The organism is Pradoshia eiseniae (assembly GCF_002946355.1).
In the GTDB taxonomy this organism is placed as follows: domain Bacteria; phylum Bacillota; class Bacilli; order Bacillales; family Pradoshiaceae; genus Pradoshia; species Pradoshia eiseniae.
In genome coordinates this window covers 1-57,671 of the sequence record NZ_PKOZ01000010.1, presented here as the reverse complement: position 1 = coordinate 57,671, position 57,671 = coordinate 1, and the positions used below count along the sequence as shown (strand labels likewise).

Genomic DNA, 57,671 nt, shown 5'->3' with positions numbered 1-57,671 from the left:
AAGATAGTCTTACGAAATTGGTTTCAAAAAGACTACGCAACAAAAAAAAGCGTACAAATCTCCTTAAAGAAATTTGAGGATAAATTCCAAGACACTAAATTCGAGGGAGCATCATTGTTTGATGTAGTTGAAGGAGTTATCGGAAGGCAACTGGTCTTTAAGAAGGACAAACAATATGAAAGTGAATCGCTTAAAAGGCGATTTTTTGAGGAGTTGAAAGATAGATACAACACAGCGTACACTTCTATCTTAACTGCTTCTATCTTAGCAAAAGATTCTATTACATTAGGGTTTACAGCTGCTTACAATAGAAACGAATTTAATAGCATTGAGAAGATTTATAAAGCCTTATCTATGCTACCGTTGGAGAAACCTCTAAGACTGCCTTTATTCGCTGAACAGGTAACAGGCAACCCGCACGGTTTAGATAACGACAGCAAGCTAATCAGTGCGTTACAGCTGATCAGAGCAGAGTTACACGGTGGGGAGGTACAAAGGTCTCTGAACGCGGAATACATCAACCAATTGTTATTTGAATTCGGCATAATGAAAGATGATATTACTAACTATGTATCCCTCTATGGGTTTATTGGGGAGCGGAACGAACAGAAACTCGGCTCGTGGGAAGAGTCGTTCAAGGAAGGCTCTGTACGCAACGAACCTCTTAGAGAGATTGTGAAACTGGAAAAGATATACCCCATTAAAAAAGGCTCTCCGGTGTTTGTATTGGAGAACTCAGGCGTATTTTCTAGCGTGATAGACGAAATTGAGGGGTTACCAGTATCCGTTATCTGTACACACGGACAAATCAAATTGGCCGCATTTCAGGTTATTAAGAAACTTGTGGAGCAAGGTTGCCAGATTTATTATTCCGGCGACTTCGATCCAGAAGGAATATCCATTGCTTGTTCATTGGCTAGGAGATATCCAGAAAACGTTCATTATTGGAGATATTCCGTAGAGGATTACTTAAACAGTCTATCGGAGGTTGAATTGGATGCTTCAAGGTTACAAAAGCTGAATAATATTCAAGACGAAAGACTCTCCTCGTTACTGAAACAAATCGAAGAAACTCGAAAGGCTGCTTATCAGGAAAAGCAAATAAGTGCTTTAGTCAAAGATATAAAAGAAAAACAAACAGGTATACAAACAGGAATCACCTTTTTGGGGAAGAAGTTTGAACAATGAGCAACAAGCTGAAGTGCTGCTGTAAGGAGGAAATGTCTCAAACGTGTATCGCGTTGGTACAACGGTTCGCCGAGATGTAAAGCCCTGCAGTGAAACAATCCATAGACTATGGCAGCATATAGAAAACAAAGGGTTCAGCAAGCAACAAATTTTTTAGGGATTTATGAAAAGAATCAAGAGGCAACTTTTATCGAGGGAGAAATGGAGAATTATCCTTTAAAACCTTATATGCGGTAGAATGAATCATTAAAAGGAATAGAGAAGATACTTCGTCAATTTCATGATGCTGTGAGTGACTTTCCGATTGTAGAGGGCTGTCAGCCAACTGATAACACCCCAAAGACAATGGAGGTCATATGTCATAATTATTTCGCTGTCTATAACATGATTTTTCATACGGAGATCCGATCCAGTAGGCATCATTGATTTCGAGCTGGATTCGCCCGGGCCGAGGCTTTGGGATATCGCTTATGCCCTATAGATATGTGTCCCTTTAAGCAGGCTTCATCATACGGAAGCGGGCGAGGTGGTTAATTATGATGCAGTATAAAGGAGGCTGAGCGGATAAAAGAAAGATACGTGTGTTCTTTGAATTGCGTGAAGGAAATCGAAAAAGGGACTTCAGAGATGGTGCTGCTGCGAGTATTATGAAACGGAAGGCTGAGTAGAGGACCAGGCATTCCAAGGAATAATTGATGAAGGACATTATAATCATTATCAAGTTAATCAGGTTCATTCGGGATAATGGGGAAGAGTGGGTTTAATAGTATGCCTATTTTTTACAGGCCTAGTCATTTCCATTGTCCTCTTTCCGTTATTCTTTAGCAGTGAAGTACTGAAGTTCGTAATAAAAACGAAACTGTTTTCTAAAAGACTGCTCATTACGAAGTTGTCAGGAATGATACTTGTCCCCTCAAACTATATTTATCAGACCTACTTTTTCACCTTTCACAGGATTGACAGAGAGTCCATGCAAAGAAGACCTGATCCTACGCCTCACCACAGGAAGAAATAGCTGATGCTTATGAACCATACGGCGGTACTACAGTAGGGCTGCACGTATGGTTAGAAGTAACCGATAATTACCAAGATAAAATAAAACGATTTATTACTGGCAGGATTTATCCATTCCGCAGTGAACGTAGGTATTTTATCTACGTGCAACGATGGATATGGATTTCATATCTTGAGTTTACATAAAAAAGTAGTATGTTTAACGGTGCCAAAAAGAATTTACTATAACATGTACTATGGTGAATACAAAAGGAAAAATATTTTCTCTGAAGGTTGAGCAATATATGATTACCTACCTAATCTAATAGGACCAAAGAAATGACTTATAACATACAAGAGAACTATGCTTTTGCTTTTTGGATTTCTAATTATCCTAATTGTTTAATTAAAATCCCCTAAAACAATAAATCTTTTTTCGAAAATAATAAGGGGAGTGAATAGATTTGAATAACAAGACTGCTTCAAAACCAACGTTTTTATTTATTGTCATCATGAGCGGGCTGGCTGCGTTCGGGCCGTTAGCGATTGATATGTATTTGCCTGCCTTGCCAACGGTCAAGAATGAATTAGGTGCGACGACATCTGCTGCGCAGCTGACATTGACCTTCTTCATGATTGGCCTTGCGATTGGAAATGTAGTGATTGGGACCATATCCGATAGCATTGGCCGCAAAAAGCCATTGGTCATTTCAATGGTGATTTTTACAGCCGCATCTCTTATGTGTGCGATTGCCCCTAATATTGAAACATTAATGATCTGCCGTTTCATCCAGGGGTTTAGTGGCGGTGCAGGGGTGGTCATTTCACGCGCGATTGCGAGCGATCTCTACCAAGGGAGAGAGTTGACGAAATTTCTGGCGACGCTCATGCTGGTGAATGGGGCCGCGCCGATTTTAGCGCCAATTTTGGGCGGCTTCATCTTGTCCTTTACAACATGGCGCATTCTCTTCGGTATTTTAGTGTTATTTGGGGTTTTGATGGTGCTCGGTACAGCCTTTAAGGTTCAGGAAACTTTGCCTGCCGAGAGACTTGGCAAGGTTCAGTTCTCCTCTATTTTGCAGGACTACAAGCAGCTCGTCACCACATCAACGTTTATCGTTCCAGGTTTGATTCAAGGGTTTACGTTTGCCCTTTTCTTCGGCTATTTATCTGCTTCACCATTCATTATCCAAAACCTGTATCAGTTTACCCCTCAGCAATATAGCTATGTCTTTGCCTGCCTCGGGACTGGCCTCATTATCATGGCTCAATTAACAGGAAGGCTGGTTGATTACATCGATAGCTTAACCTTATTGCGGATTTATACAGGCTCTCAAATTGTCGGCGCTACGATTACAGTGTTCGCGCTATACCAAGGCTATAGCATATGGCTAGTTATCCTAGGATTTTTCTTTATGGTGGCCCCGGTCGCAGGGATAGGTACCATTAGTTTCACACTTGCCGTAAGCGGACAGAAAAAAGGCGGCAGTGCCTCCAGTTTAATTGGACTCCTGCAATACTTCGTCGGTGGAATTGTCACACCACTTGTTGGGTTGAAAGGGGAATATAGTGCGGAGCCGTACATGTTATTATTGATTGTTGTTTCCGTTATTTTGATTGGTTTACATATCATTAATTACCGGGTTTTTAAGAAAGAAGCAAAAGGGCAATGAAGGGCTTTATCCAACTATCTTTAAGGGCTGTTTATACAGCTCTTTTTTTATGTCTTTGATTATGTAGATAATAAATGAGCACCTCAATGTTTTGGATATATATGTTAATCTGAGATATAAAGATAGGTCATGCATTTTGGGCCATCACAAGGTCGCTTATGAGGAGGGGAAGTAATGAATAGTAAAAACAATCATGAAGAACTGTTGTCAGGCGGGAATGTCTCAAACGTCTATCGCGTTGGTGATTCAGTTCGCCGGGATGTAAAGCCAGGCAGCGAAAGAATCCATCGACTATTGCAGCATTTAGAAAGCAACGGGTTCGAGCAGGCACCGAAATTTTTGGGAATCGATGAACAGAATCGTGAGGTCTTATCGTTTATCGAAGGAGAAGCAGGGAATTATCCGTTAAAACCTTATATGTGGTCGGATGACTCACTAAAGGAAATCGCGAAAATGCTACGTCGCTATCATGATGCCGTGAGTGACTTCCCGATTGGAGAGGGCTGGCAGCCAATTGACAACACACCAGAGCCGATGGAAGTTATCTGTCATAATGATTTCGCTGTCTATAACATGATTTTTCATAACGGAAAGCCAGCCGGCATCATTGATTTCGACATGGCTGCGCCCGGACCGAGGCTTTGGGATATCGCCTATGCCCTATACACATGCGTCCCTTTAAGCAGGCTTCATCACACGGAATCGGGTGAGGCGGTTTATTATGATGCGGTAAAGGATGCGGAGCGGATAAAAGAAAGAATTCGCTTATTCTTTGAAGCTTATGGGGTGAAGGGAATTGAAAAAGTTTTTTTGGAGATGGTGCTGCTGCGCGTAGAAGGTTTGTGTAAAATCATGAAAAGGAAGGCCGGAGAAGGGGACCGAGCATTCCAACGGATGATTGATGAAGGACATTATGACCATTATCAAGAGGATCTCCGGTTCATTCGTGAACATGGGGAGGAGTGGGTTTAAGTATGCCTATACTTGTTTTAACAGGGCTAGTTATTGCTATTGTCCTTGTTCCGCTATTCTTCATTCTAGTCGTGAATTTACTTAAGTTCGTGATACATAAGAAACCATTCCCTAAAAGACTGTTCGTTGCGACGCTGACAGGTATGATTTTTGTCTCATCCATCTATATCTATCAAACATACTTTTTCACCTTTGACAGGATTGACAGAGAGTCGATGCAAAAAGGGCCTGGACCTATTGCTTCACCAACAGGAAGATATACAGCTGATGCGTTTTATGAACTGTATGGCGGCGCTGCAGGCGGAGTGAATGTATGGGTAGAAGTAACTGACCATAACAACCAGGACAGAACTAAAACGATTTATTACAGCAATGCCAACTCTCACATAGGGATGGAGTGGAAAGATGAGGATGTCCTATTCATCCAAAATGAAGACTCAAGCAATACTAAATCCATGGAATTAAACGTGAAAGAGGCAATCTATCATGGCACTGGCCTAGCATGCCGGAGCTTGGTTATGATAGATGAATATGAAACTTGTTATTCGGATTGATGAAAACTGGAAATTGGCTTAATCTATAAATAACTAACATGCCTCATACATAACCAAATTAATGGTAGAGGAGAGAATCAATGAAATTAGTATTTCTGTATCATCCCGTGGACAATCTAATGGATTCTTTATCGTATTACCGCGATACACTTGGATTTGAAGAAGCCTGGCGTGAGGGGGAACAGGCGATTGCACTCCAGCTGCCTGGATCTGACGTAAAGCTTCTTATTGAGAATGATGAACATGACCTTGGAGCGGGCGGAGTGTTCCTGGTTAATAGTGTGGATGAGTTCTATGAAGAAAAGAAAGATATCCTGTCATTTATAAGGGAGCCGATGGATATTCCGCCAGGCCGGTATGCGATTTATAAGGATGCGTCAGGGAATGTGATGAGGATTATTGATTTTGCGAATGAGTGAGAAAGAATGAGAAGAAGCCTGGTCCCATGGGATTAGGCTTCTTTTCGTATGGAGGCGATAAACCCAAGGTGAGTCAGGTGGTCAATGATTACGGCATTTCGATATTTCAGCAGATAAACAGCTATCAGCTAGGATATTCATAATCCCAAAAAAGAGAGCAAGATACATATCGTTTGGAATAAAGGATAGGCAGGTAATGCCGAGTCCAAGAACGATAGAATAGAGATAGTTATTTCTCTCGTGATATTTTTGTTCTATTACGTTAATAGATCAGTACATTTCCATACATAAGAAAACTACTGGACTTTGATAAAAATAGGTATATCTATCTATTTTAGTCGAAGTCTTTTTTTTCTTGGTGAAATAAATTTGTTAACTGATTATAATATTCTTGACAAAGATGAAAAATATGTAAAAGATGTAAAAAATTATTATTAAAGGAGGTGAGGTAAGAATAACTGTTATATCTGAAATAGATTCAAATTTTAATATTAAGGAGGAAAAGTGTTGAAAAGTACTTGGAAAAAAGGCTTAATCCAATGTTTAGTAGCGCTTTTGATTGTAAGTAGCATTCCACCGGTTAATAGTTATGCTGATTCATCAACTAAAAATGAAGAGAGTAACAGTTCAAGTAATTCGGCAAGTAACCCGCCAATAGATGATTTCGAAATTGGCGAAGTCATTGAAAAGAGAACAGAAAATGAAAAAGTATTTTATGAAGGTAAAGGGAAGTATCGTAAAGAGATTTACTTTGAGCCCATTCATAAAAAAGTAAAAGGAAAAAAGAATCTAGAGGAGATTTCTGCAAATTTAGTAGAAGATAGTAAGAGTGAAGATGAAATCAATACAGAAAATACAATAATCAATACTAGTTTTAAAAAGAAAATGGAGTCCGGTCTTTATGCTGAATTTGATATTAAAGGTCATAAAGTAGATTATTCTATTTTGTCAGCATCCGGTGAAGATAAAGAAACGATAACAGCAAAAGATGTCCACGCACAATATAAGAAAAAGACGAATAAAATCACGCATAAAAATGTATTCCCAAATATTGATCTTCAAAATTTAACTTTCGGTCAAAATGTAAAAGAAGATCTAGTCCTCAAATCATACAATGGCTATCATATTTTCAAATTTAAATTAGGAACGGATCTAGATGCAGAAATACAAAAGGATGGATCAATCTATTTCTTTGATAAAGACTCTAATAAAATCTTTGATTTACCAAAACCCTTCATGACAGACTCCAATTATGATGACCACAAAGGTGAGCCTCAAAAATCTGAAGATGTTAAATATGAATTGGAAAAAGATCAAGACGGGTATATATTGACAGTAATTGCAAACCCAGACTGGTTAAAAGCTAAAGAGCGAAAATACCCTGTTTATATTGATCCGACCACTTCGATAAATACATCTTCTGATACTTTTGTAATGAGTGCATACCCTACTACTAACTATAGTTCTTCAACGAGTAAATGGGATTCAGGTCAAGGACAGTATGTATTGAAAACTGGCTATTATGATGGTACTACTGGCACGACTTATGGATTCTTAAACCACAGTATTACAAGCTTCAAAAATATGAATGTATCCAGTGCTACTTTTAATGTATATGTTACACATGCCTACTATGCTTCTACAGCAAATGGATTGTGGTTAGACACTGTTAATAGTTCATGGACTGCGAGTACATTAAATTGGAATAACAAGCCGGCTTCTACGAATATAGGCAAAGTTGATGTAGCGAGAGATAGTTGGGCTCAATTTAATGTAACGAATGTTGTTAAAGAATGGGCAAGTGGTGCAAAAACAAATTACGGATTTAAGCTGCATACTAATGGGAATGGACAAACATTTTGGAAAAAAGTTGTATCCACGACAAATTCCAACTTAAAACCTTATCTTTCTGTTACGTATACCATCCCAACTGCGAGTACCCCTACTGGCAAGTTGTATTCAAATGGGAATGGTACAGGATATGCAAATTTATCATGGTCTGCAGTAAAAGGAGCGACTGGATATAAAGTTTGGATATTTAATGGTAAAGAATATGAATCCTTCAGTGTGGGAAATGTTACATCATGGTCTACCAAGGGTAAAAAAATCTGGCCAACAGCTGCAGAAATAAGTGCGGGTAAATACGACTTACATCAAGATGGAACTGGGACAGAATTAGCCATTGATCCTTCGCCTGTATATAAAAACTCAGGTGGGAATTATCAAACGAGTAAAAATTACTGGTTTAGGGTAAGTGCTATATTTAGTCAAGGTGAAGGCCCCCAATCAGGATATTATAAACCAACCTTACCGAATTTGGCGCTGCCGTCTGCTCCTACGGGTACAAGCTATTCAAATGGAAACGGAACAGGCTATATTGATTTCAATTGGAAGGCTGTCAGTGGAGCGACTGGATATAAAATTCTTTTATACAATGGAAAAGAATATGAATCATTAGATGTTGGAAATGTTACATCATGGACGACTAAGGGCAAGAAATATTGGCCGACAAGCAGTGAAATTAGTGCAGGAAAATATAAACTACACTTATCAGATAATACTGGAAGCGAATTGGCAGTAAATCCTGCACCGGTGTATAAAAATTCAGGCGGGAATTATCAAACAAGCACCAATTACTGGATTAGGGTTGTTGCCTATAATTCACAGGGGGAAACAATCAATTCAAATGCCTATACGCCATCTATCACTTTGATAAAAAAACCTGAAGCTCCTACTGGGTTTACCTATACGAACATGCTAACGAGCAAGTCGGGTTATGCGGTATTAAACTGGGATGAGATAGAAGGTGCTACTGGGTATAAAGTCTGGGTATTTAATGGGAAGAGTTATCAGCCATATGATGTTGGCGATAAAACAACATGGACATCACAAAATAAGGGCATTTGGCCAACCGCAACAGAAATTAATGAGGGAAAATATGATCTTCACACGGATGGTAAAGGAGCGGAATTAGCCATTGATCCGTCTCCTGTATATAAAAACTCAGGAGGCAATTATCAAACGAGAAAGAATTATTGGTTCAGGATAAGTGCCTATGATATAAAGGGAGAAACCATCTATTCCAATGCGTTGACCCCTACCTTTGGTGAACCTGTCGAATTCTTAGGTTCTGAAGAATATTGGTCAATCATTGACGTGCCTTCTGGGAAAGTAAATATGGCTACCGGAAATCTGATGATAGAGGAAGATGATTTTTCCCTATCAGGCAGAGGGCCTTCCATAGGTATTTCTAGAACCTATAACAGTTTATCCAATTCCATAGGTATTTTTGGACCGGGTTGGCAGGCAGATGTGGATATGTCAGTAACATCTTCATCAGATGGAAAGAAAGTAACCTTAATTGATGAGGATGGAACCGTACATCTATTTACAAAATTAGAGGATGGGACGTTTAAGGCTCCTACTGGAGTATATCTTGAATTGACGGAAGATAATGAACATTTTGTGCTGAAAACAAAAGATCAAACCAATGCCCATTTTTCCAAGGAACACGGACGATTAACAAAAATCACAGATGGGTATGGGAATGCGTCGACATACACGTATGACACAGCTGGGAAGTTAACGACCATAACGGATGCCTCGGGACGAAAACTACAAATAGCTTATAATGCTGAAGGATTCGTGAAGACTCTAACTGGTCCATCCGATAAGAAAGTTACCTATGAATATAAAGATGGTTTCCTGACAAAGGCCATTCAAACATCAGGTGAAGTAACGGTCTATGAATATAATGCAGGTTTATTAACGAAAATCTATGAACCAAACCATACGGAAGCAAAGCCGGTAGTCAATCAATATGTATATAATTCATCTACTAAACATCTTACAGAGGCAACCAATCCGAAGGGAAACAAATATACATTAGGATATGATTTGACGAATAAATCCTTATTATTTACGCAGCCAAACGGTAGAAAAATTAAATATTCCTATAATGAAGCTGCTAATCCAACAGAAGTTATTGAAGATGTAGATGGTTTGAAAATAAAAACAAGCTATAAATATGAAGGAAATAACTTAATAGAGTCAAAAGATCCTAATGATGAAAATGCATCCAAACCGACGGAAAAATATGAATATGATTCAAATGGGAATGTCATTACTGCTACAGACAGTTATGGCACCGAAACATATGAATATAATAGCAACAATGATGTTACTTCTGTTGTTGATACAGAAGGAGATCAAACAACAATCGCTTATGAAGGCTTGGATGCCGTCTCTGAGACCGATCAGACCGGAAAAACATCATCGATTGCAAAGTATCAAAAGGATACCAATGGTAATAGTAATGGGAACTTAATAGAGTCAAGTTACTCTTTAGGAACAGCTTCAAATCTCTTAGCAAATAATAATTTTGAGAGTGATTTAACTGGCTGGACCGAAAAAAAATCAAATGATTCGGGTAGTATTTCTGTTGATTCAAATACGAAGACCTATCACGGCATTACTGGTAATAAATCAATAAAAATGACTATACAACCAACTAGTTCTTCAAAAGGTTATATTGCGTCCACACAAGAGGTGCCAGTTGAAGAGAATACGCAATATTCTCTTAGTGGCGTTATCAAAACGGATTTAACAAAAGCCTATGCCTTCTTTAATGTTGAATTCCTTGATTCTGAGAATAAAAGAATTGCATGGGGTGATAACCGCTATAGCCAAATTACTGGGAACAGAACATGGACTGAGCGCCAATTCTCATTTAAAACACCAGCAAAAACAGCTAAAGTGCGCATCTATTTAGAAGTTGAACATTCAGACGCAAGTGCTTCAGGCACGGCATGGTTCGATACGATTCAATTGGAAAAGGCAGAGGTATCATCTAGCTTTAACCCGGTCATTAATAGTAGCTTTAAAAGTTTAACAAGCTGGACAGGTTCTGGTGGAGCACTTGATTCCAGTAACGGATTTGACGATAGCTCATCCTTAAAGGTCTCAAGAACATCTCAAACACAGGCGGCCAGTGAGTACAAACAAACGATTAATGTTGGACAAAGTGCTTCTGATACGCCATTACATTTAACATTAACAGGTTTAAGCAAGGCTGATAATGTTACGAAGAAAGGGACAGTAACGGAGCGGGATTATTCCATTGTTGGAAAAGTATTTTATGCAGATGGTACGTCAAAAGAATACATTTCTGCTTTCCCAATTGGGACTCAGGAGTGGAACCGAACAGCCGTTAATATTCCTGCTGACAAACCAATAACTAAGATTGATATCTTAACAGTATTCAAAGGAAATTATACAGGAACAGTTTGGTTTGATGATTTGAGAGTCATAAAAGGTTTTGTCATTACAAAGAACAAATACGACCAAGCAGGAAACTATGTTACAGAGAGCGAAGATGAACTTGGTAATAAAGAAAAGAGCTCATATGACAGTTATGGAAATAAACTAACCGAAACGGATGCCAAAGGTGAGGTAAAAGTATACCAATATGATTCATCCAATCAGCTTAAGAAATTAACACTTAGCACCGGCACAAGCATTCAATATGAATATGATAAAAATGGGAATATGACGTCCAAAAAAATTGTGCCTTCCGAGGGAACTACTCAGGAATTTACGTATCAATATGATGCTAATGGAGACCTGATTGAAACAACAGGACCTCTCAATGAAGTAACAAAAAATGAATATGATGCTAATGGCAACAAGGTTAAAACGGTATTGCCTAATAACCAAACATTATCTTGGACTTACGATGGAACGGACCGAATTAAGAATGAAAAAATCAACGATGAATTAGTATATGAGTACACCTACGATAAGAATGGAAATGAATTATCGGTTGTGTACAGTAAAGAGAATCGAACGAAGGATAGAGTATATGATACATCCAATCGCGTAACGAAGCAGACAGACGCAGGCGCAACTCAGGAATGGAAGTATTCATCTACCTCTGATAAGCTAAATGAATTTATATTGACGATCGGAAGCAATGTAGTTAAAAACACCTATCAGTATAATGAGCTGGATCAAAATATTCTAGTGAATGATGGACAAGTTGATTATCGATTTGATTATGGTGAGCGTGGAAACATTAAAACCTTCACAACTGGAAATGGTGCAGGTGCCTCATTCAAATATGATGATCGCGGTTTAGTATCGCAGTTAGTGGTTGGACTCGCTAATGGGAACGATGTACTGGATGAAACCCACTCATATGATGAAAATGGGAATAGGACACAAATTAAATATCAAAACGGTGACACCATTACGTACAAATATGGAAAGCTAGACCAGCTTGAAAAAGAAGTATTGCGTGAGGGTACTCAATTTGACTATTCGTATGATGCTTTTGGGAACCGTACACTTGTCAAGAAAACGACTAATGGACAAACGACAAGTATCACAAGTGAGTATAATCAGGCAAACCAACTGATTAAGTTCGGCCAGGAATCCATTACTTATGATGCGAATGGAAACCGGACTCAGGACGGGCAATATCGTTATACATGGAATGCAAAAGACCAATTGGTTGCCATTAACAAAGTGGGTGAAACATCACCATTTGTTACCTATAAATATGATGAAGATGGGCGTAGAATTCAGAAGGTTGTGAATTCGGAGGTTACCAATTATTATTATGATGGCGACAGCCTAAATGTCTTGTATGAAACAAATGGTAATAATGAGATTGTCCGGTCATATGTTTACTCAGAATCTGCACAATTGCTTTCTATGAGAAAGGGTAGTGCTAAATATTTCTATCATTACAATGCCCACGGTGATGTCATTGCCTTAACGAACCAGCAAGGTGAAATGGTTGCAAGCTATCAATATGATGCTTGGGGTAATCCATTGACTGTGGAAGAGGACAACTCTGTTGCAGATAATCCATATCGATATGCAGGATATCAATTTGACCGCGAAACTGGTATGTATTATCTCATGGCGAGATATTATCATCCAACACATGGTGTTTTCCTTTCGTTAGATCCAGATCCTGGTGATGATGATGATATTCTTACACAAAACGGGTATACTTATGCTAATAACAACCCTGTGAATATGATAGATCCAGATGGTGAATGGGCATGGGCAGTAGGATTTGCAGCTTATGATGGTTATAAGGCTTATAAATCCGGTAAGAGTTGGAAGGGTGTTGCAGCAGCGGCCGCCATGGGGGCTGTCGGTTTAGGTAAAGTTCGACTTGTATCTAAAGCGAGTAAATATTTAAAACCAGGAAAATTTGCGAAAAGGTCTATTCCAGCTCGAAGCACAAGTAGCAGACTGAATAAAAAAGAAAGAAGAGTACTTAATAAAATTGGTAATAAACATGGTTGTCATACGTGTGGTGTTAAAAGTCCTGGAACTAAGTCTGGAAATTGGATTGCTGATCATCAACCGCTGACTTCCCTAAAGAAAAAGGGGCAAAAACAAAAGTTATATCCTCATTGTAAATCCTGTTCTGCTATACAAGGTGGGCATGCTAGTGCTATTAAGAATAAAAAGAAAAGAAGAAGGTAATGAAATTGAATGAAGCACAATTGATACTAAGTACTTTAGACAAGAGATATAAAGAATATAAATTTCCTATTTTAGAAAATGAAAATTTTGATTTTGTCTCAGGTAAATTTTCCATATTTGTCGACAATGAAAAAAATTGGTGTGTAGTCTTTCAAATTTTCTGTCTATCGAAAATAGGACCTCAAATTGCCGTTTATTATATTGGTAATGAGATTATTACTGAAGACAATTTATATTTAACGGATGCTTTTGAATTTGTCTCTAATGAAGGTGAACATAGAGACTTTGAGGAAATTGAACAAGGTTTTATATTTAATAGCAACATTATTTCTATTGATGGAAATTTATTTATCATTCCTGGGTGGAATAATGAGGAAAATGTTCACAAGGTTTCAATTAAAAATGAGTGGGTTACATTTTTAAGACTAATAGTAAAAAATAAAAAATGTCTGAGTAAACTATGGTTATCAGATGAAGAACAATTAAAAATAGCAGATTTATCAACAAAATATAAACTTTTTTATACCACAGAAAATTGGCGGCACCCCCATTTCATGGAAGAACTGCCAAGTCAATTGAAGTTCTTTAAATTAATAACAGCGTCAATTATTAATAATGATCCCAGTATTATAAAAGAAGATAATCCTAATACAAATTGGGAACATTGGTCTAAATACGATTCCGTTGTTTACTATTAACATTTGAGAAAAGGAGGACATATTCTAAATGGAGGATAAAATAAAAGAAAAAACAAATATTCTAAATGTTTTAGATGAACAATTTGGTAAAATGAATAGACCCGTATTTGAATATAATGAATTGGATTATATTTCTAGTAAATGTTCGGTAATTAAGCTACAAAATAATGGGTGGTTGATTTGCATACAAACATTATTTAATGATGAAGAAGGACCATTTTTGTCATTGGATATTTACGGTAACATTCTAAAAAATAAATACCAGAATGTAAATGTAAATCTAGACATCAAGAATCTTACAAAACAAGAAACTTATTTAACTCAAGCTTTAAGAGAACTTATACAAGATGAAGAATTCAAAAAAGGAATATGGTTATCTCCGGATGGCGTACTAAAAGAATTTAATATAGCCCTTAATATATTAGATTACTATGAGACCGAGGAATGGGAGTATCCAGACTACTTATCACTTCCTAGTGAAAGCCCATCATTTCATTATTTCGCACAATTTCTTACATCGAACAATGAAAAAATGGACTTAGGAACTCCTAATACACATTGGATTCATTGGCAAGAATATGATATCGATGATTGAAAACTATTATTGTAGTTGAGAATGTCAAAGAGGAGATAGAAATGGGAGAAGCTGAGAATAGGTTTGATTTAACTAATTACCTTTGATTGAGTGTCTACTTACAGAAAAAATAATATCATCATACCGGAATACAAGGCCAGATGGTACATTCCATCTGGCCTTGGTATTGCAGATGTTCGTATTGGTCATATGAGAGGGGGGCAAGTTAGAAATAGGATAACCAGAAGCCTGTTCCTAATGGAATCAGGCTTCTTTTCGTTGATAGGTGACAAACCCACTGGGGTGTCAATATCACATTCGGGTTCAAATATTTCATCAAAAAATTTAAAAAAGTGGTAGGGAATACAGGTCATTTTATTTAAGTGCTTTTAATGAACTCTTTTGAAATTTGAATGTAAAGAAACCATCTATTTTACTAAAGTAGTAAGTTGATGGAGAAACAGTGTAAAATCTCATTGAGTAATGACATTCTAGCATTGCATTTACACAGTAACAATTTCAGGTTATTCTATTTGACAATTTAAATTTAGCTTGTTATTATTTTCATATTATTTTTTTACTAATTAAAATTGAATAGATATACCTTGTATAAATTCAAGAATATGGCTTGAATGTTTCTACCAGCTACCATTAAATAGCTTGTCTACAAGGAATGGGACATTATAATATTTTTATGATGTTTTTATTCCGTTTTGTAGAAAGCTTTGGCCAAATAGTGTCAAAGTTTTTTTGTATTTAGGGGAAAATATTCTTTTTAATTATTAATCTAGCAAATAGGAGATTACATCATGAAAAACTTTTTTAGATTTACAGAACGGAATACTTCCTATAAACAGGAAACGCTTGCAGGAATAACGACCTTTTTATCTATCGCCTATATATTAGTCGTTAATCCGCTTATCCTGAGTCAATCTGGGATGGATCAAGGGGCTGTGTTCACGGCAACAGCGCTTACGGCGATTATCGGTACATTACTTATCGGTTTACTTGCGAACTTCCCGATTGCCATTGCCCCTAGTATGGGATTGAATTCATTCTTCACTTTTTCGGTATGTATTGGCATGGGCATTGAGTGGCAGGTCACATTAACGGGTGTTTTTGTGGCTGGAATTATTTTTATGCTGCTAAGTTTAATGAAAATCCGCGAGAAGATTATTAATGTCATTCCACTAGATTTAAAATATGCTATCGCTTCTGGAATTGGATTCTTCATCACCTTTATCGGGTTAAAAAATGGTGGAATCGTTATCGGGAATCCAGATACATTTGTTTCTATTGGAGATTTAACTTCACCGACGACGCTGCTAGCTATTATTGGTTTGATTCTGACCATCATTATGTTAGTACGTGGCATCAGCGGCGGAATTTTCTACGGAATGGTAATCACAACGATTATTGGGATGATTGCCGGATTAATCGATATTCCTTCCTCGATTGTGGGAAGTATCCCAAGCATTGAACCAACATTTGGGGTTGTATTTGGCCATTTAGATGAAATTTTCACCCCGCAAGTACTGACCGTTATCTTTACGTTTTTAATCGTTGCCTTTTTTGATACAGCTGGAGCCTTAATTGGATTAACTAGCCAAGCAGGAATGATGAAAGATAATGAGATTCCTGACATCGGAAAAGGATTGCTTGCTGATTCCGCTGCTGGTGTCATTGGCGCTGTTTTAGGTACATCGACACCTGCTACAAGTGTTGAATCTTCTGCTGGGATTGCTGTCGGAGGAAAAACTGGCTTCACGTCCGTCGTAATTGCCGCTTGCTTTGTCGTTGCTTTGTTCTTTTCACCAATTATTAACGTTATTTCGGTTGAGGTGACATCAGCTGCCTTAATTATTGTAGGGGCATTGATGGCCATGGAAATTCGTAAAATAAACTGGACGAAGTTAGAGATTGTTATTCCATCCTTTTTAACCATTATCATGATGCCTCTAACGTCAAGTGTGGCCATCGGGATTGGATTAGGGTTTGTTCTTTATCCGATTTGTTTAGCAGCACAAAAGCGTCATAAAGAGGTTTCGCCAATTATGTATATGCTTTGTCTGCTATTCCTTTTATACTTTGCGTTTATCGTATAGGAAAGAGTGCCTTCAGAGAATACAGTTACGAGTAGATAGAGATAGAGAATCATCTTTGATAACAAGAAGCCTGTCCTAAAAGGAATCAGGCTTCTTTTCGCTGATAGGCGATAAATGCAAGATTGGTAGGGTAATCAATTTTCGGCCATGTCGATGAAATCGAGCCTTCATCCATCAGATGAAATCAGCTAAGGCCATCACCGGAACAACCAATCTACTTCAACAAATATAATGAAATAGTAAAGTGTCGAATTGCTTGGAAGGTTGAAAACTATCGATTTACCTCAAAAATTTTTCAGTGTGTAGAATGTTATTTTTAAATAATATATGGTATAGTTATTTTCTGTGATTTTTTCGAATCCATTATGAAAATTTGATGAAGAAATAAAAAATGTAAAAGGAGTCTTAAATGCTATGTGGTTTTTGTTTGCCTTATTGACTACTTTAGCATGGGGCTGTGCCGATCTGTTTTATAAAAAAGGATCGGATGCCGATGATAAACTAAGCCATTTAAAGGTTTCCGTCATGGTTGGTTTGGTTATGGGTATTCATGGTATAGGTTACATGCTATTTAACGAGGTATCGTTTAATCTGATGGATATGATTAAATACTTACCTGTTTCTGCTTTATACATAAGTTCGATGGTCATTGGCTATTTTGGTTTACGGTATTTGGAATTATCGATTTCCTCCCCGGTCCAAAATTCCTCCGGTGCGATTACGGCCATTTTGCTAGTCATTCTCTTTCCGCAGTCCGTTCATTGGCTCACAATTGCAGGACTTGTCCTGATTACGGGCGGGGTTATCGGATTGGGTGTGCTTGAAAAGAGGGCACAAACGGCTATCCTGAAGGCAGATAATGTGAGTGTCGATCCGAAGTATCAAATTGGGGTATTAGCGATAACATTCCCGATTCTTTATGCCATCTTTGATGCACTAGGAACGTTGGCTGATGGAATTTATCTTGATGAGCTCAAGTTGATGAGCGCGGATGCGGCCCTTTTAGCCTACGAGTTTACCTGGTTTATCGTTGCCATTGTCTGCTTTATTTATATTAAATTTGTGAAAAAACAACGGTTTAATGTTCTTAAAGAGCCTGTAAGGGCAACGGCCGCCATTTTGGAAACAGCTGGTCAATTCTTCTATGTCTTTGCGATGACGGGGAATGCCGTCATTTCTGCCCCATTAATCGCATCCTATAGCATCGTATCTGTCATATTATCTCGTATATTCTTAAAAGAAAAACTGAACAAACAGCAATACCTGGTTATCACCATCGTTATGATTGGTATTGCCATACTGGGATTTGCGGAAGAGCTGTAGAGTACTGCTGCATTGAAGGAAATGAGTAAGGTATGAAGGAAAGACGCCAGTTCCTAAAGGGATCGGGCGTCTTTTCTTATGTAGGCGGTAAAACCATGGTCAGTAGTGTGGTCTATAATCACGGCATTTCGATATTTCAGCAGATAAACAGCAATCAGCAAGTTTTTCCCCCTTCATGCAATTATTATTCCTCCACACAATAGAGAGCTATCCACCCTAGCATCGCTTAATGTTAATTATATTCACAGCCATAATGTTGTTCAATTGTTTCTAGTAATTCATCCATTTGGCGATTGGTTAGCAATGCATCGTTGTATCTGTAGCCAACGCATTCTTCACGATTTTCATCATTTAACGGAAACTCGAAATCGAATACTGTAAAATGTTCAATATCTGTTAATTCAACGATATAGTATTCTTCTTCTTCGTATTCATCTGTGACTTTCCAATTTGATTCTGTTATTTTTTCAAATTTACCTTCCAATGCTTCAATAGATCTATCAAATGTAAAGAGCTTAAATACTAAGAATGCCAAAGCCAATAATGCAACCACTGCTAACACTTTCATTTGTTTATCCTGTAATATTTTTTTCATCATGATTGATCTACCTCCTGTGTAGTTGATTAATAACAAAGCAAAAAATTATCACGCAATAATTTATACCCAAAAAGTGATGATTTTCAAACAGATGCTTATGTATTTATGAACCCGAAAAATCCTCGCCACATGAAAAGTAATCCCTTTGGTTCTACTTTTCAATTAGATACTTTACTACCTATTTAAATAACAGCTTTATCAAATTGCTTGTATTTATAAAAAGCTACAATTTGATTCAAGAAGAAACAGCCATTTAGTTACTAGAGGTGTTTGTAATTGTTATTCTAGCTATGCTAATCAGATATAAAACTGGATTAATCATATAATGGTATCTGTTATGAAAACGAAATGAAAGCAAGGGGATAAGGACTTTTTCCATCTTAAATAAATCTATTCGTAGATATTGTTTCTGGGGAAAAACAAATTAAACCATACTTTATAATAGGTTTGGAGAATCGTTTCATTGTGGTATATATAAAACTATATTTATATAATTGTTACCTCGATTATATAAAAAAATCTACCAAAGGAGCGTTTTCTAATGAAAAAACTGATGAGTATTTTTATGGCGATGCTTTTATTGATTGGATTAGTTGGATGTAGTGCAGATGCTGGGTCGGAAAGTAAGGCTAGTGAAAAGACCGAGCCTAAGCAAGAGCAAGAAGAAAAAGAAAAAACACCGCTAGAAATATTTAAAGCTGAAATGAAAAAAATGAAAGGCGAATCCGATAACATCCTCGATAATGGAGATGGAACAGACCGATACACCTATTACGTACCAGGCGACAATGGTGACACAAATTTCTATGCCATAAACGTTAATAGAGCAAGTGGTGAGGTCACAAAATTAGAGTATGACGGTAATACAGCAGATAAGTATTTGTTATCATATCTAGAACTAGCTGAGAAATTAAAAATGGGTGAATCGCTTGTCGATGATTTTAATGCCGATAAGATTGAACAAAATAAAGATATAGAAATTGAAAAAGAGCAATACAATGATACCTATGGCTATATGAACATTACTCCTAAGATAGATATAGATAGCATGGAAGATAATTATAAAGACAATGAATCCATGATTAATGATTTAATAGCGATGATTAATAAAAAGGAAGGCGTAAATGTAAAATTATTAGGCAAGGAAGATAATGGATACACAACTATCTATTCAGTAGGTATAAAGTATGCTATGGATGAATGGGATAGTGAATATGAGAATTCAGTAGATATCGAGGTAAGCAATTCAGAAGTTGGAATTGAAGCTGTTACATATGATCCTTGGGTTGATATTACTAAAGATATTAGTGATGATACAAAACTAGTTATTGAAACCATTATAGAAATGATCGGTACATCTGAAGACATTGAAGACTTTAATAAAAACTTCTCAGAAACTATGGATATAAGCATTCCTCTTGATAATGGAAAACATTTAGAAATAAATACAGCAGAACATGGAGGAATAGCAAGTTTTTATATTAATTAAGGATAGAAAGATGCTTATTGATAAGTAATATAGTGATCATTGAGTAAGGTATAAAGGAAAGACGCAGTTCCCAAAGGAATAAGGCGTCTTTTTGTATGTATGCGGTAAACCCAAGGTCAGTAGGGGGCAATATTCACGGCGAATCTGTATTTCAACACATAAACAGCAATCAGCTGCGTCATTCTTAAGGAAGATAAATCAAGCAAAAAGGATGTCTGGCTTTAAGAGACATCCTTTTTGTATTCATCTTATCTTGTATAGTTATTGAAATAATTTTGGATAAAGACTATTGGCATATATTTTTATACTCTCCGAAGTTCCTATCAGAACATGATACGATAATTAGGGGCGAGGCCTTGATAAGATCTGATAGAATGAAATGCATGCTAAATGACGCCCTGTGCAATCATGGCATCGGCTACTTTTTTAAAGCCTGCGATATTAGCGCCTACAACGAGATTGCCTGGATGGCCATAGTCCTCAGCAGCTTCGACACAGTTTCTGTAAATGTTCGTCATAATATCCTGCAATTTTGCATCGACTTCTTCAAATGTCCAGGATAATCGAGCGCTGTTTTGCGCCATTTCCAAGGCGGAAACGGCTACGCCACCTGCATTGGCCGCTTTCGCTGGAGCAAAGAGGATCTGGTTATCCAAAAACACATCAATCGCTTCGGAAGTAGAGGGCATATTGGCGCCTTCACCGACGGCCTTTAGTCCATTGGCAACCAGCATTTTCGCTGATTTTTTGTTGATTTCATTTTGTGTGGCACATGGCAAGGCAATGTCACATGGGATGGACCAAATTCCGTCACTTCCTTGCACATATTTGGCATGTGGATGTTCTTCTACATAGGCTGAGATTCGTTTTCTTTCAACTTCCTTTAGACGTTTGACGGTTTCTAGGTTAAGGCCGTTTGAATCGAAAATATAGCCTTCAGAATCGCTGCAGGCAACAACCTTGGCACCCAGTTGTGCCGCTTTTTCGATGGCATAGATGGAGACATTCCCTGATCCGGATACGACCACTGTACTTCCTTTAAAGCTAAGCCCTTTTTCCTTAAGCATTTCTTGCATAAAGTAAACGGTGCCATATCCAGTAGCCTCGGTTCGAGTTAAGCTTCCACCGTATCCAAGTCCTTTTCCTGTAAGAATACCCGCCTCATAGCCTCCGCGGATTCGCTTGTACTGTCCAAACAAAAATCCGATTTCTCGGGCACCAACTCCAATATCACCAGCAGGTACATCGATATCAGGTCCGATATGTCTACTCAGTTCCGTCATAAAGCTTTGCGTGAATCGCATGATTTCTGCATCAGATTTCCCTTTAGGATCGAAGTCGGCTCCGCCTTTGCCTCCTCCAATCGGTTGACCGGTAAGAGCGTTTTTAAAAATCTGTTCAAAGCCGAGAAATTTAATAATACTCGCATTAACAGTGGGGTGGAACCTCAAGCCGCCTTTATAGGGGCCGATAGCACTGTTATACTGCACCCGAAACCCGCGATTTACCTGTACCTTGCCCCAATCATCGACCCAAGGGACGCGAAAGGTAATCAATCTTTCCGGCTCTACGATTCTTTCAAGGATACTTTGCTCCATGTATTCTGGATGCCTAGCAAATACAGGGACAAGTGAATCAAAGATTTCTTTCACAACCTGATGAAATTCCGTTTCATTCGGATTTCGCTTTTTGACTGTTTCAAATACTTCATTCACATAATTTTGCCCAGTGATCGTTTCTATGTCATTGTGCTTTGTCGATATTGTCATGCTGTTATAATTCCCTCCCGATGGTGAACAGAAAATCCACTTGTATACTTTAGTTTGATAAAGAAATGATATACCAAATTATCTGATATTTCAATCTATAGAAATTAATATATAGCCTGTCATACCAGAAGGGTGACGGCTGCCATTTTGGAAACAGCTGGACAATTCTTCTATGTGGAGATGAGAGATAACAGAGGGAGCGGTGTCGATTTCCAATCACTACATAGCAACTATAGTTATTGCTTTCTTATTCATTAGTAGAGTTAAAAAAGTAGTATTGATATTTCTCGGGAATATTGACTAATAAGATAATTTAAAAGAAAATTAAGTTATTAGGATAATATACCTACTTGGTCTATCTAAAGAAGTAGAAGAGAATATCATTATAAAGATAAAAAAATGAGGTGCTATTATGGCTACACATGGTGCTAATGATATTATTAACGATATTTTTAATAAGACTAAGGAAGAAATAAATAAGCTAATGCCAGTTACTATTATGATAATTGGTAAAACAGGAATAGGAAAAAGTACGCTAATTAATAATGTTTTTAGAGAAAATCTAGCAGAAACCGGTGTTGGACGACCAGTAACTCAACGTCTAAGAAAGATTACAAAAAGCGGAATACCTCTTTGTATATACGATACTAAAGGGTTAGAGTTAAAAGAGGAAATCCAAGAAGAAATTATTAATGAAATTAATGGTAAAATTGATGAGTTATATTTAAATCAAGATGAAAAAGAATATATTCATGCAATATGGTACTGTATAAATGCAAATTCAAATAGAATTGAAGAATCAGAAATAGAATTAATTAATTCATTAGCTGCAAAAGTACCAGTAATTCTTGTATTGACGCAAAGTTATGGTGAAAGTGCTCTTGAATTTAAGAAGGTCATTGAGGAAATGAATCTCAATGTAAGGGGCGTTCAAACAGTTTTAGCCCAGCCGTTTAAAATAACGAAAGATATAACTATTCCTTCATACGGACTGAAAGAGTTAGTCGGAAAAACATATGAGATCTTACCTGAAGCGGTAAAAAAGTCTTTTAATAATGCTCAGAAAGTTGATATAGAAAGAAAAGTAAGAGAAGCAAGGGTTTGGTCGACTAGTTATATTGCCGGTAGTTTTGGGGCTGGATTTACACCAATCCCATTTTCTGATGCAGCAATATTAGTGCCTATGCAAGTGGGGATGTTGGCTCACATAACAGCAATATTTGGAGTTTCCCTAGATAAATCATTAATAAGTGGAATTGTAGCTTCCATTGGTGGCAGTGGGGGAGCTACGTTTTTGGGAAGATATATCGTATCAAATTTACTTAAACTAATACCAGGAGTCGGTACTGTTGCAGGCGGGATGATTAGTGGTTCTACTGCATCAATATTAACGACTGCTTTAGCTTTTTCTTATATAGAAGTAATGTCAAAAGTAGCTGAAGCAGAGTATCAAGGCAAAAGTTATGATAATGAACAAATTGCTAAAATGATGAAAGAATTGTATGAAGAAAACATTTCAAAAGAGAAAAATTAGATATGAGTTTTGAGATGTATGCTTGTCTATCCTTAATTTTTGTCGAATTGAGAGAGTACCTGTCACTTTCAAATGAGGGAACCGGTGGATATCACGCTAGGGCGGTATTCATTTTAAAAGGATGACTCAGGGAGTGAAACGGTACTTGACTTTGAAAAATTAGAAGAAGCCTGGTCCTTAATGGATTAGGCTTCTTTATGTTGATAGGCGATAAATCCGATCTTATCCGGGTGATCAACAATCACAGCATTTCGGTATTTCACCAGATAAACAGCTATGAGCAAATCCCCGCCAGCTGCCAGAATATTTAAAAGACCTAGTAAGAGCAGAAAACTATTGCCAAGGATGATCGCTAGACTCGTAATCCCTAGTCCAAGAATGATGAAAGGCATTAATCCGCCGGTGATGTAGTGTTTAAACTTAAGCGGTTCACTGCAGTGGCAATAGGGAGTGAGACTGTTCCAGAGTATGCCATAGTGAATGCTCTTCAGCCCATTTTGACAGAAAGCCGCAAACGTAAACCCATGGATGGCTTCATGGATGAGTATGGAGATAAAGATGGCAGCGAAGAAGATGCCCATAGATTTCAAGTCTACTATAAAGATGGTTTCTCCCCATATACTTAAATACAGGATATATAAAGGAATAATAAATGGCAGCGTAATTAAGAGCGCATAAATATTCGCTTTTACCACTGATAGCGTGCAATTTTTCTCTACGTACGATTGGCTCAGCATGTCGGCTCTCAGGGCTTCGTGCATGTTCAGCCTTTTTTGTGTGGCTTCATTGGTTTTGGTCATAGGATCGTCCTTTCGAAAAGAATATTTACTACCAGTCTAAATGAAAAGTCATAAAGGAAATACAGGACTTTTTGAGTAAATATATGCAGAAAGATATAATAAAAGTATAAAGGCATCTTATGAGGAGAGATAGTATGAATAGTGAATCTTTGGAACAAATCATAAGTGATTATAAGAAGGATTTCAGCAGAATCTCTTCTGAGGAAGTATATAAGTGGGAAGCCATCCAGTGGTTCCAGGAACGCTGGGATATCAACGCTGAAAACTTTACAGAAATGCTAACAAATTCATTTGCGAAGGCAGACAACTTGTTGACCGCACGCAACTATTTTCCGAAAGGCATGCTGATTGAATTCTCTAATAAGGATTCGGAAGCGGTTCGGGCAATGTTCCTAGACTTATTTGATGAAAGCAAGGAAGTTGTGGAACGGGTTGATACCTTCATAAGAACATCACAGAATTTATTAGAGAAGTACGGAGAGGAATCGTGGAAGCAGCATTACCAAACGGCCAATTCAATCAGTACATATTTATTCTTCCGCTATCCGGATAGCTATTATTTATATAAACCGCAGAAGTTTAAGAAAATGGCGGTTAAGATTGAGTTCCCTGAGTTGCCGAAAAGAGGGAGAACGGAAAGTATTAAGGCTTATTTCTCCATGTGTGAGGAAATCCGTTCTGCCATTATGAAGGATGAGGAATTATGCAAGATGAGTCAGCAACGACTGGGTGACAAGCATTATCCCGATAACGCCTTTCATATTTTGACGGATGATATTATCTATTTCGGCAGCCGGTATGAGCCGGAAAATAGTGAATGGTGGCCGGGAGAAACATCCTATCATCCGGATATAACGACGGAGCAATGGCTGGATCTACTGCATAATAAAAAGGTGTTCACCAATGATTCTCTGACAATCATGAAACGTCTCCTCGATAATGGAGGGCAGGCTACGTGCACGGAGCTTAGCCAAAAATATGGGGAAAGCAAAGGCTTTTACAATATCGGCTCTTCTTCGCTTGCTAAGCGCGTTCATAAGGAAACAAATTGTCCTCTATTGACCAAGGACGATGATAGCAATTCGAAATGGTGGCCCGTTCTTTATGTCGGTAAAAATGCTACAAAGAATGAAGTAGGAAGCTATATTTGGAGATTAAGACCAGAGCTGAAGGAAGCCCTGGAGAAAACTGATTTATCCCAAATTCCCTTATATACGCAGAAAGAGACCGAAGATTCCACGAGACAGTATTGGTGGCTAAATGCCAACCCGAAAACCTGGAGCTTCAGCAGCCTCCGCATTGGAGAGGAGCAGAATTTCACGCTATATAACATCACCGGAAACAAGCGCAAAATCTTCCAGAACTTCTTGGATGCAAACGCAGATGATTATGTCATTGGGTATGAGTCCACACCTGTCAAACAAGTCGTTGCACTGGGCAGAATTGTGCAAGAAAATGACGGAGAGCATTTGCCAGTCGAGAAGCTAGAAAGCTTGTCTGAACCAATTGATTACAGCACGTTAAAAGGTATAAAAGAACTTGAAGGGATGGAGTATTTCCAGAACCCAAATGGTACCTTATTTAAACTGACAAAAGAAGAATACGACGTAATCATGGATATCATCAGAGAGCAAAATCCTCTCCCGCAAGCGAAAGAGGAATTGCCAGCTTACACGAAAGAGGACTTCTTGGATCAAGTGTATCTGGATGAGATTCATTATGATACGCTCATGTCCTTGCTCAAGCATAAGAAGAATATCATTCTGCAAGGCGCCCCTGGTGTAGGGAAAACGTATACGGCAAAACGCTTGGCCTATGCTTTGATTGGAACGGAGGATGAAGAACGAATAGAGTTCATCCAATTCCATCAAAACTATTCCTATGAAGATTTCATCATGGGCTATAAGCCGCATGGAGACGGGTTTGATCTGCGTTACGGTGTGTTCTATCAATTCTGCAAAAAGGCGGAAAGCAACCCAGATGATAAATATGTCTTCATCATCGATGAAATCAACCGTGGGAACCTGAGCAAGATATTCGGAGAACTGTTGATGCTGATTGAGAAGGAGTATCGGGGCACAAAAGTGACAATGGCCTATAATGGGTTGCCGTTCTCAGTACCAGCTAATCTGTATATCATTGGGATGATGAACACTGCAGACAGAAGCTTGGCCATGATTGACTATGCCTTGCGCCGTCGCTTCAGTTTCTTTGATATGGCACCTGCTTTTGACAGTGAAGGATTCAAGAAGTATCAGACCGGCTTGGATAATGAAATGCTAGATGAAGTGATTGCCGAAATTAAAATGCTTAACCAAGATATCGCAAGCGACCCTTCGCTCGGAGCGGGCTTCTGTATTGGTCATAGTTATTTCAGCGGGCAAACAAACTGTACGGAAGAATGGCTATCAGAGGTGATTGAATACGATATTCTCCCAATGCTTAGGGAATATTGGTTTGATGAGGTTGAGAAGGTGAGAAAATGGGAAAGCCGTTTGCGTGGCGTTTTACATGATTAAGGATAAATCGATTTATATCCAAAACATTTATTATATGCTCTCCTACGCCTATCAATGCCTGCAACAGAAACAGTATGAACAAATCAAAACGGAACCGTTCGATAATATTCAGGATTTGTTCGCTGCTATACTAGCTATCGGGATTGCGGGCCAGGTGAAGCAAGGTCTGCACAGAGAATATGTCGACAAGGAGGAAACCTTATCCTCCTTGCGCGGAAAAATCGATATGTCTTCATCAATCAAGTTGAAGCTACAACGAAAAGCTCAGCTTGCCTGTCAATTTGACGAACTGTCCGAGAATATCGAGCTGAACAGAATCTTAAAAACAACGAGCATGCTGCTGATTCGCTCCAATGAAGTGAAGAGAGAGAATAAATTGAAGCTGAAAAAAGTATTAATCTATTTCGGCCATGTCGATGAAATTGAGCCTTCATTCATCAGATGGGATCAGCTAAGGTACCATCGGAACAACCAATCCTATCGGATGCTTATGAATATCTGTTTTTTAGTACTTGATGGACTGCTTCTGACAACGGAAAAGGGCGACCAAAAGCTCGCCACATTCTTGGATAATCAGAAAATGTCCAGGCTGTTTGAGAAGTTTGTGCTGGAATATTATCGCAAGCATTATCCTGAGCTGCGAGCAAGGCCCTCCCAAATTTCCTGGGAAGTAGACGATGATATCCGTGAATTCCTGCCGGCAATGCAGACCGATATCATGCTTACGTATGGAGAGAAGACGTTGATCATTGATACGAAATATTATGGACAAACGATGCAGACCATTGCGCAATTTGACAGCCATACACTCAGGTCCAATAATCTTTATCAAATTTATACGTATGTGAAAAACAAGGATAGACATCATACAGGCAATGTGGGCGGGTTATTGCTATATGCTAAAACAGATGAGGACATTACCCTGAATCATGATTATAGGATGGGTGGTAATAAGATTAGTGTGAGGGCATTGGATTTGAATCGGTCTTTTGGAGAGATTGCAACGCAGTTGGATGAGATTGTGACAAGGTGGATATTTGAGAATTAATGCTTCGATGATTTTTTATGTTGGTGTTAGGTAGCTCCCTTTTGGGGGCTTTTTTGTGATTTTCAATTTAACATGTAGAAAAATGTTGTAGCCAATTAATCATCACTAACTCTTAGGGAAATACAAACGGGACCATGCTGAGTAATATCTTCCTAAGTTATTTCAATTAGAGTAGCTTTTATACCTTGTGTGTCTTTTCTTAAGCATGCTTCCCCATTCGGAATCTGCGATGCCATCTATGATTGATACGGCAAGGAATGCAAAAAATAGGAGTTTTCTTTGAAGCCTATGGTTTGAAGAGAATTGAAAAAGGTTTTTTAGAAATGTTGCTCCTGCGAGTAGAGGCATTATGCAAAATCATGAAAAGGAACGTTAAAGAAGGGGAACGGGTATTCCAAAGGATGATTGATGAAGGACATTATGACCATTATCAAGAGGACCTCCGTTTCATAAACATGGGGAAGAGTGGGTTTAAAAGAGTATGCCAATTCTTGTTTTATTGGCTCTATTGTTCTCATTTCAATTCTTAATTCAAGTTTTGAAGCTGCTGAGGTTCGCTATGTTTAAGAAACCTTTTCCTAAAAGGTTTGTTCATTGTGACGTTGACAGGTATGATTGCTGTCTTTTCTATGTATATCTATCGTACATCCTTTTTCACGTTTGACAGCAATTCCATCAAAAAGAACCTGGACTGAGTGCTTCACCAACAGAAAGATATACAGCAGATGCTTTCTAAGAACTATATGGCGGCGCCGCTGGCGGGGGAATGTATGGATAGAAGTAACTGACCATAATAATCAGGACGTAACAGATGGTATCTATTTGATGAAAAATGGAAAATAACTTACTCTATTAATAACTGGTATTCGTCATACATAACCAAATTATTTATAGAGGAGAAAAGTCTATGAAATAAATGATTCTGTATCACTCGGTGGAAAATCTAACGGTTTCTTTATCTTATTACTGCAATACGCTTGGATTTGTATAAGCATGACGTGAAGTAGAACAGGCAATAGTTTCAAAATTTCTTGTTATCTCAGTATGATATATGAGTTATTTCAAATACATACAAAACAAGAGGGTATTTCAAACTTCGAAATTGGATTCACAAAAAGTGTAGATAGAGTGGATTTTAAATTGAAGAGCAAAAAAGAAACAGAATGTAGCTGCTTAGAATGGATGTTGATGGAATGAAGAACTAGTAAAGTAATCGACTACGCTGGATTTTTTATTAGCACTTATTAAAAAGGAGCAAATTAATTTTTATGAAAAAAATAGCTTGTCCATATTGCAGGGATTTTTTTGAATATAGCCACAATGTCATATTAGATATCAATTACACAATTTCACATGAAATTTGTTTTACTGAGCTTAACTTTGAAATAAAAGATAAAGGATCTTTTTTAAATATAATTGAAAAATACAATGTATTTCATGAAATATTACCTAAAGCATAGTTCATAATAGAATGTTTGAGATACATTATTATATTTTGGAAAGAACAATATTACAAGCAGCTTAAAGTTTTAATGAGAAGAAAATTAAGCGGATAATTGTAAGTATTATGGGCGGCATGATGTAATCTTGCCCCAAAAACCTTGATATATAGGGATTCGGAAGGTTATGAAAAGTGAAATGCTAACTTTTTGCTAACTTTCACTATAAGAAGACCTGAAATCAGGAATTTCAGAGGAGACCTTTCGTAAGTTCACTGAACTTTCGGGAGGTCTTTTCTTCTATATTTTTTGTCATGTGTGCGTAGATGTTCATGGTTGTATTTATGTCAGCATGTCCCAATCTTTCCTGGATCTCTTTAACTCCTGCACCAGCTTCGATGAGAAGAGATGTGTGTGTATGCCTAAAGCTATGAGGTGTTATGTGCTTATCAGTGTCCATGTATTTCAATAATCGCTGTAGTCTTAGCATAACCTTCTTCATAACTCTTGGATGACCATGATTTTCTGCAAAGATAAAATCATGGTTTTTATATATTGGACGTTGTTTCATTATCAACTTTTTTTGTTCATGCTTAAGATCTTTAAATAAGGATATAAGCATATCGTCAATCATAATAGTCCGAATAGACTTTTGGGTTTTAGGAGTAAGAATTTCATAACCATTTTGTTTATTATTGGGGTTATAGTAGGTCTTCGTTATCCGTAATGTCTTTTTCTTGAAGTCTAAATCACTCCACTTTAGTGCTAAAAGCTCTCCTAAACGAACCCCTGTATATGCCAATGTAGCGAAAGTGAGCAAATCTAAATCCAAGCCATGTTTTCTTGTAAGACTTAGAAAGGTTTTAAGCTCATCAAGCTCCAAAAATTTCTCCTGAAGTGTCTCATCCTCTATTTCCTTTACCGTTAAATGTTTTTTCGGCATGACAAAACTATCTGTAGGGTTATGTTGGATTAAATCAAGCCGTATAGCATGCTTGAATATCATATTTCCCGTTGTATGAATACTGTCAATGTAGTTACGACTGTATTTTTTGTTCAACTCGTTGATTCGAGCCTGATACATGTGTTTCGTAACCTTCCGAATGGGGAGATGTCCCCAAGCAGATATAAGATGCTTCATCGCTATCTTTCGAGCCCTTACACTGCTAACTTTTGTTTGAGTAGCATAATAGGATAGCCACTCGTTAGCAAATGTTTCAAAGGTAATGTTCGATTCTTTGATTACTTGTCCGTTCTGTATGCTCTCCTCTAGTTTGTTTGCAGCTAGTTGAGCTTCCTTCTTCGTTTTGAATCCGGACTTCGTTATTTGGCGCCGTTTTCCGGTTGCTGGATCGTTTGCGATATTCACAATATATGCCCACTTGTTTCCGCGTTTATGGATAAAAGCCATTATCGTTTCACCTCCTTTCAATGATATTTAATAAATCTCTTATTTTAATTTTTTACATACTGAGGGAACATCCTTTCTAGCATTTCTGAGATTTTATCTCGTTCCTCTTTAGTAAGCCGATGACCGTAGTATGTTATAACATCTTTATTAAGGAATATTGATAGGTCATCCAAGTATGATTCCGTCTCTTGTGAGATTTCCCTGGCATGTAATGAATTCTCAGAAAGAGTAGGATAGGGCGCATCTCTATTGGCTAGCTCATTTCCAGTGTAAAGTTTGACACCCTCCGAAGTTTCTTGAATGAAAAAATCATTTTTATTAACATATCCAGCCTTTTCTAGTAATTCATAATAATCTATGGATAGCGTTGAAGCTAATTTTTGTAAAACTTCAGGCGTTGGTTTTCTTTCTTTTTTTGAGCGAGGATCAATGCCTTTTTCTAATGTGTGTAAATAAGAGTGACTTAGTCCGGTTAACTGCTCCATTTCTCGTAAGGTACGTTTCCCACGTAGTTTTCTTAGATAATTTCCGAAATCGTTCATATGACTCATCCTTAGGAAAAAATTTAAAAAATGTCATTTTTTTCTTGATATTGATTTATCCATAGTATATCTTATTCACAAGGAGGTGTAAACCATGGTATACAAACATGGTAGTGGATAACATGATAAGGAATGCAATTTTTTTTAGGATTCTTGTAAACCATGAAATACAAAAAATGGGGTGAATTGCTTTTGATTACTTTAAAAATTGATGAAGAAGAATTAAAAGAATTATATCTTCAAAGAGTTGAAGAGCATTTAAAAGAATTAGAGACAGATGTGTTCTTCATGAATTCTAAACAGTTGTCCGCTTATTTAAACATGTCTTGGAAAACAATAGTCACACACCTTTTATATGAAGATGACTTTCCAAAAGTCCGGTTAGGTGCAAAATGGCTTTTTAATAAAAAAGAGGTCCAGGAATACATGGATAAGTATTATGTTGAGGTCCGAAATAATGGTGGGGATTTTTTGAGTTATAAGAGAAGGGACTGATTTTTATCATTGGGGTAAGTAACAACGAAAAAATAAAAAGCCTACTAACTCATGGCACTGAATTAGTAGGAATGAAAAATGGTATTACATCTTTATTGTATATTCTGCTAAATAGTAAAGCAATCTTTTCTATTTCGATGGAGAATGGGGAGGTTGCTGATGGATAAAATACCACTACAAGAAAACTGGAAGATACCATATCCCTTCTCGATAGTGGAGAATGAGCTTTATCGACTTGAATATAAGAGTCTGAATGGGAGGATAGAAGAGTCGTTAAAGAAAATAAGTAGAAATGCTCCTGTTGTTACCAAGATGTATAAGCATACAGAAAGAAATGACGTATTTTACGAGATATTTTGGGAAAACAAAGGAGATTTATACTACGAGACTATTTCGGCAGGTGTACTGGCCTCAAAGAAGGAACTATTGAAGTTGGCCGATAAGGGATTAAGCTGTAATGATACAAATGCAAAATACTTTGTAGAATACTTTGACCTCTTTATAGGGCAGAATGACATACCTAAGATTGAGATGACAGACAGGATTGGTTTAATAAAAGGTAGGTTTGTCCATCCATTGGTAGAAAAAAATCTAAAGGTATTACCAAATGACATTGGAGAGGAGCAATTATTGGACTCTTTCCAAACGAAAGGAACTCTCGAGGGGTGGATTCATAATGTATTCAACTTAGTTAAGAACCATCCTAAAGCAGTTCTCCCAGTATTAGCTTCGTTTGCCTCTGTCATTCTACATGAGGCTGATTTAAAACCGATAGTAGTAGATGTATCAGGCACATCAAGTACAGGGAAAAGTGGTCTTATGCGCATGTGTGCTTCAGTATGGGGTGAACCTGAAAAATATGTTGGTACATTTAATACAACACTTGTCGCGATAGAAAGACGTTCGACGTTTTTAAATTCATTCCCTCATATATTGGATGATTCAAATGGAGCTAATGATTCAAGATTTATTCAACCTATGATTTATCAATATGTAAATAATACTGGAAAGCAAAGAGGGAGTATAAATGGCAGCCAGCGCACAGACTCGTGGAGCTCCTTGATGATCACGTCTGGAGAAAATGAAATAGTGACTTATGCAAATGCCCAAGGGGTTCCGGCTAGGGTAATTCTTATTACACAATTTGCTTTTGAAAATGTTGAAGCAGACTTCTTAAACAAGCTCTATAAATCTGTTAAAAATAACTACGGAATTATAGGGATAGAGTTTCTAAAACGTTGGAAAAGTAGCCGGGAGCGGTATTTGAATAAATTCTTGGAATATGAAAAGGAGTATTTAGAAGTTAGTAATGATAATGCTGTATTAAAGAGACTATCTCGCCATTATGCTTTCATTGTCTTTACCGGACATGTGTTGAACGAGTTATTCCGTCAAGAAGGTTTTCAAGTTGATTTAAAGGCACTTCAACAACTTTATATAGAAATGAATAAGTTAAATAATTCAGCGGACATGCCTTTACTGGAGCTACAGAATGCACTAGAAGAAATTGATGCTAATCGAAACAAGCTTTATAGCGACTTCGAGCCCCATGGATCGATTAACGCTTTTTATCACAATGGAGAATTTTATTTTGCACCAGCCTATCTGAAAGAAAGGTTAGGAGCAAATGAAAAGCAGATCCGGTATTTGTGGATGAAAAGGGGGTTTATTATGAAATTCTCAAATAGAGGAAATGATGTTGATTATAAAGTGATTAAGAAAAACAAGAGATCCTTTAGAGCTGTGCAGGTAAATAAGGATATTATCAGTAAGCTAGGGTTTGATTTTTCTTAAAGTAACATAGTTACAAAGAGGTTACACATGAGTGTGCCTCTCTTTTATTTAGGGGAATCAAGAATTGCTTGAAAAAATTGGAGTTGTTTATAATCGGTTACACAAGATACAATTTCTTGGTATTAGGATAAATGATTTTTACTTATAGATAAAGTAATTGACGTTGTTAGAAAAACATGTAACTTTGTAACCTGGCTATATTGTGTATTAGAACTATGTTTAGGTTAAGGGATAAAGGCAATCATACCTTGTATCTTTACATGTAGTATTTTCTGGATAAATGTAACTTTTCTTGTAGCATTCGTGGAGGTAAAAAGTATGAAAAGCGAAAAAGATAAATACAAAACCGTAAGGATCCACCCTGAAGACTACAGGGATTTAAGGGTAATGGCGTATCACAAACATTTGACAATGGTTGACTGTGTTTCATATTTAATTAATGAAGAGAAGAGAAGAATACTAGAAGATAAAATAGATACACTAGAAGTAATACCTTTTATCAATATTCACCATAAGGAACTATTCATAAAGTATGTGGGGACCTTCCCGTGGGATATAAGAGACACTCATAATCTAGTGATTTTCTATACTTATGCTGCCTTGGGGATAATTAAAGAAGATAAGTATTCTAATTGGCAAAGGGATTGGGAAGATACAATATATGAGAGCAAATCATCTGGTCAGTTTAGCGAACTTGATGAAAAAGGTAAGCAGTTAGTGGAGTTTGCCAGTGTTGTTTTAAAGGCAGATCACGAAGCGATTGTTAAAGTACTTTTAAATATAGATGATAGTAATTTATCTATTGCTAAAGCAATGGTCCGATTGAAATTTAATGGAATAGAGAAGCTTGTTATCTGATAATATTCATTTTGAAAGTTATTTAATACTGTTATTAAAATATAGGAACCTTACTATAGATAATGTCTTAAACTGGTACAAGTAGGTAAGATACTTCTCTCGAGAATCCTATCTGCATGTACCAGTTTATTTTAGCTATCTCCTTTGTTCCGTTAACGTTTCTAATTACGTTTTATCTCGTTGTTAATTAATGAAAAAATCGCCATGAATATACCCGATAAAAAGAAAGCAATTGAGATTGTAATGCTAAATTTATAATAGGAGATAATAGTAGTAAAAAACATGATGAATAACCAAAGTATTGCAAGTGAATTTCTCATGACCTTCTCCTTTCTGTTACAATTCTTTATATCTCCTTTGCTCCACTTGTCTTCCAGTAGTATTGGCTAAACACTTCTGCGAAAGCTTGAATGGTATTATTGAGTTCATCTGTGTTGTTATCTACTCCTCCTACTTCTAAAAGAATAGCGTTTTCAGATAAATCCTGATTGTACACGCCATTACCCATCGTTTTATTTTTCGAAAATACGCCTTTACTTAACCCAGGATATACTTTCTCAATAGCTTCATGTAACTCTTTCGATAGTTTGAGATTTTTTTCGAAATTTTTGCTGTCCTCCCCAATAATAAAAAATAACCTAGCATAACTTTTATTTTTAATATTAACGGTAGTGTTTTTCTTTCTTAGAGAATCACGATGAATATCAATTAAGTAATTAATATCTTTATTACTTGAAAGTACATCAGTGACGAGGCCTCTAGAATATTGGTAAGATTGGTTCGTATTCCATCCCCTTTTGCTTAATTCCTTAGCAACATTAGTCTTGTTATGATCTGTACCTATTCCCTTTTCTTCTAATGCTTGTTTTAATTTACTTCCCACAGATATAATATTGACATTTTCGTCAGTACTTGTTGCTTCATCAGGTACTTCTGCATTTTTTAGTGAGGGTAAAAATGCTTCCCAGCTATGTGAATGATAAAGATATACAACCTTTCTTCCTTGTGTTGTTTTCTTAATACTATTATTATCTTGTTCTTTTTTAGTAGTCTTCTCTTGTTTAGTTATTTCAGTTTCATTTATCTGTCTTTCTTTTAATACCTCTTCAATTGGTGGAGGAGATTCATTTGGTAATGTAGTATAGTCGGTTCCTATGCCAGCTACTTGTATTTTTGTGTCAAAGAAATGAAAAGCTGGCAGTTCTCTTCCTAAAAATGTTCTAGGATCTTCAATATCTATTGATGTTATAACCTTAAAAGATTCTTCAGTTAAAGATATTGATTCAATAGTGTTGTCATCAATCAGATTTTTATTTGCATCTTTTATAAGTAATAAGCAAATTTTACATTCGTTTGTGTTTTGATTATACGAATTAATAAATTCGGGAGTTATCTTATATGAAGAGATGGTAATCAAAGCAATAAGTAAGAAAGAGAGAGAAAAAAATATAACGGTAATATTGATAATTATATAAATGTTTTTCATTTCAACCTCCTTAATAATAGTTATGTAGAAATCGCTAGGTATATAACAATGGATTCTATATTTTCACTATAAATATAGTTTTGAAAGAGTTGGGATGTAGGAGGTATCTATCTACTAAACAAAGGTAGAGGATAAAAAGAAAGAGCATAAGGAAAAACTGATATCACCCAGGGTGATATACTAGGCAAAGCCTAGTGTTTTTATGATATCGTTTAATCTTTATAGGTGGGCTTGAATGGGACTTGATTTTATACGTTTTTTAGTAACGTGGGCTTATGCGGGATATGATGATTTTTAATAATGGGCTTATCCGGGCGCTGTGTTTATAAATGAAAAGGGTAGCTATCTCAATTCATTCTTAGATGATAAATTAGAAATTGAATGCATAATTAATGGTTCAAAATTTGATGAATTTAAACAAACAATAACTAAGAGTTTGAAGCACAAGGGAAATTACTTTAAGAAAAAATGATAAGCATGATTTATGAAAAAGAGAGCTAGATTTATCAAAGATGACTTGACATGAGGAGTATTTATCCCCTCATGTTTTTGTTTTAATTTAGGACCCACTTAAGCCCCTAAATAAAAAAATATATATCCCACTTAAGCCCACCAATCATAAAAACAAGGGAAAGTTAGGTCCCATATAAGCCCACTGTTAAGGATTTCATGTCCCCATTAAAACACTAGGCTTTGCCTAGGTTCACAACGTAGTTGGGAACAGTTTTTCCTTATGCTCTTTCTCTCTCAAAATCCTTTAGAACCATATTTTTACTTTCGTTGAGAATTTAAACAACTTCCCTACTCATAGGCTAGATCATGACATCCGATTTATTTTTTATGAGTCGGCTTAAATGAAACTATAGCGTTTTTGCATCTATTTTAATTGTCCTCAATCGCTGCAAGATTCTCTCCGTAAAATCAAAGGCATCTTCTACAAAGTTACCGTTTGCATTGGCAATAACTATGCTCTGCATTGTACCATTTTTCACGAGTCTTAAATTTCCTTTGCCTAATTAACTAGCAAAATGCAATTTATATTTCACACCTTAAAACTTCTAATATATGGTAAAGTAGTCTTGTGTAGTTGTTTTGTGAAATTATGTAAAATGCAATCCGGATGTGAAATGGAGGAAAACAGTTTGTCTACAGCTAATAGTGAATATAAGAAGTTTTTATCTCTCAACTCACATAAGTTCAGTGGTTATGAAATAAAGCTTTCAAAACTTATTTTGGAGAACTTTAGTAAAATTGACTCAACTAGTAATGCTCGTGGTAATCGAGGGAAATTGATAGCAAAATTAATAGAACAACAAGGAGATGAAGTTTCTGAAGAAATTAATTTTGATAAAACTACGATAGACAATATGGATGAAGAAATTAGTAGATTATCAAGTATCACTATAGAAAATTTCCGAGGGTTCTCTGACAAGAATATTTTTGAATTTAAAAATCCGTATACATTTGTTTATGGGCCTAATGGAACAGGTAAGTCGAGTCTTTGTGAGGCATTGGAATATTCATTATTAGGTACAATTGATGAAGCTCAAAATAAGCGTATAGAGGTCACAGAGTATATTAAGAACGTATATTCAAAAAAAGGGCAGCCGCCTCTATTAATGGGAATCAACCGGTTAAATGAAGATGTGAGTATCATACCCAATTCTAGAAAATATGGATTTTGCTTTATAGAAAGAAATCGTATTGAAGGATTTGCTAGAATAGCGGCAAATACTCGTCAATCTCAACAACAGAGATTAGCCATTCTATTTGGGTTAGAAAGTTTTAATAGTTTTGTTACTAATTTCAATGAAACTATAGATACCTATCTTGATTGTCGCGGAAAAAAAAGTGAAGAGCTGGCTCAAAAAGAAAAGCAAATAGCGGCACATAAGACAGAAATAGAACAAATAGCTTTGAAAAAAGATAGTATTAAAAAACAAGAAAAAGAGTTACTCGACAGTTATCCTGATGTTGAAAAAGTTGAACATTTAAAGAGGAAAATATCTAGTGACGGTCCTGATTTAGGATTTATTCAACAAAATAACAAAGAGATAGCCGAGTTATCTACTTTAAAATACAGGGAAGATCCGGGAATTGATCGAATACAAGTTTTAAATGAGGATATTAGGAAAAATATTGATAAATACAATTTACTTCAGGAACAAATAAAAAAGTATAAAGCTGATTTATCATTAAAAGATTTATATAATTCTATATTGAAATATAGAGAAGTATATATAAATAATTGTCCAGCCTGCGAATCTGAATTATATATAGATAATCGATTGATGGTGCCTAAAGATCCTTTCTTAAATGCAGAAAAAGGTATTGAGGAATTAACACAGGTAATTAGCTTAGAAGAAAGTATTGAAAAATTAGAAAGCCAAATTCACTCTATGATTCAGTCTCTTACGAATCAATTTCCTCAAATAGTTAGTATAGCGGAATCAATTGATTTTGCAGATTGTGAAGTTATCAAGGCATTAAATGATGGGTTAATTAAATGTGATAGAAAGATAGAAAATATTTTAGATACTGTAGAAACACTTTGCTATCATAATAAAACGATAATTAGATTGAAAGATGAACTTGTAGAATACAATGGTAAGGTAAGAGAAGTAGAGAGTAAAATAGATACTTTAAGAAAAAAAAACTCAGAGTATGAAAAAACTTTGAGTAGTATTTCAGATATTTCTGCTAAGTATAAGTCTGTCGTTGAAAGTGAAAGAATATCAAGTGATGCAATTGAATCATTCAATAAAGAAAATGAGGAATTGATTAAACAAGTTCAAGAGGAAAAATTGGTTGTGGAACGAAACCAGAAATATTCTGAAGCATATAAATCCTTTAAAACTAAATTAGAAGAATATAATGATGCGTTGCCGGCATCTCTGGTAAAAGACTTAAGCAAAAATACTATGAAATTTTACAATTTGATTAATAGAAATGATTATGAGTATGATTTACTTGAAAACATCTATCTTCCTCAAAATGCTGGTGAAAAAATGAAAATTACTTTTAGAGATGGAAATGAATGCGATGCACTACATGTACTAAGTGAGGGACATTTAAGATGTTTAGGTCTGGCAATTCTGTTAGCAAAAAATGTTGGTGATAAGCTCCCCTTTATTATTTTTGATGATGTAGTTAATGCTATTGATGATGAGCATCGAAGGGGAATTATAGCGACATTATTTGAGGATTCCCAAATTAGCAAAAAACAGCTAATTATAACAACTCATGGAGAAGAGTTTGTGAAAGATCTAGAAAATAATATTCCTATAAAAGAATACCCCAATAAAGTTACAAGAATTGACTTACTCAAGTTTGAAGAATTAAATAAAATTACTGTGAAGTTAAATCTTCCAAGAAATTACTTAGCGATTGCTCAGAATAGATTAATAGAAAATCAATATCGTGATTGTTTAGCTAATTGTAGAAGGGCTTTAGAAAACATTTTATACAGATTATGGAAAAAGATGGCGAAGAAATACAATGTTCAGGTTTCTGTACAACTACGAACACCAGACAGTAAGCCTGATATAATGACGACAGCAAAAGCTTTAAATAAAATTATAAGAAAACAGACAAATGGAGAGTTCTCAGAAGTTTTTCCACTATTGGAAGAGCTAGTCGGTGAAAAATATAAGCATAGTATTGAATGGAATTATTTGAATAAAGGTACTCATGATGAAGAAAGAGATTCAGAATTTGATCGAAGTGTTGTTAGAGATATTTTGTCACTTCTCGAGTCAATCGACGATAAAGTAATGCAGTAATACATGAATTGAAAAGTATAAATTTTTAATAATATTCGCAAAGAAGGGGGATAATATGACTTTTTATGAAGACGAAGTACCAGAATCATTAGAGTTAAATGAGGTATATACTGCAAATCAAATTGGTATATATCTTAACACACACAAGAGGACGGTTATCCTAACTGATTTTAATCATTTTGCATATGATAGTAATGATTTGAAATTTAAGATAGTTAATAAAATAGAGCGTTATGTGCATAGATACTCTGATAACGATTCATACGCTTTGAGTATACCAAATAAAAAAAGTGAAGTTATTGAAATTAAACGAATATATTAAATGCTTTATGTAGCCATCCGGATGCTTTTTGTGCAGCAAAATGTCTCCTTTTTGTTTAATGCCAAGACTAGGGTAAGCATTCCTTCGGGAATGCTTTTATATTTGTTAAATTAAATAAATCTGCTCACGCTATACCTTTGTTCAGTTAAGTGAAGACTGTTCAATGTAATACAGAAAATTACATGTATTATCTGGTATTACAGAAAGTTTTAAGCGTTTAGCGCAAATTAAAAGAATCCATTTGAAATGAGATTAACCAAAATGGATCCTTTAGAATCTTAAATTCTATTAGACTTTTTAATATGATACTTTTTGATATTCTTTATTTTTGTTGAAGCAAAATCCTGTCTCGGTATAATTGATTGAGAGCTATCATTATCCATACTAATTTGAAATCCTGTCTTGTTATAACTCTGTTCATGGTTTCTGATATTTGGATGAGCGTTAGCGTTAGAATCTTTTATTTGATTGCTTGGCGTATGGGTAACATTAGCATTTTGAGCTTCCATTTCTTGATGTAGTCCAGGGAATTGATTGTCTACTTTTTTTTCTTGTAGTTGAGGTTCTTGTTCTGTGTAAGGAGTGGAATTTTTATTAACTTCTAAGTAATCCTTTGGTAAGTCAATGTTCTGACCTGTATGTTGACCTCTAATCTGGGTGTGATTAGAAGCGGGTAACTTGTTCTTCAGGTTGTCGGTGGATAGAGGTGTTTCTCCTTTTCCATTGTGTAGACGTCTTTCATTCGAGTTATGTGCATGTCCAGAAAGCTGTGTCTTCCCATCAGAACTTCTTAAGGCAATAGACTTGCCGGCACTTATTCCACCCTGAATACCTTTACTTATCCCCTTAGTGCTTGCGTATGCTCCGGCTATAGCTCCCCAACCAGATTTAAGACCTGCGTCAATGCCGAATAGTCTTTCCACTATATTGGGTCCATCAATTACTGCAAGAGAAAAAGCAAATAAAGCTATAAGATAAGCGACACCATCTAATGTCTCTGTGATGAAAGAAGTTCCTATGATATAAATTTTCATGGATAGGAAGATCATGAAGGTGGTTAAGAAAATATTTAATATACTCTGTAGAATCTTTTTTGTTTTTTGTCCAGAATGTATGTCAGAAGGAGCAATTATGGTTACTAGGACATAATTAAATGTCAGTTCAAAGAAAAGCTTCGCCAATTTGATAGAGATGGTTAGTAGGGTAAAGGCAGTAATACCTAGTGTTACGATAATGGTCCAGAAATTCCATCCCCACCTATAGTATTTTTCATCTAATACAGTAAACCATCCATTGTCTAAATCGACTTTTTGTAGGTTACCCATATCATCATATCCCAAACGACTATCGAAAACTTCACGTCCAATCTCAGAAATTTGTTGATCATCATTTGCGAAGGTAAAGTCTTTATCTATTGTTTGTGTTATGTCGATTTTCTGTATTCGGTGTTCAGGAATCTGATTGGGATTCTTTAGGTCAGTCGTTTGCCATCCTGCTGCATCAAATTGTGCAAGATCAATTAAATTGTCTTTGATGATTTCTTGGCTCATGGAACTATCACCCGTTATATTAAGAGCATCTATGGCTTCATCCGTAAACTTGTTAGCTTTATCCATACCTTCGCTCAATAAGGCGAACAAAAACATGAGAAGGATGATATTGATGACAATAACTTCTCGATCTATCTTTTTTTGAAAGATTAGTCTGTATCCGGTGTATAAGAGGGAGAATCCCATTAAGATAGCCGACAAGGGAAGCAGCATATGAATAAAATCGTTAATGTCGCTATGGTTAAAAAAAGATTTAAGACCCAATACGGAATCAGTAATATCAGCTAAAGCATCAACTAGCCAAGCTAGGCCATTGATTATAGTCCAACCAATAAGACGTAAGGAGTAGTTGATTGGATTTGTAATCTCTAAGAAATCGGAGAATTTTTCAAGTATCCTTACAACTTCTTCGTCCATGATATTTCCTCCTTCATGGTTATGTTAATAGTATTCATTTCTTATACTCTCAATAAAGGTGTGGATGGCAGCGGGAATTTGTTCTTTTGAAAGGTTCGAAAAATCTAGTTCAGCTTTTATTTCACCCTTTTGATAAAATGCTAAGGTTCTTGAATGTTGTTTTAGCCCAAGTTCTGTATGGTCGCCGTTATACTGGCTTGTATCAAATAGTAAGATGTTTAGTTTTTCTTTTTTAGAGATGGATTCTAGCTCTTCTATATAGTATGCTTCTTCTTTTTCTCTACTTTGATAAGGAGACTTTATATATAACAAGCCAGTTCTTTTTTCGTCTATAAATTCTCTAGCTTCATTAATATCGAGTGTGATAACTTCTCCATTTCCTCTAATCTCGTTCTTCGTGCAGCCAAGCAATGCAACTAGGAACATAATGCTAATAAGCATGAATGGTTTCTTCATTAAATCTCCTCACAATGCTAACTTTTTTGCTAACCTTTTTTCGGTTTTGTATTCCAACGTATTCAATTCTTAACGCTTCAAACCCAGTAAACAGTGCATTTTACCAGCCCATCCAGAGGCAGAATAGTCACTCTTAGATGGGCGGCATGATGTAATCTGCCGCTCCACCCCTTGATAAGTAAGGGTATTGGTTGAACAATAAGTGGAATGTTCACATTTTGTTCACATCGTAAACATTATAGGAGGCTTCTCATTAATTGACTGAATTTTTGAGAAGCCTCTTTTTTTAGTTCTTCCGTGATGTGTAGGTATACGTTTTTCGTTGTATTGTCATCACAATGTTCTAAACGGTCCATTATTTCTTCTAGTCCCACTATTGCTTCTGCCAATAAGGAAGTATATGTATGGCCTAATGAATGTGGTGTCAGCTCTTCATTCAAGGATGCTATCTTTAACAAGCGTGCCATTCGGTTTTCCACTATCTTAATAATAATGGAGTAACCAGGGAAACGATCGATTTTAGCAAAGATGAAATTGCCATCGTGATAAGACTCCCCAAAGGATTGCTTCATCTTTTGCTGATTAGTTCGGTGAATAGCTAAGGCTTCAATGACCATTTCATCCACAATAATGGTGCGTTTAGAGCGTCTGGTTTTAGGTGGAACCAATGCATACTTCACAGTATTGATTGTTGGATTATAGTATGTTTTCGTAATGCTGATGGTATGAGTATGGAAGTTGATATCTTTCCATTTGAGAGCAATTAATTCCCCTACGCTCATTCCGGTATAGGATAAGACAAGAAACATTAGATAGTCCATCTCTAATCCTTTTGATTGAGCAGTCTCTAGAAACAAGGCCAATTCTTCCTTTTCCATATACTTTGGAAGTTCTTGTTCCTCTAATTCCTCAATTGATTTTTTGTCCCTTTTCAAATAAGTAAACTCAGTAGGATCCACTTTAATGTAGCCCATCGCTTTTGCTTTTCTGAATATCATTTTCCCAGTACGGTGGACCCCGTCCAGCGTGTTATACGCAAATCCCTGTTCTTTTAAATCGTTAATCGCTTCTTGGTATTTCTTTCTCGTTACGTCCTTGATCTTCATATGAGCAAAATAAGGGATTAGCTTGTTAATTTTGTGGTGTCTGATGCGAATGGTACCGGGCTTGACATTATGTTCCTCCTCATAGAGGTGAATCCATTCTGAAGCAAAGTCCTTAAATAAGATTTTGCTTTCTTTCTGATAAGTTCCTTGTTGGAGATCATTTAGTAATGCTGTTAGGGCTGCTTCTGCCTCTTGTCTAGTTCGAAAGTCGCCTTTAGATGCTTGGTCTCTTTTTCCGGTAGTAGGATTTACTCCAACATCTACTTTATAGGTCCACGTTGAACCACATGTACATCTCTTCTTTTTACACTTGCAATTTCTTCGATAAATGGATCCTTTCAAATAAAAAAACCTCTCTTCTAATGAAGTTGACTGCAATCAAGCTGGTAGTCAATAGTACCTTGTGTTTCTTTATTCATAGGTACTATTAGCAAGCTTGGCTCACTTGCTGGTACCTTCAAATCCTTGAAAAGGGATAGTAAATTAAGCATTCGCTTGTTTCCCCTCCTTTAAATAATAGGTAGAAAAACGATAAATAATATGCTTTGGAATACCTACACTCTCGCATTTATCTAATACTGAATTAATCCAATTTTGATTAAATTGATTTTTCTTCATTTTAAAACTCTCCTACATTTACTCTTTTTACATCTAAAAGATGCAGTTACTTGCTACTGTGATAACCACTCAAAAAATTCAGATTTTAGCACTCATTACTCTGGCCAAAGCGAATCAATGGTAAGTCCTTCTGTTCCATTAGCTTTTGGTTTGGACATACATAGATTTTATCTATGTCAGCCATCGTTAAGATTAATTGCTCGTCTAAAAATGTTTTATGCATAATTATCGGATTCCCTTCATTTTATTTTTTATGCTTGCCTTTTATTCTAGAAGGGCTAAAAGACAAAGTGGAAAAAAGATTTCACGCTATGTTTTTATGGTTTTCATTAATAGATATATATCTATATTTGATGAACCGACGGTAATATCTATAAAATGCGGCTTGGTAAATAGTACGTTGTTAAAGCTGATTGCATTCTTTAAAAATAACCATTGAGATAAACATATTAGGATAATGTAAATTAATTTAAGCAATATGATCGCTCCTTTTTCAGCAATAATTTCGTACGAATTATATGGTATTTGATTTTAAGAAAACAACGTTTTGGAAGAGAAATATAAAATTTTCAAATGGTTATTTTCGGTAAAACGGATTGATAGATAAAGAGGTAGATAAAAAATATGTATTCGCTTTGTCGAAATAAACAAAGTAAATACAAAAAGTTAGTATTGATAATACTAACTTTTTGTATTATAGTTAATTTAACAGGTAAATAATTTAAATCAGGGGGCGATAAGGATGGGAAAAGAAATGAATTCCAGAGAAATTTATGAAACTATTAGAAGAGCAGGTCTTTCAAATAGTAATCCTGAAGAAGCTTTATTAGTAACAGCTACAATATTAGCTGTTTCAAAACAGAATCGTTCTGAATTACTAAAATTGATTCAAAGCCAGGATGTTTTAGAGGAAATAGAATTGATGATTAAAACGTTGCAAATTGAAGATAATTTTAAACGACTTATGTTAGAAGGTTTTAAAGATGCTTTCACTGAAGCTTACATAAGTTCATTGGTGGATGTTCTTTTAATCATTGAACAAAAGTTAAAAAATTTAACAACCGGCGAAGTATTTGATGAGTTACTCAAATCTATGTGTATGGATAGTAGAGAAATCTTCTGGACTCCAAACAGTATTAACAAAATAGTGAATAACTATTTGTTTAATCAAGAGTCTTCTTATGTCACATTTCACGATGGAACAGCAGGTTATGGGCAATCAACAATGATGTTTGTTAAAGAGGTACCAAGTGTCTCTTTAGCGTTACAAGAAATTAATCCAATTGCTGCAGCTGTATTGCGTATTAGGTTATTTTTAAATGATATTGATGCAACAGTTGCTGTGGGAGATTTAATTGAAAATCCCGCATATGTAGATGGCAATAAATTAGTTCAATTTGATCGAGTATTTATGGCTCCACCATTTGGATTACGCTTAACAGAAGAACAGCAAAATGATATGAAATATGATCAATTCAATCGATTTGTTTATGGGATACCTTCCCGCTCTCAAGGAGATTTAACATTCTTAAGTTGTGGATTAAGTGCAACGAAAGCGGATGGAAAAGCAGCTTTTCTACTCCCAATGGGTGTGTTGTTTAGGAATGGCCCTGAAAAAGAAATCCGTCAACGTTTGATAGACCTTGATGTAATTGAAGCAGTGGTTACTCTGCCACCATTGCTACAACCATATTCAGGTATTAAAACAGCGCTTGTACTTTGCAATAAAAATAAACCTGATACCGGTAAAGGGAAAATCTTAATGATTAATGCAGAAGATCTAGGTGAAATAGTTAATAAGCGTGATATCATATTAAGTGCGGAAAACATAGAGTTAATTAATAATATTCTAATAGAAGGTTTAGAGGTTGAAGAAATGAGTCGGTTTGTTATGGATGACGAAATTCAATCAACACTATTGACACCAAATAATTATATTTATAAAGAAAAATTACAAGTAAGTGAATTTGGTATGGTCTCTATTAATATAAACGAACTGGATAATTTACCAATGAAACCACTAAAGGATCTAGTTGATGTTTATCGTGGCTATAATGCTTCGACAAAAGATGAAGATAAAAATGGAAAGTATGCTGTTTTAAAGATTTCAGACATTCAGGATGGAAAGATTAACCTTGAAGGTATAACGCGCTATTCCATTAAGAACAACGCCAAAATCGAGAATAATCGTATAAGAAAAGGGGATGTTTTATTATCTATTCGTGGAGTGAGTCGAAAAGTAGCATTGTTTGAGAGTGATCGAGATGATGTATTGTTATCTCAAAACTTTGCTGGTATACGTTGTTTGAATTTAATAGATCCTGAATTCTTACTTCTATATTTAGAATCACCGATTGCACAATTTTACTTTAATAAGCATACTGCAGGTACAACTATTACCACATTATCAATAAAAGATTTAAAAGAGTTACCTGTTCCAATTCTTCCATTAGATGAACAACGAAGAATTGTAGAAACACTAGGTGATGAACAAGGTGAAATCAAAAAAGAAATAGAACGTCTAGAAGCACGTCAAAAAGAATCTAAGTTAAAAGCATTCGAGGCAATGGGAATTAATAAAACCTATACAATATTGTGAAGTTAAAGAACTTAACTATCAAGGAGGAACACGAAATGATTACTGGTGAAATAAGAAATAAAATTGATTGGATCTGGACAACACTTTGGACAGAAGGAAATACAAACCCATTAACTAATATAGAACAATTAACATATCTACTATTTATAAAGGGTTTAGATGAAATTGAATTACGAAAAGAGAAAGAAGCTAATTTTCTGGGATTAGAATATAAAGGTTTATTCTCTGAAATGCCTGCTGATTTTAATGACCTTCAAAAAAAACATTGGCCTAAGATGCGATGGACTCAATTTAAGCAATTACCAGCAGAAGAAATGCATCAAGTGATGGTAAGTACAATTTTTCCTTTTATCAAGACGTTAGGTGGTAAAGAGGATTCGGCATTCTCTAAGTATATGAAAGACGCTTCATTCCTTATCAATAAGCCAGCGACGCTTCAAAAGGTTGTAACATCTCTAGATAGTATCCAAATGGAAGAGCGTGATACAAAAGGGGATATTTATGAGTATTTATTATCTAAGTTGCAGACATCTGGAACAAATGGTCAATTCCGTACACCGCGTCATATTATTAAAATGATCGTCGAATTAATGAAACCATCACCTGAAGATTCCATTATAGACCCAGCAATGGGGTCAGCAGGCTTCTTGGTAGCCGCAAGTGAATACTTACGCAAATACCACCAGGATTTGTTCCTTGTTCAAGGGCTAAAAGAGCATTTCCATAACACAATGTTCTACGGAAATGATATGGATACAACGATGTTGCGTATTGGTGCAATGAATATGATGCTACACGGTGTGGATGCACCGAATATTGAGTATCGAGACTCATTATCAGAGGATAACAAAGACGCTGAAAAGTACACATTAGTATTGGCAAATCCACCGTTTAAAGGGTCGCTGGACTATGAATCAGTATCTAATGACTTATTAAAAGTAGCAAAAACCAAAAAAACAGAGTTACTTTTCATATCCTTATTTTTACGTATTTTAAAGCCAGGTGGACGTGCAGCGGTTATTGTGCCAGATGGTGTCCTATTCGGCAGCTCTAATGCTCACAAAGCGATTCGTAAAGAAATCATTGAGAATAATAAACTAGAAGGAATTATATCAATGCCAAGTGGTGTATTCAAACCGTATGCTGGGGTATCCACTGGTATTATGATTTTCACTAAAACAGGTACTGGTGGCACTGATAATGTATGGTTTTATGATATGAAAGCGGATGGGTATTCGTTAGATGATAAACGAATGAAGATTGAAGCAAACGATATAGACGATATAATAGTTCGTTTTAGTAACTTAGATAAAGAAAAAGAACGTAAACGTACAGAACAATCCTTCTTTGTACCAGTTGATGAAATTCGTGAGCAAGGGTATGACTTGTCAATTAATAAATATAAAGAAATTGAGTATGAAGAACTGGAATATTCGTCACCGGGCGAGATTATTGACTACATTCAGGAATTAGAGGATGAAATTGTTATTGGATTAAATGAATTGAAATCTCTAATTAGTGAAGGGTGATTTTATGGAATATGTCAAATTAAAAGAAATATGTGAAATAAAAAAGGGGAAAAAGATAACCGAATCTAAAGAAATTACTGAAGGTAGCGTAAGATACATTCAAATTGATGATTTGCGAAATAACAATAATGTTAAATATTGCTTACCAAACTCTAGCTATGTATATGTTGAAAAGAGAGATCTAATCATAGCTTGGGATGGAGCAAATGCAGGGACGGTAGGTTTTAATTTAGAGGGGGCAATTGGAAGTACCTTAGCAAAAATTTCAATCACTGATTCGAAAATATATGAGCCTTTTTTAGCTTTGTATCTACAATCTAAATTTGATTATTTTCAAAAGACGTCTACGGGGGCAACTATCCCTCATATTTCTAGAGCAGCTTTAGAGAACTTAAATGTCCCTCTTCTATCAATAGAAAAACAAAAAAGTATCTATTCTCTTTTAAATCGAATAAACAAATTGATATTATTGAGACAATCACAAATCTCAGCATTAGATGAGTTAATTAATGCATATTTTTATGATACATTAAAAACAGAATTGAAGTCTTTGGCACTAAATGATCTAATAATAAGCACTCAAAATGGAATGTCAAGAAGAGGTAACGATGAAGAGGGACAACCTGTGCTGAAATTGAAAAATGTAAGAAATAACATAGTGAATTTTAATACTATTAATCGCATTGATTTAACAGAAAGAGAACTATCAACTTATCAATTAGATAATAATGATTTATTAGTAGTTCGTGTAAACGGAAATCCAAGATATGTAGGAAGAAGTGCTGTATTTAAAGGTTATAGAGAGCCTGTATATTTCAATGACCATATAATTAGAGTTAAAGTAGCAAATGTTAATGTAGCGTATTTATCTTATTTATTAAATAGTAATCTGGGGATTTCAGAAATTCAAAAAAACATTAAAACGTCTGCAGGGCAATACACAATTAGTAGAGATGGGTTAAATAAAATAAAACTAATGCTACCTAATGAGATTGTTCAAAATGAATTTATAACAAAGAAAGACATTGTCGATTCGAAAAAAGCAAAATTAAAACATTCACTTGAAAGCCTAGAAACTTTATATAATGCCTTATTACAAAAAGCGTTTAAAGGTGTGTTATACCAAGAACAAGAATACTGTTAATATATCTCAAAGGAGATGAAGTGATGTCGAACTTTGGATTTTTACAGAATAAAAAGTTATTTAATAGTTTTTCTAAAGCTTGTAATGAAGCAGAGAAGGCAATTCAAATTAGTCCGGCGACGTGCGCGATATTATCGCGCCGTGCACTGGAACTAGCAGTTAAATGGGTCTATCAGTTTGATAATGATGTTAAGATTCCTTATCAAGATAATCTATCAAGTTTAATACACGATCATCATTTTTTAGGTATTCTTGATGAAGAATTATTGCCAATGATGAAATATATTGTTAAGTTGGGTAATGCTGCTGTACATACTAATGTGGCGATTACCCGTGATGAGGCTGTATTATCACTGCATAATTTACATCAATTTATTTCGTGGATTGATTATTGTTATGCGGATGATTATACAGCGTCAGAGTTTAATGAATCCTTTCTTTATACGGCAGAGTATAAGCGTGAACGACCTGAAGAACTTCACAATTTGTATGAAGAATTAAGTAAGAAAGATAAATCATTAGAGGATTTACGTAATCAAAATGAAGAACTTCGCAATCAACTAACAGCAAATCGTCAGATACAACAGAAATCAACCCAATTTCAAGTTGATGACATTACGGAGTTTGAAACACGTAAGCGCTATATTGATTTAGATTTAAAATTGGCTGGCTGGGAATTTGGGAAAAATGTATTAGTCGAATATCCTTTGAAAGGAATGCCAAATAGTTCTGGAGAAGGAGCTGCTGATTACGTGTTGCTAGGGACAAATGGTAAAGTTTTGGCTGTTGTTGAAGCAAAACGTACTTCAAGAGATGCAAAAGTTGGTCGTCAACAAGCAAAACTGTATGCGAATTGCATAGAACAAGCACAACGACTTCGGCCTGTAATTTTCTATACAAATGGTTTCGAAACATATATTTGGCACGATGATTATGCAGCACGCCGTACATCTGGTTTTTATACACAAGATGAACTGCAGTTAATTATTGACCGACGAACATTGAAGAAACCTTTGATAAATGTAGAAATTAACGAAGACATTTCAGGAAGATATTATCAAAAAGAAGCAATTTTAGCAGTATGTGATTCCTTTAGTATTAATCGGCGTAAAGCTTTGCTTGTTATGGCTACGGGAAGCGGAAAAACACGTACTGCAATTTCCTTGGTCGATGTGTTAACAAATCATCACTGGATTAAGAATGTATTGTTTCTTGCTGACCGTACATCACTTGTAAAACAAGCATTCCGGAACTTCAACACGTTACTACCAAATTTATCACTTTGTAACTTGTTAGAGAACAAATCTAACCCCGAAGAAGCGCGTATGGTATTTTCAACTTATCCAACGATGATGAATGCAATTGATGAAGTGAAACGTAAAGATGGTAATCGTTTATTTACAGTTGGGCATTTTGATTTAATTATTATTGATGAGTCTCATCGCTCCATTTATAAAAAATACCAGAGTATTTTTAATTATTTTGATGGAATGCTAGTGGGCCTAACTGCGACACCTAAGGATGAGTTAGATAAAAACACATATACGATTTTTGATCTAGAAAACAATGTACCAACATTTGCATATGAGTTCTCTAAGGCAGTAGAAGATAAATATTTAGTGGACTATCGTACCCGGGAGACGACATTAAAGATTTTAGACGATGGAATTCATTATGATGATTTATCTGAAGAAGAAAAAGAAGAGTTTGATGATGTTTTTGAAGATGAGCCAAATGTAAAAGATATTGATAGTTCAGCAATCAATCAATTTGTTTTTAATAAAAATACAATTGATCTTGTATTGCAGGATGTAATGGAGCACGGCATTAAGGTAGAAGGTGGAGACAAATTAGGGAAAACAATCATTTTTGCAAAAAACCACGATCACGCTGAAGCTATTAAAGAACGATTTGATTTGAAATTTCCAGAGTATGGTGGCGAATTTGCTGAAGTAATTGACTACAGTATAGAACACTATCAGACAAGGATTGATGACTTTTCAGATAAAAATAAAATGCCTCAGATTGCAATTTCTGTTGATATGCTTGATACAGGAATTGACGTGCCAGAGGTTGTGAATCTAGTATTCTTTAAAAAGGTTCGTTCGAAGACGAAATTTTGGCAAATGATTGGCCGTGGTACACGTCTCTGCAAAGATTTATTTGGACCGGGAGTGGATAAAGAGTATTTCTTGATCTTTGATTATTTACGTAACTTTGAGTATTTCCGTGCCAATGAAAAAGGTGAAGAAGCGAAGATTACACAAACACTAACAGAGAAACTATTTAACTCAAAAGTAGATATTGTTCGTGAGTTGCAAGATTTACAGTATCAAGTAGAACCTTATTCTAATTACCGCGCACAGTTATTAAAAGAAATATTAGCAGATATACGTGCTTTAAACGAAGAAAACTTCCGAGTACGTCAATATTTGCAATATGTGCATAAATATCAAAATGAAGATAACTGGCAAGCACTATCTATAGTGAAAACAAATGAAGTAAAAGAGTATGTGTCACCTTTGATTACCCCATTTGATGATGATGAATTAGCGAAAAGGTTTGACTTATTAATGTTGACGATTGAATTGGCAAGTTTACAATCTAACAATGCAACTAAACCAATTCGCCGTGTTGTTGATACAGCTGATGCACTTTCCAAATTAGGTACGATACCACAAGTAATGGCGCAAAAAGAAATTATTGATGAAGTACGAACAAATGAGTTTTGGCAAGAAGCATCGATTGCAGACCTGGAGAAAGTACGTGAAGCATTACGTGATTTGATTCGTTACATTGAAAGATCGAAACAAAAAATTTATTATACAGATTTTAAAGATGAAGTAATAGATGTAACAGAAAATGAGTCGATATTAAATGTAAATGATCTTCAAAGTTATCGAAAAAAGGTTGAACATTATCTAAAAGAGCATCAGCACGAAGATACACTTGCTATTTACAAGCTCCGCAACAACAAGCACTTAACGAAACAAGATGTAGAGTATTTAGAGCACATCCTTTGGACGGAACTAGGTTCAAGAGAACAGTATGAAAAGGACTTCGGAGATACGCCAATAACAAAGCTTGTTCGTAAAATTGTTGGATTAGATCGTCAAGCCGCAGTCGAAGCATTCTCTAAGTTTTTATCAGAAGAGAACTTGAATTTACAACAAACTAAATTTGTTGAGCTAATTATTGATTATGTAGTGAAAAACGGAATGCTTGAACGCCAAGCGCTCCAGCAAGATCCTTTTACAACTTTGGGTGGCATTACAGTGGTCTTTAAAGATCAGTTACCAAAAGCAAAAGGGATTTTGGATATTATTGATATGATTAACCGTAATGCTGAAGAAATATCTTAGAAATATATAATATGAACTAAATTAACTAGAAAAAGCAGACTACTATAAAACAGCAATGTAATTTTTATAGGGTCTGCTTTTTTATTTCTGTTTGAATACATATTCTACTTTAGCTTATTTTTCTTTATTCGATTTTTCATTATATATTTGTAATATCTTATTTTGCTCTTCTATTAACTTATTTTGTTCTTCGATTATATTTTTTTGTTTATTAAAATTACTGTGTAAGTTATTTATATCTTCGTTATCTTTTATGTTTTGTCTATATCCTATTAAAAATATTACAATTGCTAATCCAATTAGTGTAAAGAAGTTGTTTTGTTCAATTAAAAAATCTGACAAGAAATCTAAATATGGAAGTACAACTACAGAAAATATTCCGATAAATAAAGCTATCTTACGAACCTGATAAATAGATGTTTTTTCTCCAAGAGATACAATCAGATCGAATATTGAGAAACATACAGCAGAGAATGTAATAGAAACGATTAGTTGCTGATTATTCCTGAAATCGGGAAATATACCTCCTAGTATTATAGATATACCTAGATACATAACAATTTCATTTGATAATTTTCTACTCATAATTTTCCTACTTTCTTACTAATATTATTGATAGATTATTAAATAAATTATAATATAAAATAAGGAATTGGAGGGATAAAATGGAATATGAAGTTGATGAATTAATTCAAAAATATAATCTACCTATAGTTCAACTTGATAACAACAGAAATTATTGGTTAGTTAGGACTAATGCTGGAGCATATTTTGAAGAATTTTTTACGGAAAACTATATTGCTGTGGGGTGGGATGACTTTACTAATTTTGATATGTTTAAAACTAAAAAGAAGGATGAATCTATTACTAAAGAATTAGCAGAAGCTTATCCAAAGGAACAACCGGGTAGGATTTATGGTCAAATACATCGCTTTTTGTATGAGATGAAAATAGGTGATGTCGTAATGATACCTAGTGAGAATTCAACTTTAATAAGATTCGGGATTATAGAGAGTGAACCTCGAATGAGATCGATAAGTGATACAAGAATAGATGAAGGGGCTTGTCCATATGTTAAAGTAAGAACAGTAAAATGGATAAAAACTGTGAGAAGATTAGAATTAGACCCCTATTTATTTAGGATGATGCAATCACATCAGGCGATTAGTAATGCAAATGATTATGCGCATTTTATTGATAGGACGCTCCACTCTTTCTTTATCAAGAATAATAAAGCATTTCTAGTTTTGCCTGTTAAGAAAGAGGGAGATATACCTGCATATGATTTAATTAGATTTGTGGATAGTATTATCGACCTTATTCCCTTGGTTAATGATATTAAAGGTATAGAGCAAGAGTTCGAAAAGGAAGATTTAGATTTAAAATTAAATGTTCAATCTCCAGGTTTCACAGAATTTGTTTCTAATGCTCCTCACTTAATTTTGGGCATTGGGTTGCTGCTTATATTCCTCACAGGGAGTAAGTTTAAAGGGATATCATCTTCAGATGAAGAATACGAGGCGAATTTTAAGGGATTATTTGAAGATGAATTTAAAAATGGTATAGACAACTACGAGCAAATCAAAAATAGAAACATTGAAAATTTTTCTAGAGTTAAAGCTGAACTACCAGAAGACATAAAAAAACTTCTCGAAGAAAGTAATCGAGAAGGTTAGTCACTACTGTAGGGTGAAGAAATTTCGAAAAATTGTTTTATTAATAAAATAGTTGAGGGAGTGAAGATAAGTACGTCGAGGGGGATGTTCAAATAAGCTTTATTATTTAGAGAAAAAAGGATGCCTAAAGTATATTTTTGTATAAGGAAAATCACACCAAATAATACCAAGTAGGTTCCAATTGCTGATATAATATGTAGCATTTTTCTTAGAAATGAGTCCATACTCAAAACTCCCCGGAACATATTTACACTCCCTTTCACTTAGATTTTATTTAAGTATACTGTAATTATGATTAATTTCAAGGAAAAATATTACTTGTAATATTGCTTGTTTGGATAAAAAACTACATATTAAATAGTGTGTAAAAATAGAGGGTCAAACCAGTATAGCAAGAAGTACAGTATTGAAACGCGAGTATATGTATTACCGGTACCCGCAAACAAGATGGTTACATTTTATTCACGCAGTGAAGTAACAAGCGTTAATTTCCGTGAAAGATGTTACAGTTGAATAGCGGTAAAACTTTGATATTACGCACTTTATGCAATTAAGGTGCAAGATGTTACAGCACCAAAAAATGGGCGGCATGATGTACTTCTGCCCCCAAACCCCTTGATATATAGGGATTAGAAAGGTTATGGATGGGAAATGAAAATTTCTTTATATGAAAATCTATAATCAGACATTTTAGAGTAGACCTTTTGTAAGTTCACTGAACTTGCGGGAGGTCTTTTCTTCTATATTTTTTGTCATGTGTACTTAGATGTTCATGGTTGTATTTATGTCAGCATGCCACTATCTCTTCTGGACTTCTTAAAGCGATTTCATTAGTGCTTCTTCAACTTACCTCTTTAGGTAGATTTTCGGAACCGACCTCTGCTACAATACCAAGTTGCTCAAAAATAAATCTCATTCATGAGCTCTCCTGGAATACAAAGATATGTACCAAACGCAAAGTAACGATTGACCGAGTCTTTGCGGATGCAAAAGAAAAGCATTGAATGCGATGGACAACCCTAAGGGGACAAAAAATTGTCCATGCAGGTGACGCTTATTTTCGCTGCCAAGAACATGAAGAAGATGGCCAATTGGAATTGGGAAAGTCCACAAATGGCCTAAAAAGTATATAAGGATCGGTCTATTCATCGGAGAAAAGCAAAAAATAAAGAAGGAATTTAGAAAATCGGTCCCTATTGGGTCATTCTTAATTTCTTTATGTATACAATCTGAAAGCATACATAAAGGCGTGGTTTTTATAACTCTACACTATCTTTATTACAAGAGATAGATTAAGGTGTTAATCAGCAATCGTTGTTTTATTTTTAGTAAGGTAAGGAATTAGAGAAAGTGCCAGTCACCACCCGTTAGGAAAATTATTCAATGCTTGTGAATTCCTTGATATTGTATATCACATGGTTACATGTTGGTGAGCTGATAAAAGAGGTGAAATCCTATTATACCAACCAAGAAATATTCTTATTTCAAGACTTCTAGCCGTTCTTTAAATGTTTATCGAAGCGTTCTCGGTGTTTGGTTATTGTGAAAGTACTGTGAATTAATCACAGAATCACTTTTGTTAATAACGTCTATCAGAAATAGCGGAATAGCGGAGAAGTTTCAACAACTTCATGGATTTAATTAAACATCTTAAAATTTACAAACTATGAAGTCACTAGAGAGTTTTATATACAAGGAAAAAAACGTTCTGACGGCCCACCTGCTTTGGCAACTTAGAGAGCTAAACTGGCTGGAGCAAACAATAAAATTAGTTTCACATGGTCCCGCTGATAGTGGAAAACTGTATATGACAATTAGAGGCTCGTATAAGGGTTTTAATGTTTATTTCGCTCTATGGGAAACTAGCTAGAAGAGCAAGCAAGAAATCTTATTCGTTAGATAGCTGTAACTCTAGAAGTCGTTCTGAAAATTCACAAAATTTTTTCTGGTGTATATTATCTTGTATGACAAGGAGGAAGTTTACTATGTTAGTTAACGGCAGACCAGAAGAGTTGGTTAAGTACAGTAAAGGTCCATATTACAAAGAGAAATTTTTACAAGTTGTTAAGGAAAGGTGGGAACTGACAGACTTGCAAATAAGAATGACGTATCTTGTTTCCGATCTTGCCCTCAATGCGGAAGGAGTATTTTCGATTACGCATCAAAACTTCTTAAGAATGTTTGAGGAACGGTTTAGGATGGAGGTTAGCTTATCATCAGTGAGAAGATTCTTTGGACTCTTGTCCAAAATAGAGGTCTTGTCTATTCATCATGCTAAAAGGAAAAATAATCAGCAATCAGCCAATATCTATATCGTTAATGTATCGCAAGAAGGTGAACAATTGAATGAGCATCCTTCTGACACTCCTGTTGAGCAGCCGGTAGAGCAGCATAACAAAACGATAAATAATATCTTTAATAAACCTTTAACTGATTTCAATTGTAATTTCAAGGAAGCTATATCACCTGCTAGATTCAAGGCCTTATTAATCAATGCCTGTCAGCAGTTTTATCGCGAATTCTCGATTGGGAGATACTCCAAAAAACAATGGATCACATTGATTGAAAAATTTGCGACAGATACGATTGAAAGTGATCGTTATCGAAATGTGCCTATACATAATATGAAGGGCTATGCTTATCAATCGTTAAAAATCATCACCGCTAATTCTGATTATAAACATTCAGATGACTTTGATGACTATCAAAAGGTCATGAATGAACTCGGACAGGGTAAAAACAATCGCTATACATTGGATTCGAATTCAAAATTATATGACTGGATAAGTCATTAACTTGTCATTCGTTTTATAGTAAATAAGAGGAGGTTACCTGATAGTCTAAATTCCTTATAGATTCGTTAATAGTTATGTCTTTCTAAAGCATTGTTTTCCTGAGATGAAAATAATAGGGGTATGAAGGGGCCAGGGTTGTTTATATAGCTTAAAAAATAGATTCCAACCTTCTAGGAGGAACCTGTACTCCTCGGTTTTGACGGAGATTTAATATAGGATGAAAAACAAAATATTATTTCCATAAATTCCATATTGCAATATAGTTGAATCCAGATTAAAATAAAAAAGCAGTCAACGAGAGAGCTTGAAAGAGAGAAGCGCAAAGGCTGCAGGTTCGAGTTTTTCATGGCTCACCAACTATAAAACGTGCGGGTGTGGCGGAATTGGCAGACGCACCAGACTTAGGATCTGGCGCCTTACGGCGTGGGGGTTCGACTCCCTTCACCCGCACTTATATGCGGAAGTAGTTCAGTGGTAGAACACCACCTTGCCAAGGTGGGGGTCGCGGGTTCGAATCCCGTCTTCCGCTCC

General features: G+C 35.7%; 38 protein-coding genes, 2 tRNA genes, 2 pseudogenes and 1 riboswitch (1 of these 43 running past the window's edge). Of the genes and pseudogenes, 29 read left to right on the top strand and 13 right to left on the bottom strand.

Features of this window, described 5'->3' with window-relative positions; translation table 11 throughout:
* The 11 genes and pseudogenes from CYL18_RS14495 to CYL18_RS14445 all read left to right on the top strand — a co-directional run.
* A protein-coding gene (locus CYL18_RS14495) for a TIGR02679 domain-containing protein (RefSeq protein WP_104850248.1) crosses the window boundary here: on the top strand, positions 1–1,188 show its 3' portion. Its footprint begins 141 nt before the window's first position; only the last 1,188 of its 1,329 coding nucleotides appear in the window; its start codon lies beyond the left edge, outside the window; its stop codon occupies positions 1,186–1,188.
* Between the two features lie 43 nt (positions 1,189–1,231).
* A pseudogene (locus tag CYL18_RS19525) lies at positions 1,232–1,952 on the top strand (phosphotransferase).
* Between the two features lie 693 nt (positions 1,953–2,645).
* Positions 2,646–3,854, top strand: a complete 1,209-nt coding sequence (locus tag CYL18_RS14485) for a multidrug effflux MFS transporter (protein ID WP_104850247.1) — start codon at positions 2,646–2,648, stop codon at positions 3,852–3,854.
* A 174-nt stretch (positions 3,855–4,028) separates the two neighbouring features.
* Complete coding sequence (locus CYL18_RS14480) at positions 4,029–4,826, top strand: phosphotransferase enzyme family protein (protein ID WP_104850246.1); 798 nt, start codon at positions 4,029–4,031, stop codon at positions 4,824–4,826.
* Between the two features lie 2 nt (positions 4,827–4,828).
* A complete protein-coding gene (locus CYL18_RS14475; protein ID WP_104850245.1) occupies positions 4,829–5,380 on the top strand; it encodes a DUF5412 family protein in 552 nt (183 codons plus the stop codon).
* Between the two features lie 80 nt (positions 5,381–5,460).
* Entirely contained in the window at positions 5,461–5,799 is a 339-nt protein-coding gene (locus tag CYL18_RS14470) for a VOC family protein (RefSeq protein ID WP_104850244.1), read from the top strand.
* Positions 5,800–7,035: 1,236 nt separating this feature from the next.
* Positions 7,036–13,302: a DNRLRE domain-containing protein gene (locus tag CYL18_RS14465; protein WP_407984559.1), complete on the top strand. Its 6,267-nt coding sequence runs from the start codon at positions 7,036–7,038 to the stop codon at positions 13,300–13,302.
* Positions 13,303–13,307: 5 nt separating this feature from the next.
* Positions 13,308–14,000, top strand: a complete 693-nt coding sequence (locus CYL18_RS14460; RefSeq protein ID WP_146102849.1) for a DUF7003 family protein — start codon at positions 13,308–13,310, stop codon at positions 13,998–14,000.
* Between the two features lie 28 nt (positions 14,001–14,028).
* Positions 14,029–14,595, top strand: a complete 567-nt coding sequence (locus CYL18_RS14455) for a DUF7003 family protein (protein ID WP_104850242.1) — start codon at positions 14,029–14,031, stop codon at positions 14,593–14,595.
* 564 nt (positions 14,596–15,159) lie between these two features.
* Positions 15,160–15,261, top strand: a riboswitch (purine riboswitch).
* A gap of 122 nt (positions 15,262–15,383) precedes the next feature.
* Positions 15,384–16,679: an NCS2 family permease gene (locus CYL18_RS14450; RefSeq protein ID WP_104850241.1), complete on the top strand. Its 1,296-nt coding sequence runs from the start codon at positions 15,384–15,386 to the stop codon at positions 16,677–16,679.
* Between the two features lie 414 nt (positions 16,680–17,093).
* A complete protein-coding gene (locus CYL18_RS14445; protein ID WP_104850240.1) occupies positions 17,094–18,002 on the top strand; it encodes an EamA family transporter in 909 nt (302 codons plus the stop codon).
* Positions 18,003–18,234: 232 nt separating this feature from the next.
* Here CYL18_RS14445 and CYL18_RS14440 read toward each other — a convergent pair whose 3' ends face one another.
* The gene (locus tag CYL18_RS14440) at positions 18,235–18,600 is read right to left on the bottom strand and encodes a hypothetical protein (RefSeq protein ID WP_104850239.1); all 366 of its coding nucleotides are present in this window, start codon (positions 18,598–18,600) and stop codon (positions 18,235–18,237) included.
* Positions 18,601–19,141: 541 nt separating this feature from the next.
* On the opposite strand from CYL18_RS14440, the gene CYL18_RS14435 reads away from it, so the two are divergent.
* Positions 19,142–20,089 carry a hypothetical protein gene (locus tag CYL18_RS14435; protein WP_104850238.1) on the top strand — a complete coding sequence of 316 codons (948 nt, stop codon included), beginning with the start codon at positions 19,142–19,144 and terminating at the stop codon, positions 20,087–20,089.
* A 386-nt stretch (positions 20,090–20,475) separates the two neighbouring features.
* Here CYL18_RS14435 and gdhA read toward each other — a convergent pair whose 3' ends face one another.
* Entirely contained in the window at positions 20,476–21,858 is a 1,383-nt protein-coding gene (gene gdhA / locus CYL18_RS14430) for an NADP-specific glutamate dehydrogenase (protein ID WP_104850237.1), read from the bottom strand.
* Positions 21,859–22,270: 412 nt separating this feature from the next.
* Between gdhA and CYL18_RS14425 the strand changes: the two genes are divergently transcribed.
* Positions 22,271–23,392 carry a YcjF family protein gene (locus tag CYL18_RS14425; RefSeq protein WP_104850236.1) on the top strand — a complete coding sequence of 374 codons (1,122 nt, stop codon included), beginning with the start codon at positions 22,271–22,273 and terminating at the stop codon, positions 23,390–23,392.
* 185 nt (positions 23,393–23,577) lie between these two features.
* Here CYL18_RS14425 and CYL18_RS14420 read toward each other — a convergent pair whose 3' ends face one another.
* Positions 23,578–24,192, bottom strand: coding sequence for a DUF3267 domain-containing protein (locus CYL18_RS14420; RefSeq protein WP_104850235.1), 615 nt, complete (start codon positions 24,190–24,192; stop codon positions 23,578–23,580).
* 134 nt (positions 24,193–24,326) lie between these two features.
* Here CYL18_RS14420 and CYL18_RS14415 point away from each other — a divergent pair, with 134 nt between their 5' ends.
* Positions 24,327–26,711, top strand: coding sequence for an AAA family ATPase (locus CYL18_RS14415; protein ID WP_104850234.1), 2,385 nt, complete (start codon positions 24,327–24,329; stop codon positions 26,709–26,711).
* Positions 26,704–27,759, top strand: coding sequence for a 5-methylcytosine-specific restriction endonuclease system specificity protein McrC (gene mcrC, locus CYL18_RS14410; protein ID WP_104850233.1), 1,056 nt, complete (start codon positions 26,704–26,706; stop codon positions 27,757–27,759). Before CYL18_RS14415 ends, mcrC begins: the two co-directional genes overlap by 8 nt.
* Before the next feature lie 1,689 nt (positions 27,760–29,448).
* Here mcrC and CYL18_RS14395 read toward each other — a convergent pair.
* Together CYL18_RS14395 and CYL18_RS14390 are read right to left on the bottom strand one after the other, a co-directional pair.
* On the bottom strand, positions 29,449–30,609 hold the full coding sequence (locus CYL18_RS14395) for a site-specific integrase (RefSeq protein WP_104850230.1): 1,161 nt from the start codon (positions 30,607–30,609) through the stop codon (positions 29,449–29,451).
* A gap of 44 nt (positions 30,610–30,653) precedes the next feature.
* Positions 30,654–31,151, bottom strand: coding sequence for a helix-turn-helix domain-containing protein (locus CYL18_RS14390; protein ID WP_161497147.1), 498 nt, complete (start codon positions 31,149–31,151; stop codon positions 30,654–30,656).
* Positions 31,152–31,313: 162 nt separating this feature from the next.
* Here CYL18_RS14390 and CYL18_RS14385 point away from each other — a divergent pair, with 162 nt between their 5' ends.
* The 3 genes from CYL18_RS14385 to CYL18_RS14375 all read left to right on the top strand — a co-directional run bounded on the left by CYL18_RS14385 (position 31,314) and on the right by CYL18_RS14375 (position 34,298).
* Entirely contained in the window at positions 31,314–31,646 is a 333-nt protein-coding gene (locus CYL18_RS14385) for a helix-turn-helix domain-containing protein (protein WP_104850228.1), read from the top strand.
* A 159-nt stretch (positions 31,647–31,805) separates the two neighbouring features.
* Entirely contained in the window at positions 31,806–33,440 is a 1,635-nt protein-coding gene (locus tag CYL18_RS14380; RefSeq protein WP_161497146.1) for a DUF927 domain-containing protein, read from the top strand.
* Between the two features lie 318 nt (positions 33,441–33,758).
* Positions 33,759–34,298: a hypothetical protein gene (locus tag CYL18_RS14375; protein WP_104850226.1), complete on the top strand. Its 540-nt coding sequence runs from the start codon at positions 33,759–33,761 to the stop codon at positions 34,296–34,298.
* A 346-nt stretch (positions 34,299–34,644) separates the two neighbouring features.
* Here CYL18_RS14375 and spoIIP read toward each other — a convergent pair whose 3' ends face one another.
* The gene (gene spoIIP / locus CYL18_RS14370) at positions 34,645–35,784 is read right to left on the bottom strand and encodes a stage II sporulation protein P (RefSeq protein ID WP_104850225.1); all 1,140 of its coding nucleotides are present in this window, start codon (positions 35,782–35,784) and stop codon (positions 34,645–34,647) included.
* 1,142 nt (positions 35,785–36,926) lie between these two features.
* Between spoIIP and CYL18_RS14365 the strand changes: the two genes are divergently transcribed.
* Entirely contained in the window at positions 36,927–39,566 is a 2,640-nt protein-coding gene (locus tag CYL18_RS14365; RefSeq protein ID WP_161497145.1) for an AAA family ATPase, read from the top strand.
* Between the two features lie 55 nt (positions 39,567–39,621).
* Entirely contained in the window at positions 39,622–39,888 is a 267-nt protein-coding gene (locus CYL18_RS14360; protein ID WP_104850223.1) for a hypothetical protein, read from the top strand.
* A gap of 278 nt (positions 39,889–40,166) precedes the next feature.
* Here the strand turns inward: CYL18_RS14360 and CYL18_RS14355 are convergent, their stop codons facing one another.
* The 6 genes from CYL18_RS14355 to CYL18_RS19295 form a co-directional block, all read right to left on the bottom strand.
* Positions 40,167–41,855 carry a pLS20_p028 family conjugation system transmembrane protein gene (locus CYL18_RS14355; protein ID WP_104850222.1) on the bottom strand — a complete coding sequence of 563 codons (1,689 nt, stop codon included), beginning with the start codon at positions 41,853–41,855 and terminating at the stop codon, positions 40,167–40,169.
* A gap of 24 nt (positions 41,856–41,879) precedes the next feature.
* Positions 41,880–42,311, bottom strand: a complete 432-nt coding sequence (locus tag CYL18_RS14350) for a hypothetical protein (protein ID WP_104850221.1) — start codon at positions 42,309–42,311, stop codon at positions 41,880–41,882.
* A 236-nt stretch (positions 42,312–42,547) separates the two neighbouring features.
* A complete protein-coding gene (locus CYL18_RS14345) occupies positions 42,548–43,759 on the bottom strand; it encodes a tyrosine-type recombinase/integrase (RefSeq protein ID WP_104850220.1) in 1,212 nt (403 codons plus the stop codon).
* Positions 43,760–43,776: 17 nt separating this feature from the next.
* Entirely contained in the window at positions 43,777–43,908 is a 132-nt protein-coding gene (locus CYL18_RS19625; protein WP_269089195.1) for a hypothetical protein, read from the bottom strand.
* Positions 43,901–44,035, bottom strand: a complete 135-nt coding sequence (locus tag CYL18_RS19620; RefSeq protein WP_269089194.1) for a hypothetical protein — start codon at positions 44,033–44,035, stop codon at positions 43,901–43,903. Before CYL18_RS19620 ends, CYL18_RS19625 begins: the two co-directional genes overlap by 8 nt.
* 85 nt (positions 44,036–44,120) lie before the next feature.
* Positions 44,121–44,258, bottom strand: a complete 138-nt coding sequence (locus CYL18_RS19295; RefSeq protein WP_161497144.1) for a hypothetical protein — start codon at positions 44,256–44,258, stop codon at positions 44,121–44,123.
* 519 nt (positions 44,259–44,777) lie between these two features.
* Here CYL18_RS19295 and CYL18_RS14340 point away from each other — a divergent pair.
* From CYL18_RS14340 to CYL18_RS14325, 4 genes are read left to right on the top strand one after another with little or no spacing between them, the layout of a single operon-like run.
* Positions 44,778–46,634, top strand: a complete 1,857-nt coding sequence (locus CYL18_RS14340; RefSeq protein WP_104850219.1) for an N-6 DNA methylase — start codon at positions 44,778–44,780, stop codon at positions 46,632–46,634.
* A gap of 35 nt (positions 46,635–46,669) precedes the next feature.
* Positions 46,670–48,163, top strand: coding sequence for a type I restriction-modification system subunit M (locus tag CYL18_RS14335; RefSeq protein WP_104850218.1), 1,494 nt, complete (start codon positions 46,670–46,672; stop codon positions 48,161–48,163).
* Positions 48,164–48,167: 4 nt separating this feature from the next.
* The gene (locus CYL18_RS14330) at positions 48,168–49,307 is read left to right on the top strand and encodes a restriction endonuclease subunit S (RefSeq protein ID WP_104850217.1); all 1,140 of its coding nucleotides are present in this window, start codon (positions 48,168–48,170) and stop codon (positions 49,305–49,307) included.
* A gap of 23 nt (positions 49,308–49,330) precedes the next feature.
* Complete coding sequence (locus CYL18_RS14325) at positions 49,331–52,669, top strand: DEAD/DEAH box helicase family protein (protein ID WP_201741290.1); 3,339 nt, start codon at positions 49,331–49,333, stop codon at positions 52,667–52,669.
* A 114-nt stretch (positions 52,670–52,783) separates the two neighbouring features.
* On the opposite strand, the gene CYL18_RS14320 is transcribed toward CYL18_RS14325, so the two are convergent.
* Entirely contained in the window at positions 52,784–53,254 is a 471-nt protein-coding gene (locus tag CYL18_RS14320) for a hypothetical protein (RefSeq protein WP_104850215.1), read from the bottom strand.
* A gap of 80 nt (positions 53,255–53,334) precedes the next feature.
* Between CYL18_RS14320 and CYL18_RS14315 the strand changes: the two genes are divergently transcribed.
* The 5 genes and pseudogenes from CYL18_RS14315 to CYL18_RS14290 all read left to right on the top strand — a co-directional run bounded on the left by CYL18_RS14315 (position 53,335) and on the right by CYL18_RS14290 (position 57,669).
* On the top strand, positions 53,335–54,345 hold the full coding sequence (locus CYL18_RS14315; RefSeq protein ID WP_104850214.1) for a restriction endonuclease: 1,011 nt from the start codon (positions 53,335–53,337) through the stop codon (positions 54,343–54,345).
* Positions 54,346–55,283: 938 nt separating this feature from the next.
* A pseudogene (locus CYL18_RS14305) lies at positions 55,284–55,467 on the top strand (transposase); the annotation flags it as partial.
* 863 nt (positions 55,468–56,330) lie between these two features.
* Positions 56,331–57,140, top strand: coding sequence for a hypothetical protein (locus CYL18_RS14300; protein ID WP_104850212.1), 810 nt, complete (start codon positions 56,331–56,333; stop codon positions 57,138–57,140).
* A gap of 368 nt (positions 57,141–57,508) precedes the next feature.
* A tRNA-Leu gene (locus CYL18_RS14295) sits at positions 57,509–57,590 on the top strand.
* Positions 57,591–57,597: 7 nt separating this feature from the next.
* Positions 57,598–57,669 (top strand) — tRNA-Gly (locus CYL18_RS14290).
* Positions 57,670–57,671 lie beyond the last annotated feature (2 nt).

Bases quoted from the DNA above. Each gene is read 5' to 3' on its own strand.
- CYL18_RS14455 (WP_104850242.1), top strand. From the start codon at position 14,029: ATGGAGGATAAAATAAAAGAAAAAACAAATATTCTAAATGTTTTAGAT.
- CYL18_RS14380 (WP_161497146.1), top strand. From the start codon at position 31,806: ATGGATAAAATACCACTACAAGAAAACTGGAAGATACCATATCCCTTC.
- CYL18_RS19620 (WP_269089194.1), bottom strand. From the start codon at position 44,035: ATGAAGAAAAATCAATTTAATCAAAATTGGATTAATTCAGTATTAGAT.
- CYL18_RS14320 (WP_104850215.1), bottom strand. From the start codon at position 53,254: ATGAGTAGAAAATTATCAAATGAAATTGTTATGTATCTAGGTATATCT.
- CYL18_RS14420 (WP_104850235.1), bottom strand. From the start codon at position 24,192: ATGACCAAAACCAATGAAGCCACACAAAAAAGGCTGAACATGCACGAA.
- gdhA (WP_104850237.1), bottom strand. From the start codon at position 21,858: ATGACAATATCGACAAAGCACAATGACATAGAAACGATCACTGGGCAA.
- CYL18_RS14325 (WP_201741290.1), top strand. From the start codon at position 49,331: ATGTCGAACTTTGGATTTTTACAGAATAAAAAGTTATTTAATAGTTTT.
- CYL18_RS14465 (WP_407984559.1), top strand. From the start codon at position 7,036: ATGACAGACTCCAATTATGATGACCACAAAGGTGAGCCTCAAAAATCT.
- CYL18_RS14390 (WP_161497147.1), bottom strand. From the start codon at position 31,151: ATGAACGATTTCGGAAATTATCTAAGAAAACTACGTGGGAAACGTACC.
- CYL18_RS14355 (WP_104850222.1), bottom strand. From the start codon at position 41,855: ATGGACGAAGAAGTTGTAAGGATACTTGAAAAATTCTCCGATTTCTTA.
- CYL18_RS14425 (WP_104850236.1), top strand. From the start codon at position 22,271: ATGGCTACACATGGTGCTAATGATATTATTAACGATATTTTTAATAAG.
- CYL18_RS14360 (WP_104850223.1), top strand. From the start codon at position 39,622: ATGACTTTTTATGAAGACGAAGTACCAGAATCATTAGAGTTAAATGAG.
- CYL18_RS19295 (WP_161497144.1), bottom strand. From the start codon at position 44,258: ATGCATAAAACATTTTTAGACGAGCAATTAATCTTAACGATGGCTGAC.
- CYL18_RS14480 (WP_104850246.1), top strand. From the start codon at position 4,029: ATGAATAGTAAAAACAATCATGAAGAACTGTTGTCAGGCGGGAATGTC.
- CYL18_RS14350 (WP_104850221.1), bottom strand. From the start codon at position 42,311: ATGAAGAAACCATTCATGCTTATTAGCATTATGTTCCTAGTTGCATTG.
- CYL18_RS14415 (WP_104850234.1), top strand. From the start codon at position 24,327: ATGAATAGTGAATCTTTGGAACAAATCATAAGTGATTATAAGAAGGAT.
- CYL18_RS14300 (WP_104850212.1), top strand. From the start codon at position 56,331: ATGTTAGTTAACGGCAGACCAGAAGAGTTGGTTAAGTACAGTAAAGGT.
- CYL18_RS14450 (WP_104850241.1), top strand. From the start codon at position 15,384: ATGAAAAACTTTTTTAGATTTACAGAACGGAATACTTCCTATAAACAG.
- CYL18_RS14475 (WP_104850245.1), top strand. From the start codon at position 4,829: ATGCCTATACTTGTTTTAACAGGGCTAGTTATTGCTATTGTCCTTGTT.
- CYL18_RS14440 (WP_104850239.1), bottom strand. From the start codon at position 18,600: ATGATGAAAAAAATATTACAGGATAAACAAATGAAAGTGTTAGCAGTG.
- CYL18_RS19625 (WP_269089195.1), bottom strand. From the start codon at position 43,908: ATGCTTAATTTACTATCCCTTTTCAAGGATTTGAAGGTACCAGCAAGT.
- spoIIP (WP_104850225.1), bottom strand. From the start codon at position 35,784: ATGAAAAACATTTATATAATTATCAATATTACCGTTATATTTTTTTCT.
- CYL18_RS14335 (WP_104850218.1), top strand. From the start codon at position 46,670: ATGATTACTGGTGAAATAAGAAATAAAATTGATTGGATCTGGACAACA.
- mcrC (WP_104850233.1), top strand. From the start codon at position 26,704: ATGATTAAGGATAAATCGATTTATATCCAAAACATTTATTATATGCTC.
- CYL18_RS14470 (WP_104850244.1), top strand. From the start codon at position 5,461: ATGAAATTAGTATTTCTGTATCATCCCGTGGACAATCTAATGGATTCT.
- CYL18_RS14445 (WP_104850240.1), top strand. From the start codon at position 17,094: ATGTGGTTTTTGTTTGCCTTATTGACTACTTTAGCATGGGGCTGTGCC.
- CYL18_RS14435 (WP_104850238.1), top strand. From the start codon at position 19,142: ATGAAAAAACTGATGAGTATTTTTATGGCGATGCTTTTATTGATTGGA.
- CYL18_RS14315 (WP_104850214.1), top strand. From the start codon at position 53,335: ATGGAATATGAAGTTGATGAATTAATTCAAAAATATAATCTACCTATA.
- CYL18_RS14385 (WP_104850228.1), top strand. From the start codon at position 31,314: ATGAAATACAAAAAATGGGGTGAATTGCTTTTGATTACTTTAAAAATT.
- CYL18_RS14340 (WP_104850219.1), top strand. From the start codon at position 44,778: ATGGGAAAAGAAATGAATTCCAGAGAAATTTATGAAACTATTAGAAGA.
- CYL18_RS14395 (WP_104850230.1), bottom strand. From the start codon at position 30,609: ATGGCTTTTATCCATAAACGCGGAAACAAGTGGGCATATATTGTGAAT.
- CYL18_RS14375 (WP_104850226.1), top strand. From the start codon at position 33,759: ATGAAAAGCGAAAAAGATAAATACAAAACCGTAAGGATCCACCCTGAA.
- CYL18_RS14330 (WP_104850217.1), top strand. From the start codon at position 48,168: ATGGAATATGTCAAATTAAAAGAAATATGTGAAATAAAAAAGGGGAAA.